Source organism: Gymnodinialimonas sp. JB5-7 (genome assembly GCF_055693405.1).
Window position 1 is genome coordinate 57,672 of record NZ_JBVFUX010000007.1, and the last position, 54,848, is coordinate 112,519.

Annotated in this window: 66 protein-coding genes and 3 pseudogenes (2 of these 69 cut by a window edge); 42 read left to right on the forward strand and 27 right to left on the reverse strand. The window is 54.4% G+C overall.

Going from position 1 to position 54,848, the window contains the following annotated elements; genetic code table 11:
• The 4 genes from ACZ1HK_RS06550 to ACZ1HK_RS06565 all read left to right on the forward strand — a co-directional run.
• A protein-coding gene (locus ACZ1HK_RS06550) for a hypothetical protein (protein WP_472628015.1) crosses the window boundary here: on the forward strand, positions 1-887 show its 3' portion. It extends 706 nt beyond the left edge of the window; the window shows 887 of its 1,593 coding nt (coding positions 707-1,593); its start codon lies beyond the left edge, outside the window; the stop codon is at positions 885-887.
• A 127-nt stretch (positions 888-1,014) separates the two neighbouring features.
• Complete coding sequence (locus ACZ1HK_RS06555) at positions 1,015-1,803, forward strand: hypothetical protein (RefSeq protein ID WP_472628016.1); 789 nt, start codon at positions 1,015-1,017, stop codon at positions 1,801-1,803.
• Between the two features lie 178 nt (positions 1,804-1,981).
• Complete coding sequence (locus ACZ1HK_RS06560) at positions 1,982-2,893, forward strand: hypothetical protein (protein WP_472628017.1); 912 nt, start codon at positions 1,982-1,984, stop codon at positions 2,891-2,893.
• On the forward strand, positions 2,883-3,758 hold the full coding sequence (locus ACZ1HK_RS06565; RefSeq protein WP_472628018.1) for a hypothetical protein: 876 nt from the start codon (positions 2,883-2,885) through the stop codon (positions 3,756-3,758). The genes ACZ1HK_RS06560 and ACZ1HK_RS06565 overlap by 11 nt, the downstream gene beginning before the upstream one ends.
• Before the next feature lie 1,273 nt (positions 3,759-5,031).
• On the opposite strand, the gene ACZ1HK_RS06570 is transcribed toward ACZ1HK_RS06565, so the two are convergent.
• Positions 5,032-5,538, reverse strand: a complete 507-nt coding sequence (locus ACZ1HK_RS06570; protein ID WP_472628019.1) for an antirestriction protein ArdA — start codon at positions 5,536-5,538, stop codon at positions 5,032-5,034.
• A 418-nt stretch (positions 5,539-5,956) separates the two neighbouring features.
• Positions 5,957-6,160: a hypothetical protein gene (locus ACZ1HK_RS06575; RefSeq protein ID WP_461428162.1), complete on the reverse strand. Its 204-nt coding sequence runs from the start codon at positions 6,158-6,160 to the stop codon at positions 5,957-5,959.
• A gap of 464 nt (positions 6,161-6,624) precedes the next feature.
• Here ACZ1HK_RS06575 and ACZ1HK_RS06580 point away from each other — a divergent pair, with 464 nt between their 5' ends.
• The 7 genes from ACZ1HK_RS06580 to ACZ1HK_RS06610 all read left to right on the forward strand — a co-directional run bounded on the left by ACZ1HK_RS06580 (position 6,625) and on the right by ACZ1HK_RS06610 (position 13,674).
• Positions 6,625-7,398 carry a DNA cytosine methyltransferase gene (locus ACZ1HK_RS06580; RefSeq protein WP_472628020.1) on the forward strand — a complete coding sequence of 258 codons (774 nt, stop codon included), beginning with the start codon at positions 6,625-6,627 and terminating at the stop codon, positions 7,396-7,398.
• A gap of 22 nt (positions 7,399-7,420) precedes the next feature.
• Entirely contained in the window at positions 7,421-8,011 is a 591-nt protein-coding gene (locus tag ACZ1HK_RS06585) for a DNA cytosine methyltransferase (protein ID WP_472628021.1), read from the forward strand.
• The gene (locus ACZ1HK_RS06590; protein ID WP_472628022.1) at positions 8,008-9,942 is read left to right on the forward strand and encodes a DUF262 domain-containing protein; all 1,935 of its coding nucleotides are present in this window, start codon (positions 8,008-8,010) and stop codon (positions 9,940-9,942) included. Before ACZ1HK_RS06585 ends, ACZ1HK_RS06590 begins: the two co-directional genes overlap by 4 nt.
• A 171-nt stretch (positions 9,943-10,113) precedes the next feature.
• The gene (locus ACZ1HK_RS06595; RefSeq protein ID WP_472628023.1) at positions 10,114-11,430 is read left to right on the forward strand and encodes a hypothetical protein; all 1,317 of its coding nucleotides are present in this window, start codon (positions 10,114-10,116) and stop codon (positions 11,428-11,430) included.
• 86 nt (positions 11,431-11,516) lie between these two features.
• Positions 11,517-11,756 (forward strand): Z1 domain-containing protein, encoded by a 240-nt coding sequence (locus ACZ1HK_RS06600; protein ID WP_472628024.1) that lies wholly within the window; start codon positions 11,517-11,519, stop codon positions 11,754-11,756.
• 999 nt (positions 11,757-12,755) lie between these two features.
• Positions 12,756-13,223 (forward strand): hypothetical protein, encoded by a 468-nt coding sequence (locus tag ACZ1HK_RS06605; RefSeq protein WP_472628025.1) that lies wholly within the window; start codon positions 12,756-12,758, stop codon positions 13,221-13,223.
• A complete protein-coding gene (locus ACZ1HK_RS06610; protein ID WP_472628026.1) occupies positions 13,123-13,674 on the forward strand; it encodes a PD-(D/E)XK motif protein in 552 nt (183 codons plus the stop codon). The genes ACZ1HK_RS06605 and ACZ1HK_RS06610 overlap by 101 nt, the downstream gene beginning before the upstream one ends.
• A 352-nt stretch (positions 13,675-14,026) precedes the next feature.
• On the opposite strand, the gene ACZ1HK_RS06615 is transcribed toward ACZ1HK_RS06610, so the two are convergent.
• On the reverse strand, positions 14,027-14,233 hold the full coding sequence (locus ACZ1HK_RS06615) for an HNH endonuclease (RefSeq protein WP_472628027.1): 207 nt from the start codon (positions 14,231-14,233) through the stop codon (positions 14,027-14,029).
• Positions 14,234-14,244: 11 nt separating this feature from the next.
• Here ACZ1HK_RS06615 and ACZ1HK_RS06620 point away from each other — a divergent pair, with 11 nt between their 5' ends.
• Positions 14,245-14,772, forward strand: coding sequence for a hypothetical protein (locus ACZ1HK_RS06620; protein WP_472628028.1), 528 nt, complete (start codon positions 14,245-14,247; stop codon positions 14,770-14,772).
• Positions 14,773-15,999: 1,227 nt separating this feature from the next.
• Here the strand turns inward: ACZ1HK_RS06620 and ACZ1HK_RS06625 are convergent.
• Complete coding sequence (locus ACZ1HK_RS06625; protein ID WP_472628029.1) at positions 16,000-16,602, reverse strand: endonuclease/exonuclease/phosphatase family protein; 603 nt, start codon at positions 16,600-16,602, stop codon at positions 16,000-16,002.
• A 38-nt stretch (positions 16,603-16,640) separates the two neighbouring features.
• A complete protein-coding gene (locus tag ACZ1HK_RS06630) occupies positions 16,641-17,036 on the reverse strand; it encodes a hypothetical protein (protein WP_472628030.1) in 396 nt (131 codons plus the stop codon).
• A 367-nt stretch (positions 17,037-17,403) separates the two neighbouring features.
• Between ACZ1HK_RS06630 and ACZ1HK_RS06635 the strand changes: the two genes are divergently transcribed.
• The gene (locus ACZ1HK_RS06635; RefSeq protein ID WP_472628031.1) at positions 17,404-17,718 is read left to right on the forward strand and encodes an H-NS histone family protein; all 315 of its coding nucleotides are present in this window, start codon (positions 17,404-17,406) and stop codon (positions 17,716-17,718) included.
• 211 nt (positions 17,719-17,929) lie between these two features.
• Here ACZ1HK_RS06635 and ACZ1HK_RS06640 read toward each other — a convergent pair whose 3' ends face one another.
• Positions 17,930-18,502: a recombinase family protein gene (locus tag ACZ1HK_RS06640; protein ID WP_472628032.1), complete on the reverse strand. Its 573-nt coding sequence runs from the start codon at positions 18,500-18,502 to the stop codon at positions 17,930-17,932.
• A 132-nt stretch (positions 18,503-18,634) separates the two neighbouring features.
• On the opposite strand from ACZ1HK_RS06640, the gene ACZ1HK_RS06645 reads away from it, so the two are divergent.
• Positions 18,635-18,976, forward strand: coding sequence for a hypothetical protein (locus tag ACZ1HK_RS06645; RefSeq protein ID WP_472628033.1), 342 nt, complete (start codon positions 18,635-18,637; stop codon positions 18,974-18,976).
• Positions 18,977-19,078: 102 nt separating this feature from the next.
• On the opposite strand, the gene ACZ1HK_RS06650 is transcribed toward ACZ1HK_RS06645, so the two are convergent.
• The 7 genes from ACZ1HK_RS06650 to ACZ1HK_RS06680 form a co-directional block, all read right to left on the reverse strand.
• Positions 19,079-19,489, reverse strand: a complete 411-nt coding sequence (locus ACZ1HK_RS06650; RefSeq protein ID WP_472628034.1) for a hypothetical protein — start codon at positions 19,487-19,489, stop codon at positions 19,079-19,081.
• A gap of 920 nt (positions 19,490-20,409) precedes the next feature.
• Complete coding sequence (locus tag ACZ1HK_RS06655; RefSeq protein WP_472628036.1) at positions 20,410-20,784, reverse strand: hypothetical protein; 375 nt, start codon at positions 20,782-20,784, stop codon at positions 20,410-20,412.
• Between the two features lie 311 nt (positions 20,785-21,095).
• Positions 21,096-21,536 carry a WD40 repeat domain-containing protein gene (locus ACZ1HK_RS06660; protein WP_472628037.1) on the reverse strand — a complete coding sequence of 147 codons (441 nt, stop codon included), beginning with the start codon at positions 21,534-21,536 and terminating at the stop codon, positions 21,096-21,098.
• On the reverse strand, positions 21,475-22,653 hold the full coding sequence (locus ACZ1HK_RS06665; protein ID WP_472628038.1) for a WD40 repeat domain-containing protein: 1,179 nt from the start codon (positions 22,651-22,653) through the stop codon (positions 21,475-21,477). Before ACZ1HK_RS06665 ends, ACZ1HK_RS06660 begins: the two co-directional genes overlap by 62 nt.
• A gap of 1 nt (position 22,654) precedes the next feature.
• Positions 22,655-22,879, reverse strand: coding sequence for a hypothetical protein (locus ACZ1HK_RS06670; protein WP_472628039.1), 225 nt, complete (start codon positions 22,877-22,879; stop codon positions 22,655-22,657).
• Positions 22,880-23,126: 247 nt separating this feature from the next.
• The gene (locus ACZ1HK_RS06675; protein ID WP_472628040.1) at positions 23,127-24,269 is read right to left on the reverse strand and encodes an NB-ARC domain-containing protein; all 1,143 of its coding nucleotides are present in this window, start codon (positions 24,267-24,269) and stop codon (positions 23,127-23,129) included.
• 131 nt (positions 24,270-24,400) lie between these two features.
• Positions 24,401-24,787 carry a hypothetical protein gene (locus ACZ1HK_RS06680; RefSeq protein ID WP_472628041.1) on the reverse strand — a complete coding sequence of 129 codons (387 nt, stop codon included), beginning with the start codon at positions 24,785-24,787 and terminating at the stop codon, positions 24,401-24,403.
• 300 nt (positions 24,788-25,087) lie between these two features.
• Between ACZ1HK_RS06680 and ACZ1HK_RS06685 the strand changes: the two genes are divergently transcribed.
• The 8 genes and pseudogenes from ACZ1HK_RS06685 to ACZ1HK_RS06720 all read left to right on the forward strand — a co-directional run.
• Positions 25,088-25,618, forward strand: coding sequence for a hypothetical protein (locus tag ACZ1HK_RS06685; protein WP_472628042.1), 531 nt, complete (start codon positions 25,088-25,090; stop codon positions 25,616-25,618).
• 111 nt (positions 25,619-25,729) lie between these two features.
• Positions 25,730-26,065, forward strand: coding sequence for a hypothetical protein (locus ACZ1HK_RS06690; RefSeq protein WP_472628043.1), 336 nt, complete (start codon positions 25,730-25,732; stop codon positions 26,063-26,065).
• 205 nt (positions 26,066-26,270) lie between these two features.
• The gene (locus ACZ1HK_RS06695; protein WP_472628044.1) at positions 26,271-27,173 is read left to right on the forward strand and encodes a hypothetical protein; all 903 of its coding nucleotides are present in this window, start codon (positions 26,271-26,273) and stop codon (positions 27,171-27,173) included.
• Between the two features lie 4 nt (positions 27,174-27,177).
• Complete coding sequence (locus ACZ1HK_RS06700) at positions 27,178-27,522, forward strand: hypothetical protein (protein ID WP_472628045.1); 345 nt, start codon at positions 27,178-27,180, stop codon at positions 27,520-27,522.
• A gap of 9 nt (positions 27,523-27,531) precedes the next feature.
• The gene (locus tag ACZ1HK_RS06705) at positions 27,532-28,647 is read left to right on the forward strand and encodes a trypsin-like serine protease (RefSeq protein WP_472628046.1); all 1,116 of its coding nucleotides are present in this window, start codon (positions 27,532-27,534) and stop codon (positions 28,645-28,647) included.
• A gap of 74 nt (positions 28,648-28,721) precedes the next feature.
• Complete coding sequence (locus ACZ1HK_RS06710) at positions 28,722-28,967, forward strand: hypothetical protein (RefSeq protein ID WP_472628047.1); 246 nt, start codon at positions 28,722-28,724, stop codon at positions 28,965-28,967.
• Positions 28,964-29,128, forward strand: coding sequence for a hypothetical protein (locus ACZ1HK_RS06715; RefSeq protein WP_472628048.1), 165 nt, complete (start codon positions 28,964-28,966; stop codon positions 29,126-29,128). The genes ACZ1HK_RS06710 and ACZ1HK_RS06715 overlap by 4 nt, the downstream gene beginning before the upstream one ends.
• A pseudogene (locus ACZ1HK_RS06720) lies at positions 29,125-29,334 on the forward strand (hypothetical protein); the annotation flags it as partial. The gene ACZ1HK_RS06715 and the pseudogene ACZ1HK_RS06720, both read left to right, overlap by 4 nt.
• Here the strand turns inward: ACZ1HK_RS06720 and ACZ1HK_RS06725 are convergent.
• Entirely contained in the window at positions 29,334-29,675 is a 342-nt protein-coding gene (locus ACZ1HK_RS06725; protein ID WP_472628119.1) for a hypothetical protein, read from the reverse strand. The pseudogene ACZ1HK_RS06720 and the gene ACZ1HK_RS06725 overlap by 1 nt on opposite strands.
• Before the next feature lie 244 nt (positions 29,676-29,919).
• Here ACZ1HK_RS06725 and ACZ1HK_RS06730 point away from each other — a divergent pair, with 244 nt between their 5' ends.
• From ACZ1HK_RS06730 to ACZ1HK_RS06765, 8 genes are all read left to right on the forward strand, one after another.
• Positions 29,920-30,429: a TraM recognition domain-containing protein gene (locus ACZ1HK_RS06730; protein ID WP_472628049.1), complete on the forward strand. Its 510-nt coding sequence runs from the start codon at positions 29,920-29,922 to the stop codon at positions 30,427-30,429.
• A 160-nt stretch (positions 30,430-30,589) separates the two neighbouring features.
• Positions 30,590-31,240 carry a hypothetical protein gene (locus tag ACZ1HK_RS06735; RefSeq protein ID WP_472628050.1) on the forward strand — a complete coding sequence of 217 codons (651 nt, stop codon included), beginning with the start codon at positions 30,590-30,592 and terminating at the stop codon, positions 31,238-31,240.
• 266 nt (positions 31,241-31,506) lie between these two features.
• The gene (locus ACZ1HK_RS06740; RefSeq protein ID WP_472628051.1) at positions 31,507-31,782 is read left to right on the forward strand and encodes a hypothetical protein; all 276 of its coding nucleotides are present in this window, start codon (positions 31,507-31,509) and stop codon (positions 31,780-31,782) included.
• A gap of 35 nt (positions 31,783-31,817) precedes the next feature.
• On the forward strand, positions 31,818-32,171 hold the full coding sequence (locus ACZ1HK_RS06745; RefSeq protein ID WP_472628052.1) for a recombinase family protein: 354 nt from the start codon (positions 31,818-31,820) through the stop codon (positions 32,169-32,171).
• Positions 32,083-32,478 (forward strand): hypothetical protein, encoded by a 396-nt coding sequence (locus tag ACZ1HK_RS06750; RefSeq protein WP_472628120.1) that lies wholly within the window; start codon positions 32,083-32,085, stop codon positions 32,476-32,478. Before ACZ1HK_RS06745 ends, ACZ1HK_RS06750 begins: the two co-directional genes overlap by 89 nt.
• Before the next feature lie 26 nt (positions 32,479-32,504).
• Positions 32,505-33,077 carry a recombinase zinc ribbon domain-containing protein gene (locus ACZ1HK_RS06755; protein ID WP_472628054.1) on the forward strand — a complete coding sequence of 191 codons (573 nt, stop codon included), beginning with the start codon at positions 32,505-32,507 and terminating at the stop codon, positions 33,075-33,077.
• Positions 33,078-33,549: 472 nt separating this feature from the next.
• A complete protein-coding gene (locus ACZ1HK_RS06760; RefSeq protein WP_472628109.1) occupies positions 33,550-33,948 on the forward strand; it encodes an Arm DNA-binding domain-containing protein in 399 nt (132 codons plus the stop codon).
• Positions 33,949-34,085: 137 nt separating this feature from the next.
• A complete protein-coding gene (locus tag ACZ1HK_RS06765; protein ID WP_472628055.1) occupies positions 34,086-34,703 on the forward strand; it encodes a tyrosine-type recombinase/integrase in 618 nt (205 codons plus the stop codon).
• A gap of 464 nt (positions 34,704-35,167) precedes the next feature.
• Here the strand turns inward: ACZ1HK_RS06765 and ACZ1HK_RS06770 are convergent, their stop codons facing one another.
• The gene (locus ACZ1HK_RS06770; protein ID WP_472628056.1) at positions 35,168-35,707 is read right to left on the reverse strand and encodes an adenylyltransferase/cytidyltransferase family protein; all 540 of its coding nucleotides are present in this window, start codon (positions 35,705-35,707) and stop codon (positions 35,168-35,170) included.
• Positions 35,704-36,246, reverse strand: coding sequence for a hypothetical protein (locus ACZ1HK_RS06775; protein ID WP_472628057.1), 543 nt, complete (start codon positions 36,244-36,246; stop codon positions 35,704-35,706). The genes ACZ1HK_RS06770 and ACZ1HK_RS06775 overlap by 4 nt, the downstream gene beginning before the upstream one ends.
• Positions 36,247-36,413: 167 nt before the next feature.
• Between ACZ1HK_RS06775 and ACZ1HK_RS06780 the strand changes: the two genes are divergently transcribed.
• The 3 genes and pseudogenes from ACZ1HK_RS06780 to ACZ1HK_RS06790 all read left to right on the forward strand — a co-directional run bounded on the left by ACZ1HK_RS06780 (position 36,414) and on the right by ACZ1HK_RS06790 (position 38,589).
• Complete coding sequence (locus ACZ1HK_RS06780; protein ID WP_472628058.1) at positions 36,414-36,965, forward strand: hypothetical protein; 552 nt, start codon at positions 36,414-36,416, stop codon at positions 36,963-36,965.
• Positions 36,904-37,029, forward strand: a pseudogene (locus ACZ1HK_RS06785) (hypothetical protein); the annotation flags it as partial. The gene ACZ1HK_RS06780 and the pseudogene ACZ1HK_RS06785, both read left to right, overlap by 62 nt.
• A gap of 30 nt (positions 37,030-37,059) precedes the next feature.
• The gene (locus ACZ1HK_RS06790; protein ID WP_472628121.1) at positions 37,060-38,589 is read left to right on the forward strand and encodes a Rab family GTPase; all 1,530 of its coding nucleotides are present in this window, start codon (positions 37,060-37,062) and stop codon (positions 38,587-38,589) included.
• Positions 38,590-38,627: 38 nt separating this feature from the next.
• On the opposite strand, the gene ACZ1HK_RS06795 is transcribed toward ACZ1HK_RS06790, so the two are convergent.
• Together ACZ1HK_RS06795 and ACZ1HK_RS06800 are read right to left on the reverse strand one after the other, a co-directional pair.
• The gene (locus ACZ1HK_RS06795) at positions 38,628-38,963 is read right to left on the reverse strand and encodes a VOC family protein (RefSeq protein ID WP_472628059.1); all 336 of its coding nucleotides are present in this window, start codon (positions 38,961-38,963) and stop codon (positions 38,628-38,630) included.
• Positions 38,964-39,696: 733 nt separating this feature from the next.
• The gene (locus ACZ1HK_RS06800) at positions 39,697-40,002 is read right to left on the reverse strand and encodes a Cap15 family cyclic dinucleotide receptor domain-containing protein (RefSeq protein WP_472628060.1); all 306 of its coding nucleotides are present in this window, start codon (positions 40,000-40,002) and stop codon (positions 39,697-39,699) included.
• Between the two features lie 53 nt (positions 40,003-40,055).
• Between ACZ1HK_RS06800 and ACZ1HK_RS06805 the strand changes: the two genes are divergently transcribed.
• The gene (locus tag ACZ1HK_RS06805) at positions 40,056-40,358 is read left to right on the forward strand and encodes a hypothetical protein (protein WP_472628061.1); all 303 of its coding nucleotides are present in this window, start codon (positions 40,056-40,058) and stop codon (positions 40,356-40,358) included.
• A gap of 14 nt (positions 40,359-40,372) precedes the next feature.
• On the opposite strand, the gene ACZ1HK_RS06810 is transcribed toward ACZ1HK_RS06805, so the two are convergent.
• From ACZ1HK_RS06810 to ACZ1HK_RS06845, 8 genes and pseudogenes are all read right to left on the reverse strand, one after another.
• Positions 40,373-41,230 carry a nucleotidyltransferase domain-containing protein gene (locus ACZ1HK_RS06810; RefSeq protein ID WP_472628062.1) on the reverse strand — a complete coding sequence of 286 codons (858 nt, stop codon included), beginning with the start codon at positions 41,228-41,230 and terminating at the stop codon, positions 40,373-40,375.
• Between the two features lie 45 nt (positions 41,231-41,275).
• Positions 41,276-41,506 (reverse strand): hypothetical protein, encoded by a 231-nt coding sequence (locus tag ACZ1HK_RS06815; RefSeq protein WP_472628063.1) that lies wholly within the window; start codon positions 41,504-41,506, stop codon positions 41,276-41,278.
• Between the two features lie 21 nt (positions 41,507-41,527).
• Complete coding sequence (locus ACZ1HK_RS06820; protein WP_472628064.1) at positions 41,528-42,088, reverse strand: hypothetical protein; 561 nt, start codon at positions 42,086-42,088, stop codon at positions 41,528-41,530.
• On the reverse strand, positions 42,039-42,365 hold the full coding sequence (locus ACZ1HK_RS06825) for a recombinase zinc ribbon domain-containing protein (RefSeq protein WP_472628110.1): 327 nt from the start codon (positions 42,363-42,365) through the stop codon (positions 42,039-42,041). Before ACZ1HK_RS06825 ends, ACZ1HK_RS06820 begins: the two co-directional genes overlap by 50 nt.
• 82 nt (positions 42,366-42,447) lie before the next feature.
• Positions 42,448-42,597, reverse strand: a pseudogene (locus ACZ1HK_RS06830) (recombinase family protein); the annotation flags it as partial.
• A complete protein-coding gene (locus ACZ1HK_RS06835) occupies positions 42,597-43,124 on the reverse strand; it encodes a recombinase family protein (protein WP_472628065.1) in 528 nt (175 codons plus the stop codon). The gene ACZ1HK_RS06835 and the pseudogene ACZ1HK_RS06830, both read right to left, overlap by 1 nt.
• 140 nt (positions 43,125-43,264) lie before the next feature.
• Positions 43,265-44,158: a type IV secretory system conjugative DNA transfer family protein gene (locus ACZ1HK_RS06840; RefSeq protein ID WP_472628066.1), complete on the reverse strand. Its 894-nt coding sequence runs from the start codon at positions 44,156-44,158 to the stop codon at positions 43,265-43,267.
• Positions 44,136-44,486, reverse strand: coding sequence for a helicase HerA-like domain-containing protein (locus ACZ1HK_RS06845; protein ID WP_472628067.1), 351 nt, complete (start codon positions 44,484-44,486; stop codon positions 44,136-44,138). The genes ACZ1HK_RS06840 and ACZ1HK_RS06845 overlap by 23 nt, the downstream gene beginning before the upstream one ends.
• A 180-nt stretch (positions 44,487-44,666) precedes the next feature.
• Between ACZ1HK_RS06845 and ACZ1HK_RS06850 the strand changes: the two genes are divergently transcribed.
• The 3 genes from ACZ1HK_RS06850 (at position 44,667) to ACZ1HK_RS06860 (ending at position 46,386) form a co-directional block, all read left to right on the forward strand.
• On the forward strand, positions 44,667-45,200 hold the full coding sequence (locus tag ACZ1HK_RS06850; protein WP_472628068.1) for a DUF3768 domain-containing protein: 534 nt from the start codon (positions 44,667-44,669) through the stop codon (positions 45,198-45,200).
• Positions 45,201-45,587: 387 nt separating this feature from the next.
• Positions 45,588-45,917, forward strand: a complete 330-nt coding sequence (locus tag ACZ1HK_RS06855) for a helix-turn-helix transcriptional regulator (RefSeq protein ID WP_472628069.1) — start codon at positions 45,588-45,590, stop codon at positions 45,915-45,917.
• Entirely contained in the window at positions 45,892-46,386 is a 495-nt protein-coding gene (locus ACZ1HK_RS06860; protein WP_472628070.1) for a hypothetical protein, read from the forward strand. The genes ACZ1HK_RS06855 and ACZ1HK_RS06860 overlap by 26 nt, the downstream gene beginning before the upstream one ends.
• A 226-nt stretch (positions 46,387-46,612) precedes the next feature.
• Here the strand turns inward: ACZ1HK_RS06860 and ACZ1HK_RS06865 are convergent, their stop codons facing one another.
• A complete protein-coding gene (locus ACZ1HK_RS06865; RefSeq protein ID WP_472628071.1) occupies positions 46,613-48,247 on the reverse strand; it encodes a ParB/RepB/Spo0J family partition protein in 1,635 nt (544 codons plus the stop codon).
• A gap of 1,460 nt (positions 48,248-49,707) precedes the next feature.
• Between ACZ1HK_RS06865 and ACZ1HK_RS06870 the strand changes: the two genes are divergently transcribed.
• The 5 genes from ACZ1HK_RS06870 to ACZ1HK_RS06890 form a co-directional block, all read left to right on the forward strand.
• On the forward strand, positions 49,708-51,300 hold the full coding sequence (locus ACZ1HK_RS06870; protein ID WP_472628072.1) for an EF-hand domain-containing protein: 1,593 nt from the start codon (positions 49,708-49,710) through the stop codon (positions 51,298-51,300).
• Positions 51,301-51,437: 137 nt separating this feature from the next.
• Complete coding sequence (locus tag ACZ1HK_RS06875; protein WP_472628073.1) at positions 51,438-51,971, forward strand: hypothetical protein; 534 nt, start codon at positions 51,438-51,440, stop codon at positions 51,969-51,971.
• Entirely contained in the window at positions 51,955-53,493 is a 1,539-nt protein-coding gene (locus tag ACZ1HK_RS06880; RefSeq protein WP_472628074.1) for a hypothetical protein, read from the forward strand. Before ACZ1HK_RS06875 ends, ACZ1HK_RS06880 begins: the two co-directional genes overlap by 17 nt.
• Positions 53,494-53,509: 16 nt before the next feature.
• Positions 53,510-54,049, forward strand: a complete 540-nt coding sequence (locus tag ACZ1HK_RS06885; protein ID WP_472628075.1) for a hypothetical protein — start codon at positions 53,510-53,512, stop codon at positions 54,047-54,049.
• Positions 53,979-54,848, forward strand: the 5' portion of a protein-coding gene (locus ACZ1HK_RS06890) for an FG-GAP repeat domain-containing protein (RefSeq protein WP_472628076.1). It continues 789 nt past the right edge of the window; the window shows 870 of its 1,659 coding nt (coding positions 1-870); it begins with the start codon at positions 53,979-53,981; the stop codon falls past the right edge of the window. Before ACZ1HK_RS06885 ends, ACZ1HK_RS06890 begins: the two co-directional genes overlap by 71 nt.

Below are 54,848 nucleotides of genomic sequence, written 5' to 3' on the forward strand. Positions count from 1 at the left end.
TTCTTGATCTCGTAAGAGTTTGGGCAAAGACAAAGGACAACTTTTGGAGTATTCCCTTGTCGGTTATCTCCTCTTTAAGATCTCGAATGTATCAATCCATGTCCACGCGAACCACGGACGGCGAAACCGGCCCCGATCTACCGGACGAACTTTCAACATTCGAGATAGATATTGTCGAACACGAAAGCAGTATATCCGCACTGCTTTGGGTTGCGCGTCCTGAAGGCACTGATATTTCGGACCTTAGTAGGCAAGAAGAAACGTTCTACATGAATTTCGTAGAAAAAAACATACGTTTGGGTGGAGAAATCTCCAACACCCTCGAGGCACTGTTTCTGCCCAAGGACGAAGCCCTCCACATCCCGAAGCTTAAGTCACTTAGTGAAACACCGTTCGAACCGACCGCAGCACCTATCAACAAGATACTACTAGCCTATCTGATCACTACTGGGAGAGTTGTGTTTGAAAAACTCGCCACGCGAGACCAAACCCACGAAGAGATCGAAGCATGGAAAGCCTTGCCGTACGACGAACAATCCAAGAAACATCTGCTTGTTCGACTAGGTCCCTACATACCAGCACGAGATATAGCAAATAAGAATGGTACGGGTTCTCCAAAATGCTTTGGCAACGGCGAAACTGCGATGATGTCTATCCTGTCAAGCATCGCCATTGACTCGTTTGCAGATATAGAGACTTTTTTTAGCCCCGAAGACAGAGATCTGGCAGGGAGAAACCCTTCCAATTTCGGCCATCACATAGCCACGAAAAATTTAGCATTAGTCGACAGGTTTGCAAAGGAAAAACTCAATTGCGTGGGCGCTGATTTTACAGATCAGGGAGGAGAAAGAGACTGGGCGTTTCAAGTTGTATACGATTCTGCCTGAAACCAAGCCCAATAGTGACCTACTACGGTCACTTGGCGGCATTGAACGAAAAATATTTGGTCAACCAGTTGTGCTTTCAGAGAAATCGCGGACACAGACTGCATCTCAAATTGTGGGTAGGTTTTGAATGTTAACACCGCAATCGATACTAAAGAGTTCGAAAATTGATGCTGAATTTCGGTTATCGATTGTGCTCAAGGACACAAACGGGCGCTTGCAGGCGGTGACAACTAGATGGCTTTTGGGTGATAATTCCGAGTCTGCGATCATCTCTTCAAACGATATAATACTTGGACATGCGCTGCCAAGATTTCCCGATGCAAGAGCAGTGGAAGGTGCAAAATTCTCTAGTGATATTTTAGTTTCAACTTTTGAAATCCTGCCATCCGATCATTTAAGCGAAGAATTTGCTGCTGACGACAATACTTTTCCCACCCTCGGGATATCAAACAGTTTTGGTAAGGCTGGGTATATTGATGGGCTGGAAATCGGTGCGATTTTGTCGCATTATGATATTTTCTGCTTTCGTTCAAGTCAGATCACAGTAGAAGCTACACCGGTACTGCGCCTGAAAATAAGGCACGATGCGCCAAGAAATGCATTGACCATGAATGGTGCATTAGTTCGCGATGAAGCAGGATTTGCGATCGGTATCATTTGTGCCGCTGAAGAGAGCCACTATGCGGTGGTGCCGATGATTGCCATTCTGAGAAACCTAAATTTGAGCTTCTTATCACAAACAGATATTTCCGAATTCAATAGTAGTGTTCAAGGTCTGCTGACCCGATCATTTGCCGCATTGACGTCTGGCCCAACCTTACTGAAAGATCGAGCGAAATCTGCGTTAAGAACGAGACGAGAAAACTCACACGAAAGAAAAAGTCAGTTTGCCAAGCTTGCGATGGACACTGAATAAGATGCGCATAACCTCCAGACCAAGAAGTGAGTGGGAGCATCGAAATCAGCTAATACGAAACGCTGCATTTGCTAGGTTAGAGGGTAAAAAGGCGGCAGATCTAAGACGTTGGGCTCGAGATTCTCGAGTTAAAGACGTCTGTCGGCAGATAGTATACGTTTTCGACACAGACATTATCATGAGTTATTGTGCTCCTTGGAAGACAGGGCCTGCGGATGAAAACCGCGAAGGGAATGGACTTGGGCAGATTTTGCCACTACGTCCATTGGCATCAGAATTGGACAATCTTGCATCTGAAATTTCCCGCAACGAAAAACGACAGAGTGAAGCGGTTGCCCGACTATTAGCACGACGTGCCTTGCTCATGAACGCGGAAAGATCCAATCCAATTTATCAACTATCCAGCCATTACGACGAAACGCTGGAGGTTTTTAGGATCGTACGGGATGAGGTCGATGTCGTTACAAGACACGACATTGCTCACATTGAGCGTCGGCAAAAAAGTGAGGTCGAGGCTGCTCTTGTACTGCTACGGGCTGAGTTGGACGATCCGGGGTCCATTGAGCTTATTAAGAACAACGTAGGACAATTTTCGATATCACTCGCCAGACGATTAATTGAAAAAAGCCGCTCGAGGCATGCTGCTGTCAGAGAATGGGACAATTACTACGAACTGAACAGCACTTATTCGGGCGTTTTTGATGTGCTAGATTTCCTGCAACCGGAGGACTGGAGGGGGAAGAATACAGAATTCAAATTACCGAAAGCCGATATGAAATCTACTGAAGCTAGTTGGCTGGCTGACTACTTTGAGAATACAATCAAGAAATTTCGAGGCGCCAACCGAAAGCCGGAGAGAATTAGGTCAGATGCGGAGGCATTGGCTCAACTTGCAGCCTTGAATTTCAGCAACCCAGAGTCAAACAGTGGAATTCGATTTGTTCTGGTCACCGGAGATCGTGCGCTCGTTAGTAACCTTGGGCAGAATGAGGACCTAATATCTGCTTTTGGTCAAGAAATACGGGTAAGCGAATTTTGCGACCTGTATATCCACCATATTTGGTCTCTGACAGATCTCGATGATCGATGAAGTTGGAGAGAACGATCCCAACCTGAGAGTCATGCGCCCACCAGAACTTTTTTCAGGCCTACTTGCATTCAAAAGTGATGCTGAACTTGAGAGGAAATCCACTCTTCGAAGTCTGGCGCATAGCAACTCGAAATTCGCTAGTTATCTTGAGACCGACGATATTCAAAGAGCGTATGAAAAGTGGATTACGTTTTCCACTAATGCTTCCAGTGCAGATAGATTCTTGGAACGCTTCGATGAAGATGGCTCCCTTCAAAAACGACTTCGATCCGACATGCTCAAGGTTATTCAAGAGTATAGGGGCCAGCACTTCAGTTGGATTAGGCTTCAAAATCTAATTTCTGAGACCCTATCTAGAGAGCGAGATAGATCAAACGTTGTATTCTCTGATATGGGTGCAGACGCGTTGATGTCCGCTCAGATCAATGGATCAAGAAACCCGCCCGACTTAATGTTTGATAGTCTCCCTCACACGGATGCAATCTTTAGAAAGCTCGCAGCGCCGGCTAGAATCTACAGATCCCCCAAGGACTTCAAGTCAGACTTCGAACAAATTTCGCGAGACTGCTACGACTCTGGTTTGGAAAAAGAAGAGCGCGACGATCGACTGGAACTCTATCTGAAGTACCTTGTCTTGGGCGCAGTTGTGGCGTCGGCTGATCGGTGGGAAGTCGCTGAAGAGCACGCTGCAAGTGCGATTGCAATTGTTGAACGATCAAAGCGCTTGGGATCCCCGATTGTCGTTCAGCGAAGCAAAGCAGCGGACAGCAACATCAGTGGCAGAGAGGGTATTTCTTACGTAGTGTCGCTCGAAGGGTCAAAGCCCGCAGGGAATATGATTTACGAAAAGCCAAAGATTTTCTAGACATCGCCGAACGTGCGTACCTTGAGGATTGTCGAGCCAATCCTGCCCTCGGTATATCTAACGTTCGCTTCGAGAACGAGAGGTTAGCGCTGAGCCTTAGTGCCTATTACTTTGCGCGCCGAAACAACGAGAGTGACTATTGCAACGATGACTATCGAGATGTCCAAACGCAGTTCAATAGTTTCGTTAGTTCTAACAATGAGCACGAAGACACTAAGTCAGTTGAGGTGGTTTTTCGCGAGAAACTGTTTTCGAGCGGTACAAGGGACGGAACTTCTGTAAGTGCCGCAACAAACGTAATCCAAGTTGCCGTTATTTCGAAATTCCGGCAAATTGAGAACCAATCAGGCGCGAATACAGTTTCTCTTACGTGCCTTCGTATCGCGCTGTTAAGAATAATAGAGGCAACCGACTTTGGTGATCGATTTCTGCTCAGACTTGGGAGAGAATTTGAAGGTGGGCGCGCACAAGAGCCTAGGGTCATTTGCTCAGAGATGATGTTTAGGTATTGTATCGTTGGTTTGCTGATTTTGCGGGACAGCGAACTATGGTTTCCAAAAGATGCGAACACACTTGAACGCTTGTTTTCAGAATACGATGGTGTCGCAGACTACGATCCTTGGCGATTTGATCAACTCCACAAATTGGCAAATAGGATTCTGAATAGAAACGTCACTGACTGAAAAAGTATGCTCAACTGTGTAGTTGAATCTCGAATCTGCTTGCATTTCATCATGATCCGGACACCAACCTGGATTGCGTTTGAAAGTGATTGCAGCGTTGCATATTGATTCCTCCAATATTCACCAGCGCTCAGTGGCCCATCTTGCAAAAAGTTCAGCAAAAGTCGAATACTAATTGGAGCCGAGCAATCCCCTTTTGATCGAAAATTCGCTGATTAGTTTATCTCGCCAGTCCTTTTCTCAGATCCCCAGAGCGGACCTTTTGGCAATGGCAGGTTTACCCCAAGGCCGTCGCTTCAAGCCCTGCAGAACGAAGGTCCGCCAGCGATGTTCTGCATTCTATTCGCGTAAGAGCGGCGCGGTTGACGCCCAAGGGCAACCGCGCGTTCTTTCTTGACGCTGATGGTAGGGACAGACCGCCCGGAGGACGCGAGAAATCTGTTTTGTTGGCTTGGTCTGGCGGCAGGTGTGCCTTGACGGCGTCCCATTGCCTTTTGGCTACGATGCGATCTTCGCCGCGATAGCCCTGCATCGGAAACTCCATATGGCGGGGCATCCCATTCTCGACATCGGCTTAGGCTGCACTCCTCTCAAGCGCTGCGGTAAATCAGGAACGTGCCGCCGATCTCGACCTCGGCGTAGTCCACTGCCAAGTCGCGGGCGATGGCGTCATAATCGATGTAGAATTGCAGATGCTCGGGGATGTCACCGAAAAGGCCGTCCTCCACAAACTGCTTGGCGAGATCGCGCATGGAGCGGCTCTCATAGATTTCGATGTCAAAGTCATTGGGCTGGGTGCTGGCTTCAAACGCATAGCCGCACTCGCCGACCGCGATGATCACCACGCGTATCTCGTGCTCGTCCCAATCTTCAGCGGCCTCCAGCACCTGCGCGAGATTGGTTTGATTGAGACAGACGGCGCGGACGAGATCGCAGTCGATGGCGTCACCGTCAATGAACTGGATCTCAAACTCCTCGACAGGCTCGCCGTAGTCGTTCCGCAGGGCAGCGGCCTTTGTCGTGAATTCTTCTGCTGTTGCGAAATAGAACCCAGTCGCTGCGAGGTCATAGGGTTGGGCATGGAATCGAATTGTCATGTGTCTCTCCCTTCAAATTGAAAAACGGGTTGCGCATGCAACCCGACTAGCCACGCGGCAATGAGCGGGGGAGACTGTCATGGCTGAGCGTCAGGGATGGTGCGGGCGCAGGGCGGGACACCTGAGCCACGGTCCCTGAGGCTCACCGAAGGCTTGGCCTTGATGGTCGATGGGCCGCAGGCCCCAACAGGAGAAAGAGACAGCCAAAGGCTGACAACACTGTGTCAAGGATCAACGCCCGAAGGGATGAGACGGGCATCGGCTCAGCGTGCGCGAGCCTGACCGGCGCGGCCGGGGACGCCCAACTGAACACCAGTGATCAACTCTCAAACCGACGGCCTCCCGAGAGCGGAAGCACCCAAACGAAAAAGGGGCAGGCCCACTGGCCGGCCCTCCCTACGCAGTAAACTTAGTCGATCTAATCCGGTGTGCGCCCGAGCACTTCACCTGTCTGATCTGCATCACTGTCTTTCACGGTCCGCAACACGATGCGGCCATCCACGGGCAGCGCATCCATGCGCACCTCATAGCCCTGGCCATCCTTGTGGGACCATGCCGCGCCAATCTTGCTCCAGATGGCTTTACGACCGTCATCAATTGGCTTGACCGTATAGGCCAGCATAAACGGACGCTTCAGACTGGGCGTCGCCTCGGTAGTGTGTGCTTGGTTACTATCTGCATTCATAAAAACTCCTTACTCAGTACGCGTTGAACAAATAGGAACATATCAAGAACACAAATTGTACATCAGAGCAAGATCTGCATACAAGCGTGTGATCATGTTCTTTTTTCTGAAGGAGAAACGGCGGATTCCGGACCTTCGTTGGACTCGCAAGTCATCGAGTTAACAACTGTGCAATGCTAGCTTTGATGTCGCGCTGCAATCGGATGCAGATCGAACGCGTGACGCGTAAGCTTTGGCCTCGCACCGCGAGCCCACCACAGATTTTGCCAACATCTCCCAAAACAAGTCCGCGTGGAGTTCGACACACTATTGGACATACTACATGAAGTGGCTGTATGTGAGAGTCTTAGCAAATCATGAGAAATCTCGCCCAATCAGGCAGAGACGGAGGGGGCTGAATAATGGGAACTAGTGAGGAGGCATTCCGCTTCGTCGACCTCTTTGCTGGGCTGGGTGGGTTCCACGTCGCACTCAATAAGTTGGATGGGCGTGGTGTGTTCGCTGCCGAGAGAGAACCCAAACTGAAGGCTCTCTACAAGGTCAACTTCGGTGTCGACGCTTGGGGTGACCTTAATGAGTTGAGCAGCGACGAAACCATTGCCCTCAAAGTGCCCGATCACCACGTCCTTACCGCGGGTTTCCCGTGCCAACCGTTCTCCAAAGCTGGTGACCAACTGGGCTTTAGGGACACAAATCAGGGCAATCTCTTCTTCAAGGTACATGACATTTTGCGCGTCAAGCGGCCATCACACTTCATCTTGGAGAATGTGCCCAATATCCTGAAGCACGACGGCGGCCGCACCAGGATTACGATTATTCGCATGTTGGAGGAGCTTGGCTACTCCGTGGACGTAGAGCACCTATCGCCCCATGATTTCGGCATTCCTCAGGTGCGAGATCGAGCATACTTCGTCGGATCACTCAAAGGTCTCGAGCATTTTGTGTGGCCAGCGAAGTGTAAGGATCCAACTGAAATCCAGTGGGTGCTGCGCCAACAAGAGCATTCTAACCGCACCATCCCGGAACAGACGCTGCGTGCCATTGACATGTGGGGCGACTTCCTGCGCCGCTCACCGGCTTCGCTTAAGCTTCCTTCTTTCCCGATCTGGTCGATGGAATTCGGAGCAACCTATCCCTACCTAGACGAGACCCCAGCCTGGAGTTTGGGGTCGTAGACCTGTGTGGGGTTTTAGGCGGATGGGCTTCAAGGGCAGCTTCGGCCAGTCCCTTGATTGTCCGCTAGACGAACAACTCTCGAAGATACCTAGCCACGCCAACCGCCAAGGCGATTTTCACTTCCCGAAGTGGAAGCAAACTTTTATCAGGCAAAATCGCGAATTCTACCTTGCCAACCAGTACTGGATCGATCCTTGGATCTCAAAGTGGCGTCCAGAAAGCTTCCCGTCTAGCTTCCAGAAAATGGAATGGAATGCGCAAGGTGAGAACCGTGACATTGACAACTTCGTGCTACAGGTGCGGGCGTCAGGAATACGGGTTAAGCGTCCTACGACCTCCCCAAGTCTCGTCTCCTTCACACAGACCCAAGTGCCCATCCTCGGTGCCAACCTGGCCGGCGAACGTCGTTATATAACACCAGTTGAATGCGCTGAGCTTCAAAGTCTGGGAGGTATCCAGTTGCCCGGATCCGACATCGATGCGTACAAAGCCTTGGGGAACGCAGTGAATGCTCGCGTTGTCAAAGCAATTGCCGAACGGTTGTTGCAAGGCCTCGTCCAACCCACGTCGAGCATAACCTCCGCCCTCGAACCATTGAGAGCTGCTGAATGACTGATGAAATCGAACACGAAAGCGACTTCGACGAGGAAGACCAACGAACTCTCTTCCTAGAGAGTATCGCCGACGGGCTTGCAACGCTCTCAGAGGCTTCTGACACGCCCGACGGCGTTCGCTCGGTTTCATCAATTTTCAGCGGCGGTGACGTCGTCTTCGCCTCTGCCTCGTGGATGAGCAAACTTGCTGACGTTCAAGGCTGGCTGAACCTCAGCGAGGACCTCCCGCTCACGGGCGGTGAACCGTTCCTTCAGGCGCTAATCGTCGAATTCAATCTTGAACCATCCGACCTCCATGCTCCTGAAGGCGTCCACCCACCGTTAAGTCTTCGAGCGCTCGAGCGCCTGAGCGAACGCGTGGAGGCAGCCATAAGGCTCCAGGGGAGTTTTCTCGAAGAACTTGAGGCCAAGGGCACTAGCCGCGGAACCGCTACGCAGTCGTGGGCTGACGCGTGGGCTGAAATCGACCCGAGCGAGGAAGCGTTACCCCCGGACCCGGTCCAGGCTACGGCCGATGTATGGCCGATCTTCCAACTTACTATGAGTGCACTCAACCTAACGCCATCGTATCAGCGTGGTGACGTGTGGGGTAATAGCGACCGACAGTCCCTGCTGGAGTCCATCCTCCGCGGCGTCCCTTTGCCATCCATCATTTTGCTGCAAACCGGACCTTCCACGCCATTTGAGGTTGTCGACGGCAAGCAGAGGCTCACCACAATCCTCCGGTTTGTGGGAATGCATCCCGTTGCCAAGCAGAAGGTTGCTGAGGTCACCGCGCGGCATAGTGGGAAAAAGTTCAACGATAAGGGACGTCTCGACGAGCGCGGCGACAGGAATTTAACAGATTTGTTCAACGACGATTACCCAGCTTTCCGTCGTGCGTGGAAAGCGCTGGAAGGTTACGCACTGAAGGCCGCGCATGAGAACGAATACTACTTCCCATTCAAACTGCGAATGACAGGAGACGGCGGACTGGTTGGCCCGTTCCTTGAGCCTCTCCGCGGTAAGTACTTCACGCAGATTAAGGATCTGGTGATCTCTGTTGCTGGTGAGGAAACCAGCGTCAGCAAATTGTTCGGGGGAATGGCGAAATACAAGGTTCCCGTAATCGAATATACTCAGGCCACTCAAACTCAGATCCATGAGGTCTTTCGCCTTTACAACAAGCAAGGCGTACACCTGAATGCTGAAGAGATCCGAAACGCGGTCTACCACGAGGTCGAACTTACTCGCGCGACCCTTGCCGCCGCTGGCGACGCCGACCCGAACACTGATGTGGCGAAAATCTCCGAAGCACTTGTCGGTATTCGCGATCTTGGCCGGCTAGGTGACGCTTTGAAGAGCTACGGTTTTGGGGACACGCGCTACAAGCGCACAAAGATACTCGCGTGGGTAATCTCTGTCTTGTTGCATGACACCGCCGGGAAAGACTTGGCATCAACTAGCCGCAATATCGACCAATTGCTCATAGCGATTCAGAAGGACAAGTCGCACCCGCTAGCCCAAGCATCCACGCTAACCAATCTGTTCTCGCTACTGCTAACCGCTGTCGAACTCCACTCATCGCACGATGAGTTGTGGTCTGATAAGTTCAAGGATGGCGGCAAGGGCGCAAAGTGGCAGGAATTACAACTGGTAGGTTCCCTCGTCGGCACAGCCATGGCCTTAGCGGCCTCGCCCGACGACATTGAGGACCGCATCGAGATTTATGGTGATGCTATCCGAACGGCGAGCGAGGAATCCGCCGACTGGGAACGCCCTGAAAAGACTCAAACCAAAACCCAGTGGGATTACATCGCCAAGATCAACAAAAGTCTGCTCGAACTTTTGGAAATCGACCCTGATCAAGCAGGCGAGGCAGTGCGTCTGCAATTCGGAACCTCTGGGTACGCGTCGTTGCAGCGGATGCTCATCGAACCGAAGAGTTGAGAGCGGTGCCAGGACATTCCCCACTCGTCGAGCATGTATACTTCAATCCACCTGTTCCCCAAGAGGCGGAGTCTTGGTGGGCGAGATACAAGGCTCAACTCACCGGCTTGACCGACACAGCGCGTGCCTCAGTTGAGGCGAGACTCCCGTTACATTTTGCAGCGAGGAATATTGGCCGCCGACACGGAAAAGCCCGAAGAGTGGTCTTTCCGGCGCTCGCGCACCGGACTGGTCATGGGTTCCGTTCAGTCCGGCAAGACCGCTTCTATGCTGGGGGTCTCGGCCTTGGCCATTGACCACGGCATCGACATTATTGTCGTACTGGCAGGAACCCGTCTCTCACTATGGCGTCAGACTTACGAAAGGTTAGTGCAGCAGTTGGACTCAGGCGAGGAAAATGCACTGAAAATTAAACGCCGCCTGCTATGTCCTCCGCGTGGCATCGCTCTGTCAGAACAGACCCAACCGTTGACGACCACCTACCGCTTGTCGTCGGCACAGGTTCGACCACGGCTGCGTCATGGCAGACCTCTTATCATTGTTGCAATGAAGCAGACCGACCATCTGCATGCCTTGGCAGCAAGCCTCCGCGACAATGTTTTTAAAGAAGTCAACGAGCTTGGTCGCACAGTCCAAATGCTTGTACTTGACGATGAGGCCGACGATGGCTCGATCCTCGATGCCGTAGTTGAGTCCTCGCAAGACCCAATTTACGGCAACCTGAAGCAGATTCCGCGTGCGATCGCCAACCTCTGGGATCCTCCACAAGGTTCGCCTGAAAATCTGTTCTCGACCTACATCGCGTACACCGCGACCCCCCAAGCCAACCTCCTTCAGGAGGATCACAACCCCTTAGCGCCAAGAGACTTCCTGATCTCTCTTCGCACGCCACTTGACGTCGGCCATCCAGTAGATACCGCCGACCCTGCCAATCTCGACGCTCCTCGCTCATCGACTTACCCCGAGCCGGCTGGGATCCGTTCTTGCTACACCGGCGGTGAGGTGTTCTATCGCCGCGCAAGGGCAGCCAAACTTTGCGTGCCCACCACAAACTCCATGGAGCAGGACCTCGCCGACGCTGTCCGAGCGTTTTTAGTAGCGGGCGCAATCCGCCTTTACCGCTCTGGCAAGCACGGCCCAGCGTCCGCACTGGCAAGGCTGTTCGACACCAAGGAAGAAGCCCTTACCAAAGCGGCTTCACCGCACTCGATGCTGTATCACCCTTCTGCAGCAATCCAGCACCACTTCAAGGGTGCTGAGGACCTTCTGATCTGGGCGGGAACCCCGGATCGAACGACAGCTCGAGAGATCCTCGAAGCGGGAATTGCCGGGCTTCCGCACGCCTTGGTGGAACAACTGTTGGCGGACCCCGCCCAATGGGCGCAATGGCTTGAAAAATATCGTGCCTCCGCCAACGTAATCGAGGAGAGTTTGACCTCTTGCCACCAGCGATTTTCCCGGATTGGCAGACGGTCGAAGAGCTATTAGTCGGGGAGGTGATCCTGGAACTAGGATAGCCGTAGTCAACAGCGACCCTAACGCTGACGATCGCCCTGCCTACGCACCGACCCTGGATGCAGAAACCGGCAAATGGAGAGCAGGCTCGCGACCTTTGCACGATCTTTGTCTCAGGAAATGTCATGGCCCGGGGGCTGACACTTGAAGGGATGACCACCGCGTTGTTTCAGCGTTCATCGGCCAACCCGTTGGCGGACACCCAAATGCAGATGCAGCGCTGGTTCGGCTACCGCGGGTCATACATTGAGTACGTGCCGGGTTTTCGCCTCCAGCGACCAACTTTCCCTGTTCCGTGACTATCATGATGTAGATGAAGCGGTTCGCAACTCCATTACTGAGCGCATGTTGAGCGACGCCCCTAAGCCTACCGTCTTGCATGGGGATAATTTCGCGGCCACAGGCAAGATCGCAGGCGTGGGCACCCTTCCAATATCTCCGGGTGCACGGCCATTCGTTACAGTCATCAATGATAGCGGACATCAGGATCCCAATACAAAGATCGTGGCTGGACTATTCGACCGGCCATCAAGTGACCTCACTGTCGCCAAAGTCCTGCGGGGCCGGATCCTAGATGTTCCACTCGAACTGACCGAGGCCGCCGAACTCTTAGATCGTTTCACGTTCGCGGATTACAGGCCCGGCAATGAGGGGGTTCACGCGGAAATCTGGCGTGGAATCGAAACCCGCGCAAACGCGCTCGCCACGCTTTCCGATGTGCCTTTCTATCGCCCTCCAGTCAGGAATGGTAAGGAAACCAGCCGAGGCGGGCCTGTCCCTATGCCATCGCCGCCTACCTTCGGCTTTGGTCGGCCAGCCTCACTCGGCCGATCACAGGCCTATTTATCACTGGCCAGCCCGGCGAGCGATGGTCCTACGCTGACCTATCGCTCAAGAACGAGGAGCGGCCACGATTCTGGATTGGGATTCGTTACGGAGATGGCGCTAACGTATCCAAAGGTCCGCTGGCACAGCTGCCATTTAACATACGCGCTACCACAAAGAGCGTGGCTGAAGGCGAACTGCAGACAACGTGGGGCGCGAGTGACCCCAACGCCGGTCCGGGGCAGTATCGCGGCGATATCTACTTTGATTACTACCACCGAAGTGCGGACGTGCCGTCGGGCAGCAGCACGGGATGGCGACCCAGTGGGTCCGACGGCCAAATTCTTTTACATCAATCAACATTCGAACGATGAGCATCCCACAGTCGCTGTTGGGGTCTGTCTTCCAGCGGGAGGTCCAGAGCAGTTCTCCGCCACCCGCGCTAGCGCTTCCATCGTTTAGAAAGAACTCTCATGACCAGCTACGAAGAAGTTCTAAACCAGATCAACGTCATTCCGGTGGGTACAAATGGAGATGACCGAGCCATTACTTGGTTGACGGATGCGAAGGTGGTCGGAATTGCTCGGAATGATCGAGGTCATTTAGAACTGTTCCTTGCAGGCGACGAGTTGAGGCCCCGGACGGGTGTAGTGAAGACAGCGCTTCACTACCACTCCTGGCACCGTGAAACTCTGCCTCCGCTGAACGCAAACCGAATTTGCTTGCCTGCGTTAGGGCATTTCGACCAGGTTGGAGCATTCATTGCCACTGAACTGCTGCGCGAGAAGGCTGACACTAATTTGGAGCGCGCCTTTACCGTCACCGAGCCGCTGATCGAACTTGCCATTAAGCGGTTGGAAATCTCCGAGAACGCGATTCTCCGGACTTACCGGGGAACTACTACTACTCGACGCGCTTTGCCGACGGGCGATCGATCCTGAGGTTGGACCAATCGTGCAAGCTTGGGATGGCTGGCGCCGCTCGGCAAGGGACTTCACTTGGAAAAGCACGGGCGTAGAAATAAAAACGACTACTGGCACCGCCTCAAGTCATGCCATCCATGGCATCCACCAGATTGAACCTACCCCTGCCAGCGATGACACTGCAGGTGAAGCAGGCCTGCTACTCGTAAGCATCGGCTTGTCCCAAGCTGATCTGAATGCACCAGCTGTTTCGATCCCTTTCTTGGTGGAGAGCATTCTCGAACGCTTAAACGCCACCGGGGCTAGTGGCATGGTCGACCAGTTCCTAACGCGTGTGTCTGTTTACGGCACTGAATCGGGCATTGGATACGAGCATGCCACGATGATCAACGAAGCACCTTTTACGACCAAATTAAGCGTGACGTTTTTCGTGGATACGACATGGCAGACCCAGGAGTCGAGGTCCTGAGGCGCGATGACGTCATCACCCATCAGCATGTGGATGCCCAGTCGGTCACTTTTCGCATGGAGCTTCCCGCTACGATCCGTTCGGAGAATCCCATCGTAGGTGTCCGCCGCGTCGTGGAAGCGGTCCTGAGACTACACAGTTAGGGACTGTTTGTTTCTGCGCAAAACCGAGCCTTGAAGCATTGGTTGGAGTTGGATGAATTGCCAACCTTTACGTGGCCCTGGGTGTCCACTTAGGGAAGCTGCACTGTACCTAGTCGCGAAACTGTCAACGACAGTTCCGAGCGGGCAACTAAAATCCAGCCCATTTTCGGTGACGCTCGAGTGCGTCCATGCTTGGATAGTGTGTCCGACTATTGGGCAGTACGATTTTGTTTGCTTTCAAGGTTGATGTAGCTTTCGTCTTCCATGGCTAATGCTGAGAGCTTTACGCGGTAGCCCTCTGTGACCACCAACAACCCCAAATCGAAGAGCGTGTGGATGTCGGCTCGCAAGAGCAGCCCATTTTGAACATGTTGTGAGTGTTCACCACGGTAGGGGGCGATATGAGCGGCCTCCAATGCGTCCTTGAGTGCGCACAGCACTTGCCGCCATAAGCTTCCAGCAGTGCCGCTCTGAAGGCTGCTTGGCCTCTCCGTCTGGCAACCTGTACCAAGGCCGCCTCTCGCAAATCCTGATCATTCTTAGCGCCGAATTTCTCGGTGATTGTACCATTGGTCGCACGCAACCGGGTAGCATCGGGTTTTTCTTTATCATGTACTCCGCCGGTGTCGGAAAAGCCCTCGATAGTGAAGAACCCATCCTCCCATTTGGTTACCAGCGCGAGACCAAGGACTTCGTAGGCGACGCCCGGCTTAGGTTTGCGTTTCACGAGGGTTCCAACCGGGACCTGGTCTTCCATGCACTTCATCAGACCACGGTTGGTGGCCTCGCGGTCACGTTGATCCAGGTTTTGGTTTTCCTGGAAGTAGTGCAGGGCCCAGTCGCCATCTGGGCGGTATTCGACGTCCTTGTCCGGATAGGGCCCGTTCTGGATAGTGCGAAGGCTCAAGGAATAATCGGAGTACTCGGGTTTGTAGAATTCCTTTCGCTTGATTGACCAACCTGCTGTGGTCTGCGGAGAACTCCTGAATATCATTCCATCTAACGATCTCTCCCTTGTGCTCATTGAACCATTCCAAAGCAACTCTGTGCTTTCCCTTCGTCGTCGACAATGCGCCTTCAAGCCGAGTTACCATTGTTCACTCCTTCAGAGCATTGAGAGCATTGAGAGCATCACGGCTCAATCCTTGCTGCTGATTACAAATGCTTTGAGCGCATATGGCAATTCCGAGTCGCACCACCTGGGATCGTCTCGCTTAAGGTCTGCTTTGAAGAAGCTGCAACGCAGCGCTTGGACATCAGCCCAATGGCGGGTTTGGGCCGAGCGCTACTAATCCAAGACTTGCTCCAAAAACGAAGTCGGGGAGGAAAGGAGTGTGAAACCTATTTCGCCGAGTCCGCTTTCAAGAGGCGCCAATCTGATCAGGCGGAACTGCAACTAGTGTCGCTCCAAGCGGCTCCAGCGCGTCGCGCACCAGTTCGAAGGGTTCGCTTGTCAGGCCCCAATGGCACCATGATTCTGGTGCCTTCGAGGAAAGCACCTACCCTCGACAGTTCCGGTCGAATTGATGCGGCTGGTAGAGCAATTCGCTGATCCGGATCGAAAACCAAAATTGGCGTGCGGACTTGGGCTTGAAGAGCGGACCAGTCTAAAGCGTTCAATAGATCGCGATAGACCGAGTCGATGTCCGCACCGTTGTCTACTGCGATCATTGCAAGATAACCATTCTGCAACTCAACCGTGACGGTCGCAGCAACTGTGCCAACCCGACCGTCTTCGCTCGTCGCAGTAACTGCAACCGCCGCGTTCCCTGGCATCACAAACTGACAGCTAAGTAGTAAGCCATCAGCAGTTGGACTACAGCCCGCCACAGAACTCTGTCCAAGGGGCAGCCCCCGACAGTCCATGCAAATTCTAGTGGTTGCCCGGATGGGTCAAGCGAACCTTCCGCCGAAAACTCCACTACGCGCCCAGCAGATACGTCCGCATTTGTCGGTGAAATGACAATCTGCAAAGCGGGGGATCTCTGCCACAATACGGCCTGCCAAAAATCCCACAGCACCGACCACCAATGGTGCCACGATTGCGACGATTAGCTTCCCGGAAATGCTATCTGTTGAAAACACCATCGAACTAATCCTTGCATTGGCATACCGAAATTTCCTCAGAAGTGACCCTTCGAAAAGTACTTTTGCCGCATGAAATCTTACTTCAAACACTCACCTAGCTTGCGCCATCTCGCTCTGGTTTCCAACGAAACCCAACTCGAATTATGCCATGATCATTCGTACCGCTTGTCTTGTGGTCATCATAGTTCAAATGATCGTTCTGAACTAACATCTCATCGAAGGCCCAAAGGCGTTTTTTTGAGTTATCGTAAAATTCCTGGCTAAACATTATGTGATCAAGGCTTTCTCGTTGGCCTTTGAATACATGGGTGTAGTACACATCTCGTGTTGACCGATACTCTTGCATAGTTTGGGCAGTATATAGCGCGTTGTCGCCGCCACCTGATGACAGCGGTGACAAATAGGTTGGTTGCTCGGACAGAACGTTAAGCGTATTGCTGTCCTTTCCGTCGTTCATGTCGCCAAGAAGCACGACGGGCGTATCAGTTTTCTTTGTCAGTTTTGTAATGAGCACGCGAAGCGCTGCAGCCTCGGCGGTCCTGCAGATCGTGGAAACGGCATAGCCCAAGGCATTTGCATGAGGGCCGTGCACATCCTTGTCATACCAGCTTCGCTCCCGCCAGATTTGCGTTGGCCTACGCGATTTGAAATGACAGACGAAAACATGGATCACCGGCGTTCGGCTGTCCGGCTGCACTTTCAGATGCATAACAGGGCGAGAGAAGCCCGAAAGAGCTACCGATATGTCTGGCTGTTGCGGATCATCGCCAGTCGATTGCAGAACGAACTCCTTGGGAAATCCTTAATCCATTCGGGTTCACCCACGATCATGTCAGACCTAACAGCTGCAGCGCAGATGATTTTGTTGTCAGCATGATCCTCGGGAACCAGAAGCTTGTGAGTGTCTGCAAGCGCGGACGCTGCAAGAGATTCTGTGAGTGCGTCTTTCGCCCAAAGCTCTTGAACACCGATCACATCCGCGCCTAGCCGCGTCAACGCACGGGCGGTAAAATCGACCTTCTTTGCAAAAACATCTTGATCCCAACCATCGGTGTCGCCATAGATCGGTTTCCCGGGAAGATGCAGGTTCAGCAAATTGAAACTTGCAAATGAAATATCTCGAGCGCCCATCTCTTTTCCTTAAATCAAACTACAGATTATGTTGCAAAGCGTAGCATCGATCCTGTCAATCTTCAAAAGTATCTTTAGCACGCACGGAATGAAGCTGAGAATTGCTGATCTTTCGGCAAGGTCCGCTTTCGGGATTCTGCGCTGCGGCAGTTTTGAGCGCGATCATTCGGAACGAATTGCAGCCCAGGACCGAAAACGAACGCGTATGAGTGGCATGACATCACAAAGAAGACTAGCTGGCCTGCGCGTGCTCGACAAAAAGATCCCGCGGCATGGTTTGTGCTTGCTGCAAAGAGTGCATAAACAAGCGGAACTAATCTAATGCCCCTCTAGTCAAGATTTAGAGGTGCAACAAAGGGACAAAAAAATGGCCAAGACAGCAAACCTAGAAAAGCTTTCGCTCGACGAACTGAAGCAGCTTGAGAAAGAGACGAAGAAAGCCCTCGCAAGTTTCGAAGCGCGCAAACGGGCTGAGGCGCTCGCCGCCGTTGAAGCTATCGCGGCTGAGCATGGCTACAAACTCGCCGATCTCGTTGGTGGTAAGTCTGCAAAAGCCGCTGCACCCGCCAAATACAAGCATCCTGAAAACCCTTCCATGACTTGGTCGGGACGCGGACGTCAGCCCAATTGGATCAAAGAGGGTCTGGCAGCGGGTAAAACGCTCGACGACTTCGCTATTTAGATCGTCACTCGATCCCCCTAACTAGAAACATTCCACTGATCCTGCGCCCAGGCCTCTACCGCGCGTAGGAACTCGGTTCGGATCGCGGAATCTTTTATGGAGGTATGGCTGTGACCAAGCGGAACACCTCCGCTTCGGTCATGCCGCAAACACTCCTGATCATGCGGCCTCTCTTTCTTTGGGTTTAATGGGGTATTCGAGGTCTAGCCGTTTAAACCCGCGTTGCAGGGTCAGGCGGGACACGCCAAGTTGCCACGCCACGTAGCGGCAGGGCAGATCTGCGTCTTGCATCCATGCATGGGCCTCTCGGATCGTTGCGTCCGACAGGCGGGCCGGACGGCCTAACCGCACGCCCCGTCGCCTGGCAGCGCGCAAGACCTTCGCGGGTGCGCCGTTGGATGATCTTTCTCTCGAGTCGAGCAAAAAGCGCGATACTCCCGTAGAGAAATTCACCGAGATCGCTTGCGACATCCATCGGTAGGTTCAGCACATCGAAGCCAATGCCGCGACTTCGGAGGTCCTCGACGACTGTTAGTGCGTCAATTGCGCTGCGGAAGGCGCGGTCGACATCCAGCACCACAAACGTATCGCCGGAACACAACTCAGCCATGAGCGCATCAAAGACCGGGCGATAGGCCGCCACCGCAGAGACATACTCGATCCGCAAGGCATCGCAGCAATCCTCCAATTGTTGTGTTTGGCGATCAACGAGCCTGCGCAGATGTCGAAACACGGACATAGCCGATGCGGCGGGGCTGAGGCATGGCGGTTGATCGAAATCCATCCTTTCGGATCAACTTGCAATTGACGCCATTGGCCGAGCATCTTTTCCTGCGCCGCCCCGCGTTCACTGGGGTCCTGTTTACCTCTTTGGTGGAATCCCGTAAAGCTCGTGCCTGTTCAAAAATCATGGAATATGAACAGCATAGCGGCATGGGTGCTTGCAAGTAGCACGATCATATTGGGGCTGACTTATCCCCAGGAAGGGTCGGCCCAAGGCTTCACAGGCGCAGAATTCGCGGCATGGTCTGAGGAGAGTCAGAACGGGTACATGCATACATCCGTCACCATGGCCGGGATTGTCTTCACGCAAACACACCCGGACCATTCCAGTTGCATTGATGCGCAATACTTCTCAGATGGTGCTTGGGAGACTTTACGGGATGAGACCCGAAATACCATCCTCGACCATCAGGACGCACATCCCGGTGGAGTTATTCTGGCGGTCATTCTGCGGGATTGTGGCAGCTTAGACTAAAGCGTCCCCAAGTCGGGTATCAAAATCTGCGCTGTTGCGGCAGGTTCGGGTTCCGGTTGTTCGGTTTGAATCAACTGCCGTACGGAGTTTGGCATCTGATCGCTAATATCGCCGATGATTGCGTCCAGGCTCCTCCAGGGAGAGCGGATTATCTTCATCGCTTAACCTGTTTCGCGCGTCGCCGAGAACATCGGCCTGATAGCGTTCGACCTCGGTGCGATCATTCGCCAAACCTTCCAAACGATCCCGTTGCCCGATGTAATCCTCAAAACTCGGCTCATCCCCTCGCCATAGGATCGTAGCCACCAAGGTGTCATCGACGAAAGTGCCGTCTTCGCGGCGTACAGCGCCGGATTGATCCCGGTAGACCCGCGTTCCGTCTGGAAGACGGGCGGCTTGGTCCTGCATGTCGCTCAGTTCAGCCTGAGCTTGGACGATTAAGACGTCTAGATTGGATAGCGCAGCCTCGGTCGCGTGTTCCGCGCGGATCAAAGCATCCTGAGGCTGCCTCATATCTCGCGCGATAGATCGGGTCCTGAAGCACGGCGTCCAATGCGCGGCGCAACGCCTCTTGGTCACGTTTCCGACGCTTACCTTCGGCGCTGCGTTCATCGTCTTGAGTCAAGATGCGCGAAACACGACCAACTTCGCGTCCCGCAATCTCGTTCTGCAAGTCGTCGAAATCCCGTCGCTGGCGGTCGTCTAAATCATCTGGTCCACGCACATTCACCTCCGCCTTTATTGTACCAGATCGCGACGATCCGGTGCAAATTTGGAGCATGTCAGATCCATGCAACAGCGGGATGCAACGGGGCGCAGCCCCTTGCCAAGCCGGGCGCGTATTACGCCGCCCACAGCTTGCCCTACTGGCTTTGGGGACGTCTCCTCTTCGTGCATACATCCGTATGAGGAGCTTTTGAGGGCAAGCTGGGACGCATCTTTGCGTCGGCTTGATCTGGGGACCTTGGTCCACAGGCTCGCCTTGCTGACTTTGGGCCGTATTGCTCGGGTACATCTATCCGTATGCCGAACTTTGAAGGGCAAGGTGCAACGCATCTTTGCTTCGGCTTGATCTGGCGGCCTTGGTCCGCAACTAGCGTGCTTACTTTTTCATGTGGAAATGCCAGTGATAAGGCGCAAGCTGGCTTGGCTTCAGGCGCTTTGGCACACAGCTCGCGTATAACCATCTTAGCCCAATTCTTTGCAACTCTTGGGCTCCCGAACTGGCTGTTCAGGGCATAGCTTGGATGGTATAGACCTCAGGCAACAGACACGCGCGCCGAGTGAGCTGGCGCGGCCATGGTCGTGCAGCACTAAATGGTTATCTGATCCAACGCCACTAAATGTCCGTTGGCCAGGCCAACGCACAAACAATTGCTGCGAAGGTCGACTGCTGTTACCCGAGAATCGAATGTCACACTGAGGCCATCTGCTTACCAGTTTTTCATGTCCCAAAGACGCGCCGTTCGATCGTCTGAACCCGTCGCTATGCGCATATTTTTGTGATCAAATGCCACACAAGAAGCCCGAGTCAAATGACCTCGCAAAGGCTTTACGACTTGATCTCCAGTCTCATTGTCTAAAATTTGAACCAAACCGCCGTCATGCAATGCCTTGACGACCCAACTACAAGTCTGATGATATTCGTCGCTGGACGAGTTTTTTGCCTCTAGCGGAAAATACACGCCGATGTTCTCTCTATAGCTGTTGTTCAACAGTAATAGCAATTCCTCGTTTGCAGATTTTAGAAATATGCCTTCGTCGTCTCCGGACATCCAACCGAGCCAGCTTTCGTCCCATTCGCCCAAGAATCCACGGTATTCATCGTTGAACAGTCAAGTCGATAGGTTCTCCTGACAATGCATCCCAACTTTGCAAGGCACCGCCATTGTAAGCGACTGCAATGCGCGAACAGTCGGGATTAAAGGCGACGGCTAGTATTTCGCGACCAGACCCGTATGGTTCGGACCCCATTGGTTCTCCAGTCTGCGCCGTCCAACACGCGACATAGTCATCACCTATTCGCCTTCCATTTCGATGGAATAGCAAGTCTGCAGAACCTTTCGGAGTTCTTGTTGCTGGTACATTTGAACTTAGGTCCCATATGCGAGCCGTGCCATCATCGAGAGCCAGTTAGAAGAAGTGTTCCATCTTTATTGAATGTGGCTTTCCGAATACCACCTTCGTGTCCCTCTAGTGGCAAATCTAGCGTTGATCCTCTGCGGGCGTCCCAAAGCCGGGCGGTCTGATCGTCGGACACGGTCACAATCCGCTTACCCTGACGATCAAATGCTGCATTCCAAACGACACTTTCGTGCCCGATCAACGGCGCGACGGTTGGCTGTAGAGTTTCGAGATTCCAAACACTGGCGATGCCTGATTTATATAGGACTAATAGTTGCGTCCCGTCGGGACTTAAAACTACATTCATCGAGCTATCCCAACGATCTCCGCCAATTAGTTTGCTGGTGTTGAAAGGGGCGTCGATTGTTTGGCCGCTATATGCGTCCAAAATGATGAGATTTCTGTTGAAAGTCTTTAATAAAAATTCGCGAACCATCGCGACTAAACCCTATGACTTCGACAAAAACTTCAGAAGGAAAAGAAAAATATAAAACTGGTTCCCGGGCCTCAACGTTCCAGACCCTTATCAATCCGCCGTCGCAAGCTGCAGCTATGTGAGTAGCCTCATAGTCGAACGCCACACTGCAAACACGCTCACCTTTAATTTTCGGGGTCAGACGAATAGGTTCACCCGTCTGTGCATTCCAGATCCTCCAAGCGATATCCAAAGAGCCTGCCACAGCTTTAGTCCCGTCGGGAGAAAACGCCATGCAGGTTATCGGGTTCGAATACTCGTCGAATTCTTGCTCTAAGGCACATCCAGTCTGAGCATCCCAGAAATGCAGTGTACCGTCGTCTGCAAGTGTCATGAATCTGTTCTCGAGAGAAACGGAACCTGCGACCATTCTGCCGGGCAACGTTTCACTAACTGGCTCTCCAGTTTGCGCACTCCAGATTCGTGACGTTCCGTCGTTCGAAGTAGTAAATGCTCGCATGTCATCGGAACTAAATGCCACCGAAGTGATGCCTCGCAAATGACTTGGCCGAGTTTCATAATCTAAGAGTATTCTCAATTGTCGTGATGGTCGGTCTAGATGCGGCCAACGCGGCATTAATCGCATATCAGGCTGATCTCTTGTACCTATGGTTGATAAATCGCTCACCGGGCCGATATCTGCTGTTTCCGAACCCTTGCAGCCAAGCTCGGCACTCACTGAGCTTCGCGCGTCCTGAGCTAATCTTGATAAGGATGTATCTTCGGCTAAGTGTCCTACTCGGCCAAAAACCTGAAGCGGCAATTCAGCTTTGTTTTGCCTAAGGGCGTGAGCGGAGCGATCGATGCAGCGCCTGACCAAATCTGCGTCGGCGGTGAGATTTTTTGATATGAACGACTTCTGGAGCGCCTCTACATCAAGGTTGGCGAGTTGGCCCCACAGGAAATCGAAGTCGAGCCGGAGTTCGTTTGCCTCTGCAGTCCGCCCGGCCAACTCTAGGTGATTGAGCAAGTGGTACCAGGCGTAACGGTTGCTTTTTGGCAACGCGGTCCAGTCGTTCGCGCATTCGTGCCCAAGGGCATCAAGGAGAGCGCTATGACGATCTTGCAGTTCGCTCACGTCATACCCCCCGGAGATACGCGAGCATCTCATCATGTAGCCGGAAGGTTTTTCTCTTCTGGTCGAGGTCGCGCAGCAGATTGTAGTCGCTCGCGATTTGGCGCAACGTAGAGGGCAGCGTTTGTTCGTTCAGCGGCTTGCCTTGCGACAGTTCATCCCAAAGCCCGTCAACGATCTCAAACGGAATGTCGGTATCGTCCGGAAACACCGCGAGCGCTTGGAACAACTCTCGGTCGCTGTCTTCTCGAAAGATCGCCTTTATGCCGGTCTCAATGCAAAGCTCTACGAGTTCCCTGCGCATGACGGCGTTGGGTCCATCCTCAGCGCCTTGGTGGTCCCAGCCGGTGATGTTCCCGCGCTCGAAGAAGGCTCGATACTCGCCAATGGCGTCCTCTATACCGCCTCCATGATCTTGAAGCGCCCGAAATGTGCCGTTCGCGAGTCGCAGAAGAAGGGCCCAACCGTTGAAGCGCTTAGCGAGGCTCTCGCAGGGCCGCGTCTTGCGTTGCGGTCAGTGTCCCCATACCGGACGTCAGAAGGGCGAATGCCATGTCGCCCTCGAGAGCCCCAACCGTTTGTTCGTTGGACGCACGACGCGCGATTTCTGAACTTCGTGTGGAGAACAAAACAGATGCATGCGTGGGCGCCTGATCGAGAAATGCGACCTGGCTCTTCCTCCACAGATCATCGGCGATGATCAGGAATCGCGCCTCGGGCAGTGCTTTGAAGAGCAGCGCCGTTGTGCTGACGTTGAAGTTGCGCATATCAACATCGTCGAATTGGCGTGCCAACATTTCACTGATGGCCTCGTCGGTGCTAATCTCACCACCGACGCGTCCGTCCTGCTCCGCGAACCGTAGACCGTGCTGCAGCCAGTAGATGCCGCCGGGAAAAGCCTCTCGAATGTCGGCATCCATCGCGATTTCTTCAGCAATAGCTGTCTTTCCGTAGCCGCCCGGACCAGTGACGGCGGCAACAAGCGCAACGCTCTTTGAGTCGGGATTGCGAAGAATCGCTTTGACCTCTTCGAACTCCCGTCGGTTCGGCTGGTAGCTCTCTTCCTGCTCGAATTTGAAGAACCGCGCTGGGAGCCGCTTTGTGTCCTGCGGCTCCAGCGATTTTCGAAACACGTCGTCCGGATGAGGGGCTTCTTCGCCCTCGTTTTCCGAACGATACGTCCTAGGGCCATCAGGAGACTCGGCGAAGATTTCGCTTTCTATCTCTTCGGCGTATTCGAGTGCCGTATCCCACTTCGCTCTCTTGAGCGCATGATCTGGCGATGACATGAAGCGCAAACTGTAGAGTGTTTGCCACGCCTGTTCGATGCCAGCGTCGCCATTGGATGGCATTCTAGAAAATGTATCCCGACCGTCAGCCGGGAATTGGTGCCCCGTCAACTCGGCAACTTTGCGTGCGAGGCGGTTTTGAGCGTCCTCGTTGTTTTGGCCAGTGTCCTTCCGATACTCGGCAAAAACCCTTTTCACAACTTTGGGGATGTCGTCGTATCTGGGGATATCGTCGTAACGTCGTACGTGCTTTCCAAGTTTCGCCTTGTAACGCGCGCAAAGCTTCTGCTTGTTGTGCCGAAGGCGCTCAGCGTCAAAGTCGTCAGACATTGGTTACTGCGCTTTACTAACCTGAGGAGGACCTGGTCCTTGGTTCGGGTCAATCTCCTCGCCCCCTCTCGTAGTAGCTATTCTCGACAACATGGCCATTCTGCGGATCGCGTTCGATGTAAGCTGGGCCGTCAACGCCGATGCCTCCTGCCATGCTCCCAGTATTCTTCTCGCTTCACAACACCTGTTCTCAAATCGGTGGCGATGACAGCCGGTTTACCACTGAGGCGACTGGTATCAGTTCCTACAGTCCATTCCTGCAAGATCGCGACATCAGTTTCTTCATCGACAACAACCACGCTCGGTAGGTCGCTCCCGCGATAAATGGTTCCTTGCTTGTAGTAGGTTTCGCTTCGGCACCGTCGCCCGTTCCACTCGTAGTATTTGGTATCTGCCGGCCCGTTGGGACGGTGCGCTTTCCCCGTTTTTGGGTCGAACCAGGGCTCGCGTTCGATTTCGTCTGTCAGCGGGTCGCGATGGAGTTCGACCGAGTATGTCTCGGTTCGTCGTTCTTTCATTAGGTCAGCATAGCATACCTAAATAAAGCAGAGTCAATTTCTCCGACATATTTCCCATTTAAATCAAAGCCTAACGCGCCCTTTGGGAACCGATTGGGAAATCCCAACCGCTTTCCAATGCAGTCCCAACGCCCCTCTGCATCGTTATTTGCAGGGATCGGGAGACCGGTCCCAAGCCCCATCTCGAGGGGGCACGTGGCGATCCGGCCGGTCATCCAGATGCAAGGGCAAGTGTTTGGATACCCCCACCTCTGACCCCTCGGACCATGCTAAAGCGCTTCGGCGCAGAAAGGACCCGAGATGAATGGACTCATCTTTGGAAAATGCCCGAACTGTCACGATTCAGATGGGCAGTTTGCAAGCTCAGATGGCACTGGTGCGGAATGCGAAGTTGTCACGCCAGGGCCGAACGAAATCCTCGCCAAACCCGCGGAGGAGCTACTGACCGTCGCAGCGTTCGTTTCGCTTGGCCTTTGGCTGCACGGGTTGAAGATCGACGTGCCGATTGGGCTGCGGAACGACAAACGCCCATTCTCGTTGCCGATGGTACGCTGGATGGTGGCCTATGCGCTCTACGGCGGCTTGGAAAAGGGTATTCAATACCGCTGGCCCTCTGGCTGCCCGCTGGTGATTGAGCCGGAAACGATCGACGAGGTCTTCGACGGGAGAAAGACACAGCATCTTCCCGTGACCGATGACTGGAACGATGATCCCGTGGGCTACGATACTGGAGTTCGCTTTTGGGTTCGGCGGGCGGTCGCTGGCGAAATCACCGACCTGCCCGGTGAAGAATGGCTGGGTCGTCTGACTCTGCTCCAGGCTCTGCCGTGAAACCTTGGCGTCCGAGCAGTTCAAAGACGGCTGATCTCGCGCCCCCTGCCAGCAAGCCCTGCCGCCCCTGATTTACATCCGGGGCGGCAGTCTTCTTTTTGGAGCGTCTTCATGTTCAACTTTTCCGGCATCCTTGTCCTTTTGACGGCAGCCATCGCCTCGGCGTCGGGCACCATCGCGCTCAAACACGCAGGGCTCTCGTCCAACCCTGCCCTGGCCATCCTGGGCGCATCGCTTTGGGGCGCCTCGGCGGCAGGCTTTGTCTGGCTCAGCCGCACAACGGATCTCAGTTCCCTGTCCATCTTCACGAGCGCCTGTGGCATCGTCCTGGTCCAAGTCGCTTCGCTCGTGATCTTCGGAGAGGGTGTAACTCAGCCTAAACTTGTCGCGCTGGCGCTGCTTATCCTCGCGATGGTTCTGCTCCACGAGACACCAAACAGTTCCTGACCCTGCCACCGACTTTGGCGCCTGCCAGCCAGGGCATCCCCCAAATCCGTACTCCAAAGGAATCGCCCGAATTGCCAACACGCAGTTCGGGCTTCCGCTTCTTTGGAGAGCGTTCCCATGAACCATCAGAACATGCCGCCGCCATGGACCAGTCTTTGGCTGAGACCAAAAGATTGAGTGGTATGACTCTATCGCCTGGCCCTGTTTGGCGGCTCTTGCCATCATCTCTGCCAGTACAGCGGTACTCGGCTATTCCAGTCAGTTCGATAACCCCGACTTGGGTGTTTATCTCAGGTGCATCCTCATTGGTCTGGGTCTTTATTGCGTGATCCACGCCTTCTGGGCAGCCTTATGGCTCGTTCCAGTTTTGGAGACCCGGACACCAAGCCTGATCTTCTTTGCGGTTGCAGTCACTGGTTTCCTGGCCTTTGCGATCCCATCGACACTTGGCAGCCTGAGCGCCAATAGCGGCGGCATCAGTCTGAATGTCACGCAGCAGGGTGATATTGATGCGCTCGATAATACCCGCCAGGATTTTGCGGCGTATGTCGGGCAGATGACGCTCATGCAAGCTGCGCTGGCGGATCGCGCGGAGCAAGCTCGCATCCTGCAAGCCGATGAAATCACCGGTCGGGGGCCAACAGGTGTCCAAGGCGTAGGCTCTGTCTCTAATTCCTATGGCGCTTCAGCAGTCACATTTGATAGCGCAGCAGAGTTGATCGACGAGGCGCTTAGCCGGGCGCAATCGCATGTCGATGCCTTGGACGCGATCCTGTCCGAGATGCGCGTCTTTCAATCATCAGGGACCGTCACGGGGTCTCAGGCCGCTGCGCAACTTGATGTCCTGACCGCCCAAGCCATTGCGGAGATGCGTGCACTCCTTGCATTGGATCCGGCGCGGACAATTCGGGCTGCGGCTTCCAATATCGCTCAAGGGGTCCCACCGCGTAGCCAGGCCAATTCGCAATCTCAGGCGCGTATCGCAGAGATCAGTGCGGGTATGCGGGCTTACGCGGCGCAAATGCTGGCAGAAGCAGACCGCATTGAAGCCTTGACGCCCGATCTGCCGCAGCAATCGACCTTGAGGTCCTGCCGAGCGCCTCATTGAAACCATGTGGCGCACACCTGGGCTTTCGGCCTTGGCACTGGTCTTCGACCTGTGTGGGTTTGTGGTCTGTTTTTTCCGATTGGCGCTCTATCAAGCCTTAAAATCCAAGCTACGCGAGGAAAACGAACGGCCTGTCCCAAGCTTTGTCATGATGGAGGACTTCGAGAAGGTTGAGGTCTTCGTGAACCGGTCTGAAGAGACCAAGAAGAAGATCGAGGCCGCAAAAGGCAAGCGTCGTGGGCGCCCGCGTTTGACGGGACCAGCCAAGACGAGCCCGACCAAGCGCAAACCCCGCACCACGACCAAGCCCGCTTCCAGAAAGAAGCCCGGAGGCAAAGACAATGCGTAAGGTGTTGTCATGGCTGCACAGCTGGCCAGTCGCCGCGGCGGGTTTTTGAGCCTCGCCATGCTCCTCGGCTCAACGGTGGATGAGATTGATGCGCCGGATTGGCTTGTTGCTGCGTGGACCCAATTGTGGTCCACGTCTGAGCCAGACGATCTGGGCGAGCCGGAGCCGCCGGAAGAACCAGAAGAGCCCGGGCGCGACATTGCCATCCCATTTACGCCATCGCCGGGACGGGATGACCGGACGCCGGTCGCGTTCCTCGACCATGTGTTCGCGTTGGATAACCCGGCTCTGCCGGACCAGCTCACGGGCATTGGCCCGGTCTTCTGGGACCATGAAGGCACTGCGACTGGTGCGCTGATCTCCGCAACCCTGGTGCTGACCACGGCGCATCTCTTTGCCGAGGCCGGTCAATGGGAGGGTCCGTTTGGGCGCACGCCACGACCGCCCGCGCCGTCCGACGGACGTATTTATCTGGAGGCTTGCGGACGCGCCTATGACTTCGCGTCGATTGACATAGGCAGCATGGCGCCGCGCCAGCACTTGGGTCTCGATTATGCGATCGTGACGCTCGCCGAACCGGCCTGCGATGCCGCCCATGTTTTGCCTGTGGCCGTGACGCCGGACGATTTGGTGGGTGCGCAAGTCAAATCCTCCTTTCCATGGGCGCCTATCGCTTCAGGGAGGTCGATTGGTACGCCTCGCATCCGATCTTTACGACACGGGACGTATCGGATCGATATGCCCGTTACGCGCTCTTCGGCGTCCGATGCCGCGGCGACTGGCAATCGCGACACGGGCGATACGGCCGAAGGCTCGACGGCTGTCATCGCCACGACAGGTTGTGACGGGATCCCCGGCGGATCTGGCGGGCCGCTTCTGGTCTCCCGCGATGGTGGCCAGAGCTACGCCATCATCGGCGTCACCAACAGCTACCGACCCAATGACCCGGAATACAACAACTACACACGAATCGAGGGCGCCTTTGCCGCCCATCTGCGCGGCTATGTCGAAATGGTCGACCTTCCGCCTGCCAGCGCAGTCACATTGAGTCCGTCATCCTCCCGACCAGCCGAGCCCGGTGGGCCCTGGCTTCCCATGCTCTCTTATCTGGAGGATTTGTATTGAACTGGCTCTTTACCGCAATTGGGGGGAAGGACTCTCCGCAACCTCACCCTCTCATCGCATCCAGCGGCAAATGGATGTCCGCATTCGTGGGCTTTTACGCCGCCGTCTTCTGGACACCTGACGTTTGGGCCGCGTTGGAGCCGTCGATCATCGACGCGATCCTCGCGCGCTATCAGGATGGATGGGCGACATTGATTTACTGGCTCCTTCGCATCGCGGCCTATCCGTTGATGTTCTTCACCACCATGCTGGTTCTGGGCGTGGCCTTTGTGTCCGTAGTGCTGTTTGCGATGCTCAAGCTCTTCGGCGGACGCCGATGAGCCGGGATGATAATGCGTCGAACCGGTTCGGTTCGACGCGCAACGCCAAGTACGATGAACTGCGCCGCGCGGGCGTATTTGAGAAGCACCCCCATTCGATCTTACTAGGATACTTCAATGGCAAGCCGGTCTACACGCATGGCCCGGCGGAACGGTTGTGACCGCGGGTGCCCGTAGCGGCAAGCTCCGTGACCTACTTATCTTTAGTCTGCTGTCGGGCACGTGCCTGACGTCTTCGGTGATTTTGGACCCCAAAGGGGAAGCTGCCTACATCGCGCAAGACCAGACGGCCGATGGCAAGTTCATAGCGACCTGGAACCCCACGGGCTGGCACGGGCTGCCCCAGGACCGTATCAACTTCTTGGGTCATATCAAACATGGCAGCGCCACGCTGGTGTCAGACACCAAGGTGCTGTGGCAGAACCTGATCCCCATCGGTGGGCCAAGGACCGAAAAGTACTTCCCGAGCGTGGTCAGGAGTTCGGCGAGGCGCTGTCGTTGGCCATCGTTGAGTTGGAGAGCGAGCTCAGCTTCCCGTCGCTCTATCGGGTGATCAACATGATCCCGACCGAGAGTGAGGAATGGCTCGACTTCGCTTTCCGCATGTCCCGCTCCGAGTTCCCGGTGGTCCGCCGCGTTGAGGCCGAGATAGCAGCGTCGCGCAAAGACACAGGCAATGGTTTCCGGGGCATCATCGGGGAGACTCATGCGCGCTGTGGCCTGCCTCTCCGACCCGTTGCTCATGGCCTCCGTCTCGCCCCCCTACACGATGAAGATGGAGGATTTGGTTGCCAGGTGATCAGATCTGGCAGCTTTATCTATGTCCGCCAGGCTGAGTTCATCGGGCCGTGGGGGACAGTGATCAAGGCAGCCATTACCTCCGCCATGCTCGTGAAATCCCGCGCGCCCGCCGCCAACCGCATCACCTTCTTCATCGACGAATGCGGCCAACTTGGCGGCGAGGCTGGCCGGCTTTCCGATGATTCCGCGCCTCTTTACATACGGTGCGGGGATAGGCTGTGTCCCTGTCATCTTCCTGCAGTCGAATGCGCAGATGAACGGGTTAGCCCCCGGCGCCAAGGATCTGATCCTCTCGAGTGCCGGGGCCTCGGTGATGTTTGCTCTGCGGGGGGACTGGGAGAGGCGCCGGGATTGCTCACGCCGCATGGGCGCCCAGACGCTTGCGTACGACGACACCATTGCGCAGGAGCGTGCCGTTCATGCCCGCAATCAAGCCATCCAGTCGCTGATCAATGGCGGCGATCCGTTGCAGGCAGGCTTTGCGCTCTCCCATCACGGGTTCGCGGAGTCGCACCAGGCCAAGATCCGCCGGGAACTCCGGACGCCGGACGAGATCATGAACATGCCCGCAAACCGGGCCTATCTCTTCCATGAACATGTCGAATATCCGATCGAGGACCGAACGGCGACCGTACTACGAGCAGCGCAACTTGGCGGGTAAGTTCCACCCCCATCCGGCTATGCCGCCTTTGGACCGGGTCACCGTGGCGACCAGATGGGGCAAACGCACCCGCCGCGTCGTCACCGAGCCAGTGCCAGCACGCTTCGCCCATTATCCGCAATATCGGAATGGCCTCTGGTCAAGAGTGGAGCAGTAAGCTGTGTCGAAGCGCGAACCCATCTCTTACGCCGACAGCGTGCCGGATCTTCCGGGCGACAGCTTCTCGCGCCGACTGCGGGAATTGCGGGTCGCTCGGCTTTTTGCGGCGGCCAATGACGATTTGCCGTCGACAGCACGGGTACGGAACCAAGCGCAAGACCGCGGTTCTGCCAGTGTCCATCCGCGCACGATGGTCGAGGAAGATCGTCCCCATCCGGTCCTGCGCCCGTCGCCCGATCTTGCTGCTGAGGTCGATGCCGAGACTTTCAATACCCGCTGGGAGGCAGAGCGCCTTCGAGCGGCCACAACGAGCAATCCCACCCATCCCAACCTGAAAGGAGACTTCATGTCTGACGAAACCCATAATCCTCCAGCCAACACCCTGCGCGAAGGCAGCCTAAAAGCGGCCATATGGCGCAATGACTCGGAGAACGGCGCCTATCACTCCGTCACCCTGGCCCGGACCTATAAGGACCAGGAGGGCAATCTGCACGACACCTCGAGCTTCCGCGCCAAGGATATGCTGGGGCTCTCCGGGCTCACCCGGCGCGCCCACCATGAGGCGATGGAGCGAGACCGTGCCGCCTTCAAGGAGCACCGGATGTCGCAGTCGCAGGAGGGTCCGAAGCAGACCAAGGGTCATACCAAGTAAGGCACACCGCCAACGCCCAGTGCGCAACCATTGACGGCACCTGCGCCCAAAATGTCCCGCAACGGCGAAAGCTTGGCAGGACGTTTTGGGCGTCCCCTCATTCGTTCCCTTCCAAAGCCGCCAATCACCCGAGCCTTCCGGCTCATCTCGATGCGATAGGAATAAAGTCCTTGATCTTATATAAGAATTAGGGCAGTATGTTCGATCTTTGTTCCGCATCAAGGAGAGGAGGCGCGGGAAGCTAACCACAAACACAGGAGGCCCGCATGCCCGACACAGACACCACCACCGACCCGCAACCAAAGCCGTTCCCGCCAATCACCTTGATCGAAGAGGACTGGCTTGCTGACTTCGACGATTTTGAAGGAACCAACGCCGAAAAGCTCGAAATGATCCGCGCGCTTTGGTCCATGATGCTGACCTGCGTTCACATCATCATGAGGTTGCCGCCCCCCAAAACCAGTGGACAACCCATCCGGACTCACCAACCTGCTGCGCCGGGCTGTGCTAAACTTGGATGGTGGAAAAGTGCCCGTCGGTGATACCGAGCCAGGGCAAACCAACACCACCGGGGAGGATGTATGATCAAGCCAAAGGCCATAACGTATGCGAGAGTAAGCACGCGCAACCAAATGCAGGACGGCCACGGCCTTCAAAGCCAAGAAAAACGCCGTGTCGAGACCACGCGGAAGCCTCGGGCCTCGAGGTCATAGCGTCCTTCACTGATACGATCAGTGGCGGCGTCCACTTCGCGGAGCGGCCGGGGATGATGGCGCTCTTGGCATTCCTCGATAGCCAACCGAATGAGCAGTTCTTTGTGATCTTCGACGATCCAAAGCGCTTTGCACGCTCCACCCGGTTCCACTTGGAATTGCGGGAAGCGTTGCGGCAGCGAAAACGCCATCATCGAGTGTCTGAACTTCAAGTTTGAGGATGACAGCCCGGAAGGCGAGTTCATAGAGACCGTCATCGCAGCCCAAGGGGAACTGGAGCGCAAGCAGAATGGACGGCAAGTATCCCAGAAGATGCAGGCGCGCATGGAAAGCGGATTCTGGATTCACAATGCCCCAGTCGGCTATCGCTATGAGAAGCAACGTGGCCGTGGGCGTGTTCTGGTGCCCAACTCGCCCTTCGATGCGATCATCAAGGAGGCCTTCGAAGGCTTTGCCGCAGGCCGCTTCCAGACCCAGGCGGAGGTGGCAAGGTTCCTAGAGAGCTTCCTGACTTTCCTTATCTAAAGGATGGCGAGCTAAAGCAGCAGCGTGTGACCGACATACTGACACATTCAATCTATACCGGTCATATCTGCTCTGAGAGATACGGGCTGCATTGGCTGAAGGCGCAGCACGAGCCGCTCGTCTCCCTGGCGACCTACGACAAGGTCCAGGAGCGCCGTCAGCAGGTCGCCAAGGCGCCCAAGCGGAAAAACATCGGTGATCACTTTGCCCTGCGCGGGATCGCTGTCTGCGCGTGTTGTGACGTGCCGCTGCGATCATCTATGCCCCGCGGCAAAATGGGAAAGCGTTACCCGTACTATCTGTGCCAAACCAAGGGCTGTGAGGCCTATGGCAAGTCGATCCGCCGCGATCAGCTAGAGGGTGATGTGGGGGAGATGATCACGACCCTACAACCCACGGAGGGCCTCGTTAAGGCCGCGACGGCCATGTTCCGGCATATCTGGGAGGCCCGGAGCGCCCAGGCCAAAGAGGTGATCGCCTCCAGAAAGCGGCAAATGAATTCGCTCGACAAGGAAATTGACAAACTGCTGGAGGCTCATCATGGCGTCGAACAACACCACAGCGATCCGAAAATACGAGGAAAAGATCGGAGAGCATGAGCGAAGCAAGGCCGTTTTGGCCGAAAAACTCGCCGCTCAAGCGGTTCCACCAGGAAATTGGGAAGAAAAACTAGAACCCGCCCTCACATTCCTCGCAAACCCATGGAAAATATGGGCTTCTGGCAACATCTCACTCCGTCGGGCTGTCCTAAAACTCACCTTCCCGGACCGCATCCGATACTGCCGAAATAAGGGGGCTAGAACCCCGGAAATAGCCTTGCCCTTCAAGGCTTTAGCTACTGTTGAGACACTTCAAGTGAGAAGTGGTGCGGTCGAGAAGACCCGAACCAGCCGCACCTTGCGTCTCATAGCTGCTCATTTTATTGATTTAGATGCAACTAGTTATTCAGCACTTCGCTCATAGCTGAACATAGCTGGTCCACCCTTTACATCCCGAAAGGTGGGCCAAAGGGTGGACTGGAATAGGTGGACCGGAAGGTGGACTGCGGTGATATACAACACGTTGAACCCCATGAAAGCCAAAAGTCTGACCGCAGGCAAATACGCTGACGGTCAGGGCCTGTGGTTGATAAAACGCAGTCAGCAGGCGGGCAAATGGGTGCTACGATTGTCTATCTCTGGGAAGCGGCGTGAGATGGGTTTAGGGTCGTGGCCCGAGGTATCTATCGCAGATGCACGCACCAAGGCATTGCAGGCTCGTGCTCAGGTACGGGAAGGCACTGACCCAATCGCGGATCGTCAGAAGGCGCGACTACTCGTTCAGCCAACCAATTTTGCTGAGATCCTAGATAGCTCGCTTCAAGGCACGTCAGGCCGAACTCAAGGGCGACGGAAAGGCCGGACGGTGGCTATCACCGCTTCAAACCCACATTGTACCAAAGCTAGGGCAGCTTCCAGTCGCCACAATTGATCAGCACATCCTAAAACGGACGCTAGACCCAATTTGGCACTACCAAAGCTGAGACTGCTGAGAAAGCTCTCGGGCGAATTGGTATCGTGCTCAAGCACGCAGCCGCGCTGGGTCTAGAGGTTGACCTGCAAGCGACGATGAAGGCACGCGCACTGTTGGGAAAGCAACGGCGCACCCGCACCAACATCCCCTCCCTACCTTACCAGGAAGCCCCTGCATTCTACCGATGGCTATGCACCAAGAACCTCCAGTCATGCTACGCATTGCGATTTCTGCTCTTGACCGCTTGCCGAACTGGCGAAGCACGATTTGCTACCACAGACGACCTACAAGACAACTTGCTGGTTATCCCGCCCGAACGCACAAAAACCGGCAAGGAACACAAGATTCCTTTAGCCGATGAGGCACTGCGTGTGATCGACACGGCACATGCGGTCGAGGGGTCACCGCTGCTATTCCCATCTACTAACGGAAAACCACTTTCGGACGCTACAATGAGCCGATTTATGGAACGCGAAGGATACCAAGCCCGACCGCATGGTCTACGCGCAACCTTTCGGTCGTGGGCTGAGGAAAATACGGATGCCACGTTTGAAGTGAAGGAAGCGTGCCTTGGGCACAAGGTGGATCGAGGGGTGGTAGGCGCATATCAACGAGGAGAGCGCATACAAGCGCGCAAAGCCCTGCTTTCCTCTTGGACCGAATTTCTTACTAGCCAGCCCCCTAGTTCTGGCTCCGGGCCGCAACGATCGTGAGTTCGAGTCACGCCACCCCGACCAATGACCTAAAAGACTCGTACGTAGAGCCTGAGATTTATTGTCTCGGATTGGTCCCTGAATTTCTGGCCTAAGCACGAAGTCCAGTCTGCCTGCTACGATTGCAAATCCGTGTACACCGGTTCGATTCCGGTACTCGCCTCCATTTGTTTTCAGGCACTTAGCGCACGTCTCGCGGCATAGGAGAGCCACTTAGGCTCAGGTCAGGCTCAGAAATGATTGTTCAGACAGGTAGTGGCAGCGCGCTACGTCATTACAACAGCCATCTGTGCCTTCGGGAGGCAGGGGTCGTGAGTCCGGACCTCGCCATTCCGACCAATAAATGCAGATGGTTAGAAACTAACGCTTTCAATACTATCCTCACTTGATCCTCAAAGCAGTACTCACAGAATGTTTTGCTCTGAAGTCACAACTTGGAGGCGAACAATAAACCTCAAAATCAATCACCTGGTTCCATCGTGCTGATGCACCTTGCGATTAACCCGCTTGTACTTGGCCCAGACCTTTCCGAAAAGACTACTTCGCCCCCGAGCGATGTCACATAGTCTACCTCCTACAACGGGCCTTCCTTTATAGTCAGACCCCTTCAATATGATGTGGGGCCTGATCAAACGGATTATCTGTTCCAGACAACCGGTCTTGTAGACCAAGACATGGTCAACGCACTCGAAACAAGAAATGAGTGCAGCACGATCCTGGTGTGATTGTATCGGCCTCCCAGTTCCCTTTTGTTTTCTAACATCAGCGTCACTAGGAATTGTAACCACTACGAAATCTGAAATTGATCGAGCGTGCCGAAAAAGATCCACATGTCCGGCATGCAAGAGATCGAACACACCATTGGTCAACAGAGTCCTGTGTTCTGCTCGATACTCATCAATTTCTGACACTAGCTCTTGTAGAGAACTTACGATCTTTGGGCCGGATAGGCTCATGGATTCCAATAGTGTCTCAGCGAGCATTGACCAATCTAAGTCACTCATCGTGCCTCTTGCAGCGCATTTACAATCGCTTTTCCGACATCTCTGGGGGACTCTGCTTCGAAGATTGATCGGCCAATACAAGCTCCCGAATACCCCTCAATCAGCGCGGCACGCACCCGCCTGTCGATATGCTCATCGGCCTTCCCGCCTGACATTAAAATGAGTGGATGGTCCTCAGGAACTGCACGAAGAGCCTTAGGCACAAACGGGATCTTCAACATATCGACCCCAACTTCCTTAGCAAACTTTACACAATCGCAGAAATCTCGGTTTTCGGTCTGTTCGCCGGAGATCATCAGAAGCGTTGGCAACCCAAAGGAGCGGGCTTCGAAGGTCATTTGGGAAATTTCAGTTACCTCCGCTTCATCGTAGTTCAAAAGAAAGCTCGACTGCAGACTTACTGCCGTTGCTCCCAACCTAAGTGCTTGCTCTACAGTCGCCGTAACGTGCTTTCTCGACTCAGTCGATCGTGGCCCCCCATGAGTGGAGCACAACATGAACACCGTCGAAGTAAGCAAGTTCCGCTGCTCGTCCAGCATTCAAAGCCAACGCAGGTATTCCCGACTCTTTTGCCATGCTTACCAACTTCTCCGTGCTCGGCAGGCCTATGTCGCCCATCGTCAACTCATGGTCAGCCGCTAGGATTGCAAGACGGCCAGAATTCAGCGTTAAATGTGAAAGATTTTTGCTAACGCTAAAACCATGCATGCGAGATCACCTTGATCTAAAGACCTTGAAGCAAGTTGAAGCTAGAATTCGCGTTGGAACAAGCATCGTTGACGCGCCTTTGCTGACACATGACATGCTTTCCGCCATCAACAGCATCGAAATATTTGGACTGGAGCTACATTCGTTGTCTGTGGACGGTTCAATCTTTCCAAACCTTCAATCACTGAGTATCAGCGACTCCTTTTTGCCATGCGTTGCGTTTTCTTCAAAGTTTTCATCGCTCAGAACTCTTAGCATGACTGACTGCCACCAAGCCAACCTGAGCTTTGAAGACGCCGAATTCTTGAGGCTGACTGACCTAAACATTGGAAGGAATGATTTCCAGAGCATTCCTGTAGATTTACGCGCACTTCACGAGCTAAAAGATTTCAATATCCGAAATTGTGCGATTGAAATCGCCCTAATTGATACAAGTGGATCAAATCTAGAATTATTAGACATTAGTGAGAACGCCTTGACTGAATATGATGATATTGGCAGACTCACAATCAAACCTGCAGCAACTATACCTAAGCGGCAACGCACTTAGAAATTTCCCAAGTTGCGTCTCCAAGTACCCTAACTTGAGAGGTTTGGCACTTAGTGCAAACAGAATAACTTCCCTGCCAAAAGAATTTCTAGATATGCCGTCTCTGGACTCACTTTGGCTTAGGGCAGATCCATGGCAGTTACCGCCGCCAGAGATAATAGAAGGCGGCCAAAAGTCCATCAAGCGATATATGTCTCGAGCATATTCTTTAGATGAGAGAGCTAACGTCAAATCCCAAATATTCACTATCATTGGCGCAAAAGGCGCTGGTAAGACCAGCATTTGCCGGAGAGTATTTCTAGATCAATTTTCCGATGAAAGATCGAACACCGACGTCGGCGAATATTATGTGCGAAATGAAGATGCAGCGCAAGTTTTTATTGACTTTGGAGGTGAAACTACCGCGCAGACTATAAGAGATGTGTTTTTGCCGTATTCTACAAGAACATTTGTCGTTGACTCCATGGATACTCGCAGCACGTCCTTCGAGAGGGATCGTAATGTTCCTAATTGCTTGTTTCTTCTTAACAAGTCTGATCAAAACGAGGGTCAGCATAGGGCTTCTCGAGATGGAATCAGAATTTCATGTAAATTACCAGACGGCATTGAACCATTAAACGAAGCTATTTCGACTATGCCAGTTCGAGAAATACCCATAGCTTGGTTGATGGGTGAAATCGGCGAAGAAAATCGCTCAGGCTCTGAGGACACGCAAGTCGATATTACGCCGTTTTTCTTCGAATTTGAAGGCGGAAGGATTGTCGGTCTCAAGCTAGTGTTTCAAATTTCGAAAGAATTGGCTCGAAGAAGTAAACGAGGGGAAGTTTCGTGTGTCGAAGTTTACGACGTGTTTGAGAAAGCCAATCTGAGTGTGGAGATCGTTCCGGATTTCATTCGTCGGTTGAATATTGGATTCTTTAAGCCGTCGGGCGATATCGTCCTTCCAAGTTCGAGTGCTCTTTTACGCACCCGTTTGCCGAGAAAGAACTGTAAAGCGTCAATAAAACTCGACTATGTGCCCACAACATTAGTTTCGTGGATTTTGCGTTTGCCATCCGTAAATCGGAATGCGGATGTCTCTCCCTTCCAAAATTTTACATACTCCTGGTTAGTCGGACGTAGGAAAGTTTCTGCGACGGTAGAAATTGGTTACCTAAACCCACAGCTCAGATTCTATCCGAAAGGCAGAGTATCAAATGAGCATTTCTTCACTTTAGTTGATAATTTTCGGCAAGCAATTGAAGAATTTTCACTGCTCTTTGGGTTTTGGGGCTTGGCCCCAAGAGTCTTGTATCATAGCGAGAAGACCATATCTCGTAGCGGTAGTCGAACCAAGGAGGTGATCCAAGTGACCACTAACATTAACAATTTGAACAACTTTGCGAACATGGCCGTTGGCGATGGCGCTGTTGTTCTAGGCGGAGATCAAGCAGAAGCATTGCAGAAGTTGGTCGTCGCCCTGCAGGAACAGGGTCATCCAGTGCTTGCCAGTGAGATTTCAAAGGCAGTTGAGGAAGGCAACCCGTCAACACTTAGGTCAAAGGTTACAGAGGCTTTCCACGTTGCAGGGTCAGCTTCAAGCATTGCTTCGCTTGCAGGCGTATTGAGCGGGATGTTGGGCTAACTCTGGCGAGTTACTGGGAAGGGGGCTTGGGGCGAGACTTAGTCGAAAACTCTGTCATCTTGGGACACTTCGACAAGGATGCCGTCGGGGTCTTTGAAGAACAGGTAACGTACTCCAGTTCTGCCAACGCGAGGTTCAGAAGCGACATCAATACTGTTTTTCTCAAGGAAGGTCACTGCTTCTTCAAGGTTATCGACTTTGAACCCAAAGTGTTTGGTGCCGATCACTTTCAGGTCTTGCGATAGGTCCTTTGCACGTTCGGGGAGTGGCGAGTTTTCTGCAAACCAGAAGAGTTCCAAAATTGCGGATCCGAGCCGCAATTGAATTATTCTGAAGCTATCGTCATCATGTCGGTAGTCCGCGACTTTCTCCATCCCAAAGAGCCTCATAGAATGCACAAGATTTGTCGATGTCAGCTACTGACAAGGCTGTGTGATGGTATGAAAACACTATCATATTCTCATTTTTGGTTACCGTGAAAGTATAACAACCAAGCCGAATCCAGGCAACTACATGCAACTCCCCTCAGTGTGTTTAGATAGCTTTGGCTTGCCCTGAATTGCAAGGAGGTCTTGCTCAGATACGCGCAGGCATACAGTCGGAACCACACAGACATGAGAGATGCTTTTTGAGATCACCTCGGGCTCACTTCGTTAGGTCGAGTGTGAGAACGAATCCGCTGTCCAGTTCTGGATGGAAGTGTCACGCTTTGACTGCTAGCCAACGACATTGGCTCGTTGTCCAGTGCGCAGTTTGTCAAGCAGAGACAGGAGAGTTCGGTACGTATCCCGCTCTGGTTCACCATACATCGCAGACGCATCAAAAGCTGAAACCAGACTCGATTCTTGGGGCTGGTTTTGGTTCGGCGGACTTTCTGCGGCCTTACGTAAAACAAGGCTCTTTTCTATGTAACCTTCGGTGAGGCCGAACTTTCATCGTCAGAAGTCTCTTCGGCTTCGGTCGCATCAAATCTACCTTCAGCAACCAGACGTTCAAAAACCCGCTGTGCGATTTCTAGATGTCGTTGGATTCGCTCACCTTCGTTCATGACGGAAGTCTATCAGAACTTTGAAGTCGAGGAGTCACGGCTTCCTAGTGTCCAAGCATTTAACCGGAACCTACTCCGCCGATTGTTGCATTGGATGCGCTTTGATTTTTGTCGTCGTATGGCGCATCGTGATCTCGACAACCAAAGGTCAAATCGATCTCTCCGGTTGTGGAACGCTCTGTGAAGTAGCGACCAATGAGTTGCCACGTCGGTTTCTTGGAAAACTCTAGGATCGACGTGCCGTGATGCATTTTGCTCCGTTCAGACACTCCAGGTCTCGGTTCACTTCGATAGGTGTACACAAGTCGTATGACATGGTCGTTCAGGCTGCGCTCAACCCTGCCTGAAATGGAGTAGCTAGTCATTTCACCAGTTCTGGCGACGCAGAGTTTCCGGTGTTAAGAGAGGCTCTGCTTGATTGCCAGATGCGCTGGAATTGCAGAGATGGTTCTGTGGGTTTTGGGGTCAACCCAGTCTGAAGCCTGATTTCGCCCGACCACGATCCGTTCAAGTTTGGTACCAAAACCAGCCAACCCTGAAACCAAGGTATTTGCCAGCCACGCCAGAGAAAAATGGCCACCATGGCTGTGGTTACGGTCAACGCCGTAGAATAGGCTCGGAAGAGATCAGTGACAGTGCTGAGGTCCTGAAAGCCCAGCAGGCCAACAAGAAAGACCACGAGAGCGAAGAAGCCAATCACGAGCCCTATGAAGACCTTTAGGTTTAGGGCGTCATTCATAAGCCAACTTCGCTCCAGATCGCTGCTATCGCTGCCCTCGCTTCATGTTTGCTCCACGGGTTTCCGCGAAACAAATACTTGAGCTCGCTGACCTCGCCCCATTCATCAGAGGCGACCTGGTCGAGGTGATCGTGCAGAAAGATCAGAGTGGCTCTAAGTGACTGCTCATAGGTCGCATGGGTTAGGTGTTGGTTTGGTACATTCCAAAGCAAACACTCTAACAAGAACCCGGGTACCGGAGAGACCGTCAAATCGTTGATTGACTTAACAATTCGAACCACCCTTTTGTATCGCCTTCCTGTGGCATTGTTTTTGGCTACTCCGTTCTCTTTGTGTTGGTCGGGCCAATTAATCACACGACGATCTTCGTTGTCGGTTCTTAGTTCAACACCCTCTATGTAGGACCCTGAAGAGCTATAGCGGCGGTGCTCAAAAAATGGCGCGACATCGGCCTCAACGTGGTAGGAGGTTGCCTTGATATCGAATGCCTTATTGCCTCGTGTAACAGTACCATCGCGAAAATAGTCGGTTAGCGCTTGACCGACTTCATTCTTGAAAGTCGAAAACAAGTAGTCTGCGGCAGAAAGCCCGAAATCGCCACGCGACAGGCCAGCAGGGTAGCTCGAAAACAGAGATTCATAACAGACCACACCGACATCCACGTCGCTCAAACGCGCAGTATTCGTATTGTTTGCATAGGAACCCTGGGAAAACACCTTGATGTCTCGCCCTGCAAGTTTTGGACTCGCCTTTATTGCATTCCTAATCATTGATTCAGCGTTCGAACAACGTTCCTCCTGGGCCTCAGATGGGGGCTTCGCCCATTCTAGTAATTTGGATTCTAAATCGGCCATGAGTGTTATCTAAATTTAGTGGTGAACTACTTATTTCGATTCACATTATCTCGCTTCGAAAGAGTCCGGGTTATCGCGAACGTACTTTTTGCCATTAATTTTGATCACGTGGGCGCCTGGATGCTTGCCTTGCTCAACTTCCTTTACGGCTTCTGCTCTACGGACGGCCTTTCGTTTGCCGATTTTGTATGTCTCGTTGCGCCCGCCGGGGCCATCGTTGTTTCCAATGATTTTAGTCATATGGCGATTATACTGACTTTCGGCATAAATAGCCATTATGCATGGCAGTGGCTGTAATCATGTTGTACCCGGCAAGCCATCCGGGGTTTGGTTCTTCAGATTGTGCTTCCACTGCGGTACCTTTGGTGGACTACCATCCTTCTTGTTATCCAACAGCTCAAGAAGCGGTTTGATCAACTCTAACTCTGCCCTGATACCGTGACTGGTTCGGTCTTTATATCGCTCTGGGTCACCTTCGGTGAGGGTTGGATCACAATCCGCCCTCACAAGCCAAGAATCCGGCTCCAACACGGGCTTTTTTCCCGCCACCATGCGGTTCGGCCAAACGTTTTCGACAATCATGCGCTTTTCTGCCCGGTCTGCCCGTTCGTAAAGGTATGCAAGGTTATTTTGCAGTTCGGCGAGTTGCCGCTGTTGTGCGCGCAAAACGTCAGGATCGGGCAACTCAACTAACCTTTCTCGCAGGTTGTTCAATCGTAGCAGCAAGCTACCGTTTTTCTGATCGTACGTTTCCACATCGATCTTTTCGTCCAGCAACAAGTCTTGCAATCTGTCCAGTCTGCGCTCGTCATCTTTGATCTGGAGACTCGATACCTGCCCGTGGGTCCGCCAGTTCATTCTCTATGGTCCGATCGACATCCCAACTGCTCGCTTGAGCAGCCGCTTCTGCAGATAGTTCCAGCGCCTTGAGTTCCTCTTTGATACAATACTCTAGCGTGTCCTCGCGGATCGTCTTGGTCGGACAGGTTTTGCGTGTGCATCGGTAGTAAACCCGCCCCTTCTGCCTTTCGGGCACCATTGGGTTGTCGCAATGCGCGCAACGAAACAGCCCCTGATACAGGTGGTTGTGCTGCGTCGTTTTGGGGCCGCATCGGCCAGTTCGGATGTCTTGCACCCGCTGCCGGAGTGGTTGCGGCGATCAGTGGTTCGTGGACGCCCTGGTATGTTTTTCCACTCGATTGGATGTATATCAGGCCGATGTAGAACTTATTGGATAGTATTTTCGAGAGACCGTTGAGCGTCAGCTTTCCGCCGCGTACATTGCGCAACCCGCGCCGCTCCAGTTCATCGAGCAATACAGTGTATGAATACTGGCGAGTGGCATAAAGCTCGAAAGCTTGGCGCACTAGTGGCCCGGTCTTCGGGCAAATGGTTTTGGGTTTGCCTCGTCCATTGTCGAGAGATATCCGATTGGGGCGCGAAACGGGTACAGTCCTTGCTTGAGCCTTCCATTCATCCCCTTGATGCATTCCTCCCGTAGGTTGCGGATGTAGTCAGCGGCGATGACGGCTTGGATATCGGCAGTGAGACGACCGCCTCGGGAGTTGAAATCCAAGCTTTCAGTGGCGACGAAGACCGAAACACCAGCATCCGGCAATTCGCTGAACATCGCCCAGTCACGCAGGTTTCGAGCGGAGCGGTCGATCTTGTGGATGATGACCCCTTGGGCCATGCCCTGCTTTAGTTGCTTGAGCATAGCGGTGAAGACGGGGCGGCCAGACTTGGCCGCTGTTTCCTTCTCTTCAAACCATTTGGTGATGGTGAGGTTGCTACGACTCGCAAAGACCGTGATTGCGTCTTGCTGTGCTTCGAGTGATACACCCTCGCCTTGCTTCTGGGTGGATACTCGAATGTATCCAAAGCACGGTTTCATACGTCGTTATTTGTGTCCTTCGACTCTATCAGATCTTCAGATTTTGGCGAGATCCGGCCACGACCATTTCCCCTCAGCCACAAGGCGCTCGTATACACGCTGGCAAAGCTCGAGATGGCGCTGAATTCGTTCCTCTTCTGTCATACGCAGAGTTTACTTGTCCGCTTAAGGAACTCACGTCGCCGCCGCGTCACCAATGGTGCCCCCGGCGGCAGGGTGTCGAGGGTGAAGGGCTTTCGCGGCTGCCCAGCCACCAGTATCCGCGCGATTGCTCGATAATTGGGTTGGTAGATCATGTCCTGCGCAGCAATGTCAGGGAACTGTTTGCATAGCAGTGTCGTGTCCAACGGACCAACGCGGAATGCGAGCGCGTTGCCCACGTTACCCATGATGGCCGAAAAGACGGCTTCTTCGGATTGGCTGAGATATTGCTGCAGCCAAGGTGACCGCGACGCCGTACTTTCGTATTTCCGATAGGAGGTCAGCGAACGCCTCGGTTGTGAAGCTATGGAATTCATCGACGTATAGCATGAATGGTCGTCGAGATGCCTCGTCCAGCACCTGACGTGAGAAACCAGCATGCATGGTGCTGGCAGGATCAGCCCGCCCAAAACCTTTGCTGTGTCGATGCCGAGCCGCCCTTTTCCGAGATTGACAATCAAGACCTCGCCCCGATCGATGATTTGCCGCAAACGAAGCGGTTTCTGTGGCTCACAGACGGCTCTGCGGACCAATGGATGAGCCAAGAAGGCACCAATCTTGTTTGCAATCGGTGCAACCCCGTCGACCGCATTGGTGTAATTCATGGCGCGGAACTCATCCTGCCAGAAGCTCAGGACTTGTGGATCGGTTGCTTGAGCCAAAACCGAAGTTCGAAAGTCTTTGTCCAGGTACAGACGCAAGATGTCGCGCATGTCAGCATTTGGCGTTTCCAGAAGCGCCAATACTGCATAACGAAGGAGGTGCTCCATGCGCGCGCCCCAGGCATCTGCCCATTGTTTCTTTAGCGCATCAATCAAACCACCTGCGATCAAGGGTCGGACAGCTTGGACCGGCCTTGATGATTGGATTGTATCCAAGCAGACATTTCGGATCGGCGGGATCCCAATAGTGGTGCACCCGCTTCAAGGAGCCGTTCAGTTCTGAGGCGAGATCTCCATGAGGATCAATCAGCATGACGCCGCGCCCTGCGGCGATATCCTGACGGATCAGTGTTTCGATCAAGGTTGTCTTTCCTGTCCCCGTTTGCCCAATCGCAAGAAGATGACGCAAGCGATCATTGAGCGAGATGGCCACGGGGAATTCTCGATAGTGATCCGAGGCCATCCCCAGTGTCGTGAAGGTGTCTGCGACGGACTTCATTCGCGTATTCTGACGGTTTCAGATTTCTCTGGCACGCCGGTCGAAAGTGACGAACTTGCGCATCAAGCCTCCGTGTCATCAATGGGAGCGTCAGCTACTCTGCGTCTGGAACCTGCATTCGCCTTCCGCGGGGTGCGTCGGACATGAAGTCCGGCGGCCACCCATCGGAAGGAGAGTGATATGGGTGATCTTTTGGGAGCGGCGGAAGAGGATGTCGGAACGGTTCCGACATGCTCCTTGTGCCAATCAGAACGCGTTGTCCGTCGCGCCTGGGCGTGCTGGAACCGAGGTTATGGTCTCTGGGAACTCGAGGAGGTCTTTGAGAGCGCCTATTGTCAGGTTTGCGAAGCCGACGTCTCGCTTACTTGGATTGAGAGCAACGCCGCCAAACCCGTCAAACGCATCACGGAACTCAACGATCTGTTTCGGACTGAGGCGCGCGGAAATGGATCAATTGTGATCACTCAAGGCATCGAAGCCTTGGGCCAGGACGCGGTCGTGAAGATCGTGGAGACAGTCAGGACATTCTCGGATTTTCCACCAGAGAGCGATCCCTGGGGAGAGCACGATTTCGGGATGTTCGAGGCGAACGGTGAGAAGATCTATTGGAAGATCGATTGCTACGATTTGGCCAAATCAGCAGGGTCTCCCAATCCGGCCAATCCAGGCCAAACCCATCGCGTTCTGACCATCATGCTTGCCAGCGAGTACTGAGATGACCGCTCAGCCTTCGGGCTGAGCGGCTTTTTTGTAAGGAGAGTCAAATCTGTTCGTCATCACAAATACGTCTCTCCAATGTGCAAGGTTGTGCATCGGTCGGACTAGCATTGCGGTAGCTGGAAGAGCTATCCTGATCTACAGAATGACCGGTACGGTCACGCTGTAATTGCCACCAAGGTCTGGGTTCCGCAGGCCCGGAAGGGGTTCCCCCTTCCGGCGATGGGTTTGTCGGAAAACCCTGACTTTGGTGACATATGGCGCGCAACCGTCCACGAAGGACAAACTGGGGACATTGCGTCTCCTAGAATGACTGTTATGCGGCGCATACCATGATGCGGCATTAGCCAATAACATCATCATAATATGCTCACACAATTTGCCTTGGACCTGCGTCTCGCCCGAAAGGTCGCGGGGCTCAGTCAGGACGACTGCGCGACGCTCATGAACCGCAGCCGCAAATACGTACAACGCCTGGAAAAGGGACGGCGTCATCCGTCGCTCGACGACATCTTGCGCCTTTCCGTCATCTACAACCGGACCTTTGAGTCCTATTTCGCGGAGCGGCTAAAAACGGCACGTGCAACGGTACGGGCAGGTCTGCCGCAGCTTCCCGTCACCATCAGTAATCACGCTGCGTTCCGGCAGCGACGCCATACGCTTGATCGGATCGAACAGAACTTACTGGATGAACCCGCTGCTTATGGCACTTAGGCTGCTTTCGCTTGCCGTGATGAGCGGACGCGTCGGGTACGCGTTTTTCGAAGGAGAGCGGCTCAAGGACTGGGCTGTTTCTCGCAAAGCAGCCAGTTCTGAGGCCGATTTGGCTAACTCTCTCAATGGCTGGCTCGAAGAACTCGCCCCGGATGCCGTGGTGTCAGAGGACCTGACCCCAAAATCCAAGAAGCGCGGCAAGTCTGTGCTGCTTTTGGCGGCGATCCGAAAGGTTTTGGCAAAACGCTCGGTGTTGCACGTCACAATTGTCCGTGAGCGGCATTTCAGAACGAAGTACCTGGAGGCGGAACACCTGATTGGTCGCTTCCCGGCCCTCGCACCTTGGAAACCGGAGCGCCCGCAGTTTTACGACAATGAACCCCACTCTACCGTGATTTTTGAAGCGGTTGTGCTGGCCCTTCAGGTGTTGCGTGCACCAACTCAGCACCTTGCAAAGGCAATGGGATAGGATGAGGCGGTCGGTGTAGACCGCCTCTTTTCCTTTTGTTTGATCAATCGCCGGAATTGGGAAACCATACAGACAAAGCCGATTGTTGCTCTGCGTTCATACCATGCGCCGATTGCGTTTCCGTGGACGCGACAAGCGCTTCTAACTTACCGGCCTTTTCGCGTTTGCTCAGGGTCTTGAAGCTCGCAAGGCTTGGTCGCCCATCGCCCAAGTCCAAGAAGTGCTGCTACAGCGTGTCCAGATGGCTGGACCGCACTCGAGCGAAGAAGTTCTCTGCGGTTGGCGTCCAGTACTGCCGAACATCAAGCTTGATCGCCTTATCAATCAAGTCAGGCATGTCTCGACCAACCGGATCGACCAAAGCCGCCAGCGAGCGGACAAGGCAATCTCGCCGCTTGGCCTTGGACTGCTTGCGGAACCGCTTGAAAGCAGCGACTACATCTCCGTCGCGCTCGGCCTCACGAACCTCCTGCCCGAGTTTCGCGTCGATTTCGTACCCGCTATCCGTAGATGGAATGAACTGAACTGGGTCGCTGCGCAGCGCAAGTGGCCGATGGTAACCCGCACGTCCGGACAACTGAAACGCAAGCAAATCCAGCAGGAGGTCCGGGCGCTCCAGTGCAGCCGATTGCCGTGCACCGCGCTCGACCGCCTCCAAATCTCGAGCCAATGCCGCCGAGATCACACGGCGCTCTTTGGGCGTGACCACGTGCTGTGAAGTCGCCAGCACTCCGGCTTCCGTCGCTGCGGGTTTGTCTTCTGGCCGAACAAACCCTTTGCATGTCTGCAAAACCCCGTCGTGGTCAATGTAGCAGACGAGCCCGGCATGGGCCATCTGAGTATCGGTAAAGGTGCCCTCGGCCTTGGCCTCCAATTCCGACAGCCGCCCCCAGTCTTCGTCATTCAGATCGTCCGTTTCAGCCTGCGCGTGGAGCGTCTCCAACTGGGCTTCTTCCTCCTCGTCCAACACACCCGGTTCCGGATAAAGCCGCGCGCATTTCCGGGCCTCGATTTCATACCAACCCAGATACGGCGCGGTTTCGATATCGCACCAGAGCCAGCCTTCGGACACCCGAGCGGCCTCCGCAGCCTCCGCCAAGAGTTCCTCGAACAGCCGCTGCAGGAGGTCGACATCATGCCAGAAATCGCACTCCGCGAAGAGGTCCGCCGTGATGCGCCCGCCGGCCTCGAAATATGCCGCCTTTCCCACAAAAACCGCACGTCGGTCTCCGCTACTCACGGCTTCCGGCTGCAACATGCTCTTGATCTGGCGCTCACTTGTCGCTTGGCCCCGCACGTGCTCGAGAACCTCCAAGGTCCGCGCCGCGTCATTCGCGACAGTGAAGCACGCCGCCATCCCGAGGGAGATTTCATTGGCACGCAGAGCCGCGAGCACTGGCTTGGCCAGACCCGCCAATGCCAATCGACGGTAGACATGGCGTTCGCTCACGCCGAAGGCCAAGGCGATCTCTGGCACATGCGCGCCCGCGTCTGACAGGGCGCGGTAGTTCTCGATCTCGTCGGCGGGGTGCAACTGTGCGCGGAGGTGGTTTTCTGCAGCGGCCCACTGGCGCGCTATTTCTTCATCGGGCGCGATTTGGACTGGAATCGTTTGGAAACGCGGATCGTCTTGCAGAAGCGCCAAGGCGCGCAGACGTCTGCCACCTGCCACAATGGCGATCGTTCCGTCGTCTTGTCGAAGTCCTGCCAAGTTGTGGATCAGGCCTAGGCTTCGAATATTGTCCGCCAACTTTTCGATACTTGCTTCGTCAATGACGTGACGGGGATTGAGGTCAGACAGGACGCACTGCTCGAACGGCACGGTTTCGATCTGGATTTGGGTGTCTTGTTGGTCTTTCATCTGGGCCTCCCGGCTTTGAGTTGAATGGAGAGGCCCGCCTGATCTGGCTGAAAGGGCCTCGCCCTTTCAAAGCCAGAGCAGGGTGGGCAAAGCCTGCCCTGCGACCCGCGACGCAAGGGTCAACCGGGCCGGGCCTGCAAAGCCTGGGAGGGACCCGCGGACGCGAAAGCGGGCGTGGGAGGAACCGAGGGTTTGCAGCCCGACCGACGCGCAGCGGCGCTTGCCGGTTGAGGCGGGTGAAGCGGGGTGGCACAAGGGTGGTTGAGCGAATTCGGCAATCAGTGAGACGGCGTTCGAGAGCGGGCTGATAGCTCAGGAATTGGCTTCGGGAAAGATCTGATTTCCGGGGGTGTGGGCGGGTTGCGAAAGGATTTGAAGATATTGGCTGGTTTGAGCGAGTTCGGCAGTCCCATGGGGCGAGCGATTGACTTCATTTCTTCATCAGGCCACAGTTCAAAGTGATTGAGGCTCGCGTCGCGCAATTGATGCTTTCGTCTAGAGGAATCATTGTGAACTACACTCACCCCTTGCCTCCGTAGTTTTTTTGGCATTCGACGGGTGAACCCTCTTTTTCGATGCAGAGCAAAAGAACAACGTTCTGTTATACGGAGCTTAGGGGAAAGTTCCAGAAGCATGAATTGGAAGGGCGAGCATCAAGTGTCTCGATACATCAACAAATCGAAGGTTCTTGCACTTCTTCAAACCAACGTGGGATCATGGCGATCAAAGCCAGCGATCCTCGTAAAACAGCGTTGAGAGTACCATGCCAAGTACGAACTGAAGAGTATTTTTTGGTTTTTCACATACGGAGAGAAAAGGCTGTTATGTATGCCGATATTTTCAGTAGGATCTTGAGGCGCAAATTGTCGCATTTGCACGCCTTCTTCGTGTCCCTCCTATTCTTTGCTTTGCCATCGGAAGTTGCGGCGCAAAACCTCGAGGCGCGTACGATAGTCGAATTGAGTCTGTTGCAGGGTATTGTCTCAAGGGACTGCGGTGCGAATATTTATCCGCTTGATGAGACCGTTGAAGTGAGGTTTGGACCTTATGCGCTGAGAGCTCAGTGCGCTTGAGGTTGGGGTCTATCAGAGATCATGTAAGTACTATCGGCTACCCCTGCACCTATTCGTACCAATCGGCGTCTCAAACACAGGTAGGCTCCATATACGGACGCACCGAGCACTATTCGCATGGCCTCTCGATATTGGGAGTGGAATATCCGGCGGTTAGTTTTGACAGAGAGCTTGACGAGCAGTTAATCACGACGATCATCAATGATTGCGAGAATTCACCGAATTCAGAACTGTATTGGAGCGGCGTTTTTTCGGCATTTTGCGCCGACGAGACTCTGGAAAGACTTTCCAGAATGGCCATATTTCAGTTCACTACCGTCGGCGGTGTGGAGGTTTATTTTGGATTAGTTGACGGAGCCGTTTACTACGATGGGGAGCTTTTTCTAGATGGTGAACTTTCTAGATGCAGATGGCGATACGCAGTCCACGATCGTTGGGAGCGCCTTGAGCGTTATCTCTTCCGGGAATTTTTCTTACGACGTCTTGGATCGTAATGGAAATCCAACGCTTTCAGGAATTTCGCTTGAGGTAAACTTACTCTCGTCGTCTGGATTGACATTCTCCAACCCACCAAGAGGTTTGGTTGACCGTACGAACTTTCCTGGACAAATATTCATAAACGACCAGTTCCCTTTTGATCCGCGGGCAACATCAGCGGCGCAAAACTTCGACAACGTGATCGTCACGACTATTCACGAGACATTGCACCACTCCACTGGCATTTTTGATACAGCAAGTGACATACTTAGCGGCATAAATGCGGATATCGCAGTAGATGTTCAACTTCGTCAATTGTTCGGCAATCTCAACCAAAACGAGGTTAACGACATACTGCGTATTGTTGAGGAGGCAGTGGTAATTAGTGCGATTAATACAATCGATATCGTATTAAGTGATTTTGATCGAACTGCTGGCAGCTTCAATTCCATAGAGAGAATTGTTGATGACTATGCGCAATATCTCTCCACTGACCAAAGACTGGCATTGGTTACGCTGCTGACCGAGAACTTCCAAAGTCCTGCTGTCGTTGTCAACGGCGTCAGGTACGGTCAGCTTCCCAATGGGTCCCTTGGCGTCTTTAATCCTACCACGGGAAGACTAGAAGATCTTGGGGGCAGGATCGAGAAGTCTGGAGCAAACGCTCCAGCATCGGGTGCTGAGTTCAAAGCTGCATATAATTGGAAGGCCACTGAGGAGGGCGCCTATGGCAAAGAAACCTCGAAGCCTGACACTTGGAAATTCGCAACTTCAACTTCCAAGGACGACGGCGGCTACACCCACAATCCAAACTCGGATCTCCCCTCCAAAAGGACCAAACCCATCCTCCTCGACCTTGACGGCACCGGCCTCTCGGTCACTGAACTCGACGCCTCAACCGTTTACGTTGATTCAACCAATGACGGCCTGCTGAACCGCACGGCTTGGGCGGGCGCTGGCGACGGCGTTCTGTTCTACGACGCGGACGGCAATGGCCAAATCACCTCCACTCGCGAGTTCGTCTTCACCGAATGGGACCCAACAGCAGCTTCAGACCTCGAAGCGCTGGCCTCGGTGTTCGACACCAACGGCGATGGCAAGCTGACCGCGGCGGATGACGGTTGGGCCAATTTCAAGGTGATGGTGACACAGGCGGATGGCTCGCTGGTTGCACAGACCCTGGACGATCTGAACATCGTTGAGATCGACCTGACCGAGGAATGCCACGCAGATCGAACTGCCCGATGGATCGGTTATCACCGGCACTACAACCTTCACCATCGAGGACCCGAACACACTGGTTCAAACCACGCACACGCTTGGCGAGTTGACCCTGCAATCCGAGGCGATGGGCTACGACGTCGAGCAGGTGGAGACGACCAATGGCACGGGCGATCGCGTGCAAACAACAATGGCCTATGCGGCCGATGGCTCCATCGCCTTCACCATCGAAAGCACGGTCACGCCGGGCGGCGCGCTGACCACCAACCGCTACGACGATGACGGTGATGGCGTTGTGGACCGCGTGCAGACGATCTCCGTAACGCCGGTCACCGGCGGTACCGAGAAGGTCAAGAAGGCTCTACCGCGGCTCGGATATCGCGACGGGCATTCTGCTGGAAGCCACGAAGACGACGATTGTGGAAGTGGCTGGCGTCTCTCGCACGGAAACCATCGAACGGGATTCCGTCGGCGGCGGCTGGTACGATCAGATCGAAGTGCGCGTCACGGATCTGGTGACCGGCGCCCTGACCATCACAATCACCGACAAGGCCCAAGACGGGACAGCACAACGGATCATTGACGAAACCGTCTCCGCGGATGGCCTGACCCGCACAGAAGACTGGGATTTGGATGCGGATGGGACCGTGGAGTTCACGCTGACCCATGTGATCTCGGTGGATCCGGTGACCGGTGTCCGCTCCGAGACCACCACACGCCACAACGCAGATGCCTCTCTGCGCGACACGCGATCAGAGAGTTTCGATTACGATGCGGGCACCGATACGACTACGCGCACAATCGCAACGGATGCCGACGGCGACGGCGCATTTGAGACGACACAGGTCTCAGATATCGTTGTGAACACAGATGGATCGACGACCTCAACGGTCAATACATTCAATCAAAATGGCTCTCTACGTGCGAATGCGACGCATGCGCAGTCCTGCTGATGCGCTGATCAAGAGCGTCGCGCGGGACATTGATGGCGACGGAAGCGCCGACGTGACCGAGACGGATGCCACTGTCATTGCAACGGATGGCAGTCGCACGCAGACCCAGACCATCCAGAATGGCGATGGCTCGCTGCGCTACGCCAGCGAGACCTGGCGCGCCGACAATCTCATTGAGACGACCACCCATGTGGATCTGGACCGCGATGGGGCGTTTGATGCTGACGAGATCCTGAACGACGTCACACTGGATGGTGTGACGGGTGAAGTGACGGCTGTGAGCTATGAGCGGGCGGCTGACGGGCGGATTCTGTCTGAAGAAACCCGTATCTCCTCCTCAGACGGCCTCACAACCAACACCACGCTGGACGCGGACGGGGACGGCGACGTGGATACGCGTGTGTCCGATGTGACGACGGTGGATGGGGCGGGCGTGGCCACGCAAGTGGTGACAGTTCGGAATGGCGACAATTCGCTTCGATCTGAGACCACGACAATCTCCACTGCGGATGGCCTGACCCGGACGATCGAATACGATACGGACGGCGATGGCATTCTGGATCAGGTCGACCAGGAAGTCCGGGTTAACAACCCGGATGGCTCGACCACAACGACGGTCCAGAGCTTTGCAGGCAATGGCACGACCCTGCTCTCGAGCGTGGTCGTGCAGCAAAGCGCAGACCGCCTGCAGACGACCACCACCGAAGATCGCAATGGGGACGGTGCCACGGATTTTGAGACCGTGCGGAATGAGGCCGCCGACGGCTCCGTCACGGTCACAGAGACAGCTTATTTTGAGGACGGATCCATTGCCTCAACGGCCACCTCCACCATCAGCGGCGATGGGCTGACCACAACCACGACGCGTGATGCGGATGGTGACACCATCTCCGAGACGGTCACAGAAGTCTCAACCAGCTACGCGCTGGACGGCTCGACGATCGAGACGACACGCGTCGAGAACGGCGATGGCTCCCTGCAATCCCTGACCGTCCTGACCACCAGCGACGATGGCTTCTCGACGGTTCTGGAAGAGGATTTTGACGGCAACGGCGTCTTTGACCGCCGCACCAACACAACAACCACCTATGCGGCCAATGGCGCGATGGTGACGTTGGCGATTGTGCTGGCGAGTGACGGGACCATTCTCAGCCGGACGGAGACCACTGTCACAGATGATGGCCTCGGCACAAGCGTGGCGACGGATGCTGATGGAGACGGCACGTTTGACCTGACCACCAGCACGACAACGACGCTGATGGCTGATGGCTCGACCGTGGAGGTAACGGAGCTTCGCGATGCGGGCGGAACGCTGCGCAGTCGAACCGAAGTCACAATCAGCGATGACGGACGGCAGGTCACGACTGCTGTCGATATCGATGGCGATGGGTTGGTGGATGAGCAGACAGTGACCATTGTGGCCGATGATGGGTCCGTCACCTCCACCACAACGCAGGCTCGCGCCAGATGGCAGCACGCAAGCGGAAGCCGAGACTTATGCCGACGGGACTGGGCTCTCTAATGAAGAGCGCTTTGACTTGGACGGCGACGGTGTCTTTGACCGGGTGGAAAGCCGCGACGTTGTTTTGAACGCGGATGGCTCGACAACGGTCACAGAAGAAACACGCTCGGCCGATGGGACACTGTCGTACCAAGAAGTGGTCACGACGTCCGATGATGGTCGGCTTGTCACGACCACCACCGATGTCGACGGGGACGGCGTCGTGGACTTCTCGTCGACTGAGACGTCCACGCTGGCCATAAACGGCGTCGAAACCTTTGTCTCCGAGAGCTTCTCGAGTGATGCCAGCCTGATTGCGCGTACAGAGCGTGTGGTGAGTGCTGATGACGACACTGTCACTGAGACAATCGATGCAGACGGCAATGGCGTAGCGGATACAGTCCGCGTCACGCTTGTGGGCGCTGACGGCGTCATCACGGAGACCACAACGCACTACTCGATTGGCGGTGGGCTTGAGGGCATCTGGACCAAAACCACAAGCGGCGATGGCCTTGATATCCGCACGGAATATGACCGCAATGGCGATGGCCGCGTGGAGCCTCTTCAGTCACGATGAAAAGGTGCTGAACGCCGATGGGTCGGTAGACCGGGTCGTGACCTATCGCGACGGGCACTATGTCTCTCTTGGTCGCGAAGAATACTTCACCAGTGCCGATGGGCTCGTCTCGCGCGCCAAGATTGACTTGGATGGCGATGGCCTGTTCGACGTGTCGAATGTGTCGACCACCAGCTATCTCGCGGATGGATCAATTGAGACGGCAACGCAAGCGATTGATGAGAATGGCGCGCTGCTCTCGAGTTCGCTTGCGACGATCAGTGGCAATGGGCTGATTGAGACAATCACGTCGGATCTCGACGGCGATGGCCAGACGGATCGGATCACAACAATCACACGCGGCGCGGAGGGCGGCTATACGCAGATTGTTCAGGACTATGATCCGGGCTTTCAGCATGCCAATAGCACCACTTTGGTGGTGAGCGCAGACGGCCGCACCGAAACCACGACGTTTGATTTTGACGGGGACGGCGCCAACGATCAGGAACTGGTCCAAGTCGTGAATGCGGATCAATCGGTCTCGATGGTCTACTCTGACCTCTCCGGCAGCAATCCCGATGCGATCATTCAAAGCACAACCAGTGCCAACGGACTGTCCACGGTTGCGACCTTTGATCTCGACGGTGATGGCACGGCGGAGTTCACCCGTGCGGTTGCAACGTCCTTCGCGGCGGACGGCACGCAAATCACCACGCTCACGGAAACCGGCCCAACCGGCGGCACGATCTATGAGCAAGTGAGCAGCGTTGCCGCAGACGGGCTGACCACAACGACAACCTACGATGTGGATGGCGATGGC

Bases quoted from the DNA above. Each gene is read 5' to 3' on its own strand.
- ACZ1HK_RS06580 (WP_472628020.1), top strand. From the start codon at position 6,625: ATGGGAACTAGTGAGGAGGCATTCCGCTTCGTCGACCTCTTTGCTGGG.
- ACZ1HK_RS06705 (WP_472628046.1), top strand. From the start codon at position 27,532: ATGGCTGCACAGCTGGCCAGTCGCCGCGGCGGGTTTTTGAGCCTCGCC.
- ACZ1HK_RS06555 (WP_472628016.1), top strand. From the start codon at position 1,015: ATGTTAACACCGCAATCGATACTAAAGAGTTCGAAAATTGATGCTGAA.
- ACZ1HK_RS06870 (WP_472628072.1), top strand. From the start codon at position 49,708: ATGGTGAACTTTCTAGATGCAGATGGCGATACGCAGTCCACGATCGTT.
- ACZ1HK_RS06815 (WP_472628063.1), bottom strand. From the start codon at position 41,506: ATGGCTATTTATGCCGAAAGTCAGTATAATCGCCATATGACTAAAATC.
- ACZ1HK_RS06600 (WP_472628024.1), top strand. From the start codon at position 11,517: ATGCAGAAACCGGCAAATGGAGAGCAGGCTCGCGACCTTTGCACGATC.
- ACZ1HK_RS06850 (WP_472628068.1), top strand. From the start codon at position 44,667: ATGGGTGATCTTTTGGGAGCGGCGGAAGAGGATGTCGGAACGGTTCCG.
- ACZ1HK_RS06560 (WP_472628017.1), top strand. From the start codon at position 1,982: ATGAGTTATTGTGCTCCTTGGAAGACAGGGCCTGCGGATGAAAACCGC.
- ACZ1HK_RS06765 (WP_472628055.1), top strand. From the start codon at position 34,086: ATGAAGGCACGCGCACTGTTGGGAAAGCAACGGCGCACCCGCACCAAC.
- ACZ1HK_RS06775 (WP_472628057.1), bottom strand. From the start codon at position 36,246: ATGCTGGACGAGCAGCGGAACTTGCTTACTTCGACGGTGTTCATGTTG.
- ACZ1HK_RS06740 (WP_472628051.1), top strand. From the start codon at position 31,507: ATGCCCGACACAGACACCACCACCGACCCGCAACCAAAGCCGTTCCCG.
- ACZ1HK_RS06635 (WP_472628031.1), top strand. From the start codon at position 17,404: ATGGCCAAGACAGCAAACCTAGAAAAGCTTTCGCTCGACGAACTGAAG.
- ACZ1HK_RS06715 (WP_472628048.1), top strand. From the start codon at position 28,964: ATGAGCCGGGATGATAATGCGTCGAACCGGTTCGGTTCGACGCGCAAC.
- ACZ1HK_RS06845 (WP_472628067.1), bottom strand. From the start codon at position 44,486: ATGAAGTCCGTCGCAGACACCTTCACGACACTGGGGATGGCCTCGGAT.
- ACZ1HK_RS06710 (WP_472628047.1), top strand. From the start codon at position 28,722: ATGTCCGCATTCGTGGGCTTTTACGCCGCCGTCTTCTGGACACCTGAC.
- ACZ1HK_RS06645 (WP_472628033.1), top strand. From the start codon at position 18,635: ATGAACAGCATAGCGGCATGGGTGCTTGCAAGTAGCACGATCATATTG.
- ACZ1HK_RS06745 (WP_472628052.1), top strand. From the start codon at position 31,818: ATGTATGATCAAGCCAAAGGCCATAACGTATGCGAGAGTAAGCACGCG.
- ACZ1HK_RS06790 (WP_472628121.1), top strand. From the start codon at position 37,060: ATGCCGTCTCTGGACTCACTTTGGCTTAGGGCAGATCCATGGCAGTTA.
- ACZ1HK_RS06810 (WP_472628062.1), bottom strand. From the start codon at position 41,230: ATGGCCGATTTAGAATCCAAATTACTAGAATGGGCGAAGCCCCCATCT.
- ACZ1HK_RS06590 (WP_472628022.1), top strand. From the start codon at position 8,008: ATGACTGATGAAATCGAACACGAAAGCGACTTCGACGAGGAAGACCAA.
- ACZ1HK_RS06685 (WP_472628042.1), top strand. From the start codon at position 25,088: ATGAATGGACTCATCTTTGGAAAATGCCCGAACTGTCACGATTCAGAT.
- ACZ1HK_RS06640 (WP_472628032.1), bottom strand. From the start codon at position 18,502: ATGGATTTCGATCAACCGCCATGCCTCAGCCCCGCCGCATCGGCTATG.
- ACZ1HK_RS06800 (WP_472628060.1), bottom strand. From the start codon at position 40,002: ATGACTAGCTACTCCATTTCAGGCAGGGTTGAGCGCAGCCTGAACGAC.
- ACZ1HK_RS06835 (WP_472628065.1), bottom strand. From the start codon at position 43,124: ATGAAACCGTGCTTTGGATACATTCGAGTATCCACCCAGAAGCAAGGC.
- ACZ1HK_RS06585 (WP_472628021.1), top strand. From the start codon at position 7,421: ATGGGCTTCAAGGGCAGCTTCGGCCAGTCCCTTGATTGTCCGCTAGAC.
- ACZ1HK_RS06575 (WP_461428162.1), bottom strand. From the start codon at position 6,160: ATGCTGGCCTATACGGTCAAGCCAATTGATGACGGTCGTAAAGCCATC.
- ACZ1HK_RS06760 (WP_472628109.1), top strand. From the start codon at position 33,550: ATGAAAGCCAAAAGTCTGACCGCAGGCAAATACGCTGACGGTCAGGGC.
- ACZ1HK_RS06860 (WP_472628070.1), top strand. From the start codon at position 45,892: ATGAACCCGCTGCTTATGGCACTTAGGCTGCTTTCGCTTGCCGTGATG.
- ACZ1HK_RS06570 (WP_472628019.1), bottom strand. From the start codon at position 5,538: ATGACAATTCGATTCCATGCCCAACCCTATGACCTCGCAGCGACTGGG.
- ACZ1HK_RS06565 (WP_472628018.1), top strand. From the start codon at position 2,883: ATGATCGATGAAGTTGGAGAGAACGATCCCAACCTGAGAGTCATGCGC.
- ACZ1HK_RS06690 (WP_472628043.1), top strand. From the start codon at position 25,730: ATGTTCAACTTTTCCGGCATCCTTGTCCTTTTGACGGCAGCCATCGCC.
- ACZ1HK_RS06650 (WP_472628034.1), bottom strand. From the start codon at position 19,489: ATGAGGCAGCCTCAGGATGCTTTGATCCGCGCGGAACACGCGACCGAG.
- ACZ1HK_RS06795 (WP_472628059.1), bottom strand. From the start codon at position 38,963: ATGGAGAAAGTCGCGGACTACCGACATGATGACGATAGCTTCAGAATA.
- ACZ1HK_RS06675 (WP_472628040.1), bottom strand. From the start codon at position 24,269: ATGTCTGACGACTTTGACGCTGAGCGCCTTCGGCACAACAAGCAGAAG.
- ACZ1HK_RS06605 (WP_472628025.1), top strand. From the start codon at position 12,756: ATGACCAGCTACGAAGAAGTTCTAAACCAGATCAACGTCATTCCGGTG.
- ACZ1HK_RS06820 (WP_472628064.1), bottom strand. From the start codon at position 42,088: ATGAACTGGCGGACCCACGGGCAGGTATCGAGTCTCCAGATCAAAGAT.
- ACZ1HK_RS06780 (WP_472628058.1), top strand. From the start codon at position 36,414: ATGCGAGATCACCTTGATCTAAAGACCTTGAAGCAAGTTGAAGCTAGA.
- ACZ1HK_RS06725 (WP_472628119.1), bottom strand. From the start codon at position 29,675: ATGAGTCTCCCCGATGATGCCCCGGAAACCATTGCCTGTGTCTTTGCG.
- ACZ1HK_RS06865 (WP_472628071.1), bottom strand. From the start codon at position 48,247: ATGAAAGACCAACAAGACACCCAAATCCAGATCGAAACCGTGCCGTTC.
- ACZ1HK_RS06660 (WP_472628037.1), bottom strand. From the start codon at position 21,536: ATGGTTCGCGAATTTTTATTAAAGACTTTCAACAGAAATCTCATCATT.
- ACZ1HK_RS06880 (WP_472628074.1), top strand. From the start codon at position 51,955: ATGCGCAGTCCTGCTGATGCGCTGATCAAGAGCGTCGCGCGGGACATT.
- ACZ1HK_RS06680 (WP_472628041.1), bottom strand. From the start codon at position 24,787: ATGAAAGAACGACGAACCGAGACATACTCGGTCGAACTCCATCGCGAC.
- ACZ1HK_RS06770 (WP_472628056.1), bottom strand. From the start codon at position 35,707: ATGAGTGACTTAGATTGGTCAATGCTCGCTGAGACACTATTGGAATCC.
- ACZ1HK_RS06700 (WP_472628045.1), top strand. From the start codon at position 27,178: ATGTGGCGCACACCTGGGCTTTCGGCCTTGGCACTGGTCTTCGACCTG.
- ACZ1HK_RS06630 (WP_472628030.1), bottom strand. From the start codon at position 17,036: ATGGGCGCTCGAGATATTTCATTTGCAAGTTTCAATTTGCTGAACCTG.